Source organism: Streptomyces sp. NPDC059166, from assembly GCF_042755185.1.
Lineage (GTDB): Bacteria > Actinomycetota > Actinomycetes > Streptomycetales > Streptomycetaceae > Streptomyces.
This window is the reverse complement of record NZ_JBHZCI010000006.1, coordinates 56075-111624: the sequence shown is the minus strand read 5'-3', so window position 1 is coordinate 111624 and position 55550 is coordinate 56075. Positions and strand designations below refer to the sequence as shown.

Here is a 55550-nt window from a genome sequence, read left to right as displayed (position 1 = left end):
CACACGGCCTTCCCGGCGCCGACGACGCGGCCGCCGACCTGACACCGGACGCGCCCGAGATGCCGTCCCCGCAGGTCAGAGAAGTCACCGCCCATTCCATCCCCGGCGGCCTCGGCCTCCTGCTGACCATCCTGGGGGTGCTCCTCGGCGTGGGCCTGGCCATCGTCGGCGGCGTCCTCGCCTCCGGCGGACACAACGGCGCCGGTGTTCCGCTCGTCGTCCTCGGAGTCCTCCTCGCCATCGCCTCGCTCTTCTGCATGAGCGGTGTGAAGATGGTCGCTCCGGGGGAGGCCCGCGTGATCCAGCTCTTCGGCCGTTACGTCGGGACGATCCGCGCGGACGGCCTGCGGTGGATCAACCCGCTGACCTCCAGCCGGAAGATCTCCACCAGGGTCCGCAACCACGAGACGGCCGTCCTGAAGGTCAACGACGCCTACGGCAACCCGATCGAGCTGGCGGCGATCGTCGTCTGGAAGGTCGAGGACACCGCCCAGGCCCTCTTCGAGGTCGACGACTTCCTGGAGTTCGTCGCCACCCAGACCGAGGCCGCGGTCCGGCACATCGCGATCGAGTACCCGTACGACGCCCACGACGAGGGCGGACTCTCGCTGCGCGGCAACGCCGAGGAGATCACCGAGAAGCTCGCCGCCGAGCTGACCGCGCGGGTGCAGGCGGCCGGCGTGCGCATCATCGAGTCCCGCTTCAGCCACCTCGCCTACGCCCCCGAGATCGCCTCGGCGATGCTCCAGCGCCAGCAGGCGGGCGCCGTGGTCGCGGCCCGTCAGCAGATCGTCGAGGGCGCGGTGGGCATGGTCGAGATGGCCCTGACCCGGATCGCCGAGCAGGACATCGTCGAGCTGGACTCCGAGCGCAAGGCGGCCATGGTCAGCAACCTGATGGTGGTGCTGTGCGGTGACCGCGCGGCGCAGCCGGTCCTGAACACGGGCACGCTCTACCAGTGACCGAGGACGACGCGACCCCTCCCGCCGACGGGGCTCCCCGGCGGCGGGCGGCCCGCAAGCAGATGCTGCTGCGGCTGGACCCCGCGGTGCACGACGCGCTGGCCCGGTGGGCCTCGGACGAGCTGCGCAGCGCCAACGCGCAGATCGAGTTCCTGCTGCGTCGCGCCCTGGCGGAGGCGGGGCGGCTGCCCGGCGGGGCGGGTCCGATCCCCCGCCGGGGCCGGCCCCCGAAGGAGCAGCCCCCGGGACCTCCGCAGGCCCCGCCGCCGCCCTCCGGCTGAATCCGGCCACCCGGTCCGGCCGGGCGGCCCTGCGGGCCGCGCCCGTCCAGCTGCGCCCACCGGCTATACACACCGGCTATACACACCATGTACAGTCCGGGGTATGTCAATCGGTCACACCCTCCTCGGGCTCCTGGAGTCCGGCCCCCGCCACGGCTACGACCTCAAGCGGGCCTTCGACGAGAAGTTCGGGCAGGATCGCCCCCTGCACTACGGCCAGGTCTACGCGACCATGTCCCGTCTGCTGAAGAACGGCCTCGTCGAGGTCGACGGCGTCGAGACGGACGGCGGCCCCGAGCGCAAGCGCTACGCCATCACCGAGGCCGGCGTCACGGATGTCTCCGCCTGGCTCGCGCAGCCGGAGAAGCCCGAGCCGTACCTCCAGTCGACCCTGTACACGAAGGTCGTCCTCGCCCTGCTCACCGGCCGCAGCGCCGCCGACCTGCTGGACGCCCAGCGGTCCGAGCACCTGCGCCTGATGCGCGTCCTCACCGAGCGCAAGCGCAAGGGCGACCTCGCCGACCAGCTGATCTGCGACCACGCCCTCTTCCACCTCGAAGCCGACCTCCGGTGGCTGGAACTGACCGCCGCGCGCCTGGGCAAGCTCGCCGAGGTGATCGTCCCGTGATACCCGCAGGCTCCCTGCTCAGCGCCCGGTCGCTCCACAAGACCTACGGTGCGACCCCCGCTCTCGACGACGCCTCGTTCTCCGTGCACCCCGGTGAGGTGGTGGCCGTCATGGGCCCCTCCGGCTCGGGCAAGTCCACCCTCCTGCACTGCCTCGCCGGGATCGTCACCCCCGACTCCGGCACCGTGACCTACGCGGGGCAGGAACTGTCCACCCTGTCCGACGCCCGGCGCAGCGCCCTGCGGCGCAGCGATTTCGGCTTCGTCTTCCAGTTCGGCCGGCTCGTCCCCGAACTGACCTGCCTGGAGAACGTAGCCCTGCCGCTGCGCCTCAACGGCGTCAAGCGCGCCCGGGCCGAGAGCACGGCACGGGAGTGGATGGAGCGCCTGGAGGTCGAGGACCTCCGCGCCAAGCGCCCCGGCGAGGTGTCCGGCGGACAGGGACAGCGCGTCGCCGTGGCCCGCGCCCTGGCCACCTCCCCCAAGGTGGTCTTCGCGGACGAGCCGACCGGGGCACTCGACTCCCTCAACGGTGAGCGGGTCATGGAACTGCTCACCGACTCCGCGCGGACCTCCGGCACGGCCGTGGTGCTCGTGACGCACGAGGCGCGCGTCGCCGCGTACTCGGACCGCGACGTCGTCGTCCGCGACGGCCGCTGCCGCGACATGGAGTACGCCTCATGACGTGGCTGCGCGATCTCGGCCTCGGCATGCGCTTCGCCGTCTCCGGCGGCCGCGAGGGCTGGGCGCGGACCGTGCTCACCGCCGTGGGCGTCGGGCTGGGGGTGGCGATGCTGCTGGTGGCCTCGTCGGTGCCCCATCTGCTGGACCAGCGCGCGGAGCGCTCCCAGGCACGCCAGGAGATGGCGGGTTCACTCGACGAGGAGGTGCCCGAGTCCGACTCCACGGTCCTCCGGGTGAGCGCGGCGACGGAGTACCGCAGCCACAGCGTCGAGGGCTTCCTGATGCGGGCGGAGGGGTCGCATCCGGTCCTGCCCCCGGGGGTCCGGCGCTTCCCCGCCCCGGGTGAGATGGCGGCCTCGCCCGCCCTGGAGAAACTGCTGGCCTCCCCCGAGGGCGCCCTCCTCAAGGAGCGGCTGCCGTACCCGGTCACGGCGACGATCGGGGACGCCGGGCTGCTCTCGCCCGACGAGCTGTACTTCTACGTGGGCAGCGACTCCCTGACCGAGGCCACCGGCGGGTACCGGGTGGAGGGCTACGGCGACGACACGCCGGGCGCGCCTCTGGCCCCTCTCCTCGTCGTGCTGGTCGTCATGATCTGCGTGGTGCTGCTGGCGCCCGTCGCGATCTTCATCGCCACGGCGGTGCGGTTCGGCGGCGACGGGCGGGACCGCCGGCTCGCCGCCCTCCGTCTCGTCGGCACCGACATCCCGACGACCCGGCGGATCGCGGCCGGCGAGGCGCTGTTCGGCTCCCTGCTCGGTCTGCTGGCGGGCGTGGCGCTCTTCCTGGTGGGCCGGCGGTTCGTCGGCCACGTCGAGGTGTGGGACTACAGCGCCTTCCCCTCCGACATGAGGCCCGCCCCGCTGACGGCCGCGCTGATCGCCGTGGCGGTGCCCCTGTCGGCCGTCCTGGTGACGCTGGTCGCCATGCGCGCGGTGGCCGTGGAACCGCTCGGCGTCACCCGCGAGGCGTCCAGCCGCCGACGACGCCTGTGGTGGCGGCTGCCGGTGCCGCTGCTGGGCTTCGCCGTCCTGGCCCTGACCGGCCGGGTCGGCGTGCTCGGGGCGGCCGACCCGCTGCCGGTCGCGGCCGGCGCGATCCTGGTCCTGCTCGGGCTGGCCCTGCTGCTGCCCTGGCTCGTCGAGGCCGTCGTGAAGCGGCTGCACGGAGGCCCGCTGCCCTGGCAGCTGGCGATCCGACGGCTCCAGCTGTCCAGCGCGGCGGCGTCCCGGGCCGTCAGCGGCATCACCGTGGCGGTCGCCGGGGCCGTGGCCCTGCAGATGCTGTTCGCCGCGGTCGGCGACGAGTTCTCGACGCGGACGGGCCAGGACCCCGCACGCGCCCGGTTCCACACCTTCTCGGAGAAGGTCAGCGGCGACGCCGCCACCCGGACCATCGAGGAGTTCCGGTCCACCCGGGGCGTGGAGCGCGTCATCGGCACGGTCGAGACGTACGTGACCACGCCGAAGGCCCACCCGGACGACGAGGCCGCCGCCACCAGTTCGCTCAGCATCGGCGACTGCGCCACGCTGAAGGAGCTGGCCGCGATCGGCTCCTGCAAGGAGGGCGACGTGTTCGTCGTCCACCCGCGCGGTGACAAGGAGCTGAGCGACTGGGTCGACGAGACGGCCCGCAAGGGCAAGGAGATCGAACTCAACGCTGACCTGGGCACGACTCCCGGCGCGCGGTCGGTGCGCTGGACCCTCCCGGCGGACGCCCGGACCGTCACCTCCACACCCGACCCGCTCGGCCTCGACAACTCGGGCATCATGGCGACGGTCGGGGCCATCGACCCGCGCATCCTCCCCAACGCGCACACGGTCGCCCTGATCAAGGTCGACGAGAGCGTCCCCGACGTCGACGAGTACGTGCGCAACACCGCGGCCCGGATCGACCCGGGTATGCGGGTCGCCACCCTGACCTCGGCGACCCGCGACCGCCAGTACGAGAGCGTGCAGACGGGCCTGCGCATCGGCGCGGTGGTGACGCTGCTGCTGATCGCCGCGTCGATGCTGGTCTCCCAGCTCGCCCAGCTCCGCGAGCGCAAGCGGCTGCTGTCGGTCCTGGTGGCCTTCGGCACCAGGCGCGTCACCATCGGCTGGTCGGTGTTCTGGCAGACCGCGCTGCCGGTGGCCGTCGGGCTGGTGGCCGCGACGGTCGGCGGCATCGGTCTCGGCGCCGTCATGACGTGGATGCTGGACAAGACGGTGACCCGGTGGGACGCGTTCGTTCCGCTGGCGGGCGCGGGCGGAGCCCTCGTGGTGGCCGTGACCCTGCTGTCGATGCCGCTGCTGTGGCGTGCGATGCGCCCGGACGGGCTGCGCGCGGAGTGAGGACCGGGAGGGGTGGGCACCCCGTCGTGCTCACCCCTCCGCGTGCACCCGTACCGGCAGGGTGCTCAGCGCACCGCGCAGCGCGGACGCGAGCTCCTCGAACTCCTCGTGGCGCGCGGAGCCCGTCCGTACGGCGAGCGCGATCCGGCGCGAGGGCGCCGGGTCCGTGAAGTACCCCGTCGACAGTGCCTCGTCGCGGCCGGTCTCCACGGCGACCGCCGTACGCGGCAGCAGGGTCACCCCGAGTCCGCCGGCGACGAGCTGCACCAGGGTGGAGAGCCCGGCGGCGGTCGTCGTCACCGCGCTCCGCTGGGTGCGGCCCGCCTCCCGGCAGATGTCCAGCGCCTGGTCACGCAGGCAGTGCCCCTCGTCGAGCAGCAGCAGCGGGAGGTCGCGGAGCGCCTCGCGCGGCAGCCCCGTGCTCCCCGCGAGCGGGTGCTCCCTGTCGGTGACGAGCACGAAGTCCTCGTCGAACAGCGCGAGCTCCGTGACACCGGGGACGCCGAGCGGCACGGCGAGCAGCAGCAGGTCCAGCCGCCCGGCGGACAGTCCGTCCAGGAGCGAGGAGGTCTGCTCCTCGTGCACCTGGAGCTCCAGGTGCGGGTAGCGCTCGTGGACGAGCCGGAGGACGGACGGCAGGAGGTAGGGGGCCACCGTGGGGATCACGCCGAGCCGGAGGGTCCCGGTGAACGGGGCGCGTACCGCCTCGGCCTCGTCCATCAGCTCACCGAGCGCCTCCAGCACGGCCCGGCTGCGGACCGCGAGCCGTTCCCCGGCGGGTGAGAGCAGCACCTTGCGCGTCGTACGCTCGATCAGCTGGACACCGAGTGCCACCTCCAGGGCGGAGACGGCTCCGGAGAGTGCCGGCTGACTCATCCCGATTGCCGCCGCGGCGTCCCGGAAGTGCAGATGCTCCGCCACGGCCGCGAAGGCGCGCAGCTGCGAGAGACTGGGCTGCTTGACCCTGTTCGCCTGATTTACGTACGCCACTGATAGGCACCTCCGATCATCCCGGACGAGTGTAGCTATTTCCGTGATCAATGCACTCTGTGCCAGGGTGAGGGCAGTCCAACCCCCAGGAACGCCCCCAAAAAGGGATTTCCTATGCAACAAGGAGTGCGCGTGCTCACTGTCGGTGACAAGTTCCCCGAGTTCGACCTGACCGCCTGCGTGTCGCTGGAGAGCGGCAAGGAGTTCGAGCAGATCAACCACAAGACCTACGAGGGTCAGTGGAAGATCGTCTTCGCGTGGCCGAAGGACTTCACCTTCGTGTGCCCCACCGAGATCGCCGCCTTCGGCAAGCTGAACGAGGAGTTCGCCGACCGCGACGCGCAGATCCTCGGCTTCTCCGGTGACTCCGAGTTCGTGCACCACGCCTGGCGCAAGGACCACCCGGACCTGACCGACCTGCCGTTCCCGATGATGGCCGACTCGAAGCACGAGCTCATGCGTGACCTCGGCATCGAGGGCGAGGACGGGTTCGCCCAGCGCGCCGTCTTCATCGTCGACCAGAACAACGAGATCCAGTTCACGATGGTGACCGCCGGTTCCGTGGGCCGTAACCCCAAGGAGGTCCTGCGGGTCCTCGACGCCCTGCAGACGGACGAGCTCTGCCCGTGCAACTGGACCAAGGGCGAGAACACCCTCGACCCGGTCGCCCTCCTCTCCGGCGAGTGAGCTGATACGACATGGCACTCGATGAACTCAAGTCCGCCATACCGGACTTCGCCAAGGACCTGAAGCTGAACCTCGGTTCGGTCATCGGCAACAGCGAGCTCCCGCAGCAGCAGCTGTGGGGCACCGTCCTGGCCTGCGCGATCGCCTCCCGCTCGCCGAAGGTGCTGCGCGAGCTGGAGCCGGAGGCCAAGGCCAACCTCTCCGCCGAGGCGTACACCGCGGCGAAGTCGGCCGCGGCGATCATGGCGATGAACAACGTCTTCTACCGCACCCGGCACCTGCTGTCGGACCCCGAGTACGGAAACCTCCGTGCGGGCCTGCGGATGAACGTCATCGGCAAGCCGGGCGTGGAGAAGATCGACTTCGAGCTGTGGTCGCTCGCCGTCTCCGCGATCAACGGCTGCGGCCAGTGCCTCGACTCCCACGAGCAGGTGCTCCGCAAGGCCGGTGTCGACCGCGAGACGATCCAGGAGGCCGTCAAGATCGCTTCGGTGATCCAGGCGGTCGGCGTGACCCTCGACGCCGAGGCCGTGCTCGCCGAGTAGCGGACCGCAGTACCTTGTAGGGGAAGGGCCCCGCCGGCGACCGACCGCCGGCGGGGCCCTTCCCTTTCGTCATGCGTCTGCCGTCACTTCGCGGGGCCGGTGTCCGGATCCGCCGGTGCGCCGTCGGGGTCGGGTCCGGCGTCGGCCCGGTGCGGGACCGGCGGCTCAGCGGGTGCCACGGAGATGGCGGTAGCGCCGTGCGGCCCCGGGCCGTCGAAGTCGACCGCCTGATGGTGTCCGTACGAACGCAGATAGCCGACCACCGTGTTGGTCACGGCGACCAGCGGCACGGCGACGACCGCTCCGCCGATCCCGGCGACCATGCCGCCGGCGGCGACGGAGAGCACCACCGCGAGGGGGTGGACCCGTACGGCCCGGCCCAGGATGAACGGCTGCAGGATGTGGCCCTCGATCTGCTGCACGGCGAGCACGACGACCAGCACCATCAGCGCCGTGAACACGCCCTGGGTGACGAGCGCGACGACCACCGCGAGGGCTCCCGAGACCACGGCTCCGACCAGGGGGACGAAGGCGAAGAGGAAGATGAAGACGGCGAGCGGGACCGCCATCGGGACGTCGAGGAAGTAGATCCCGAGGCCGATGAAGATCGCGTCGATCAGCGCCACGATCACCGTGCCCCGCACATAGGCGGTCAGGGTCCGCCAGGCACGCGGTCCCGCGCCGGCGACGCCGGGCCGGGCCTGGGCGGGCACCAGTTTGAGCACCCACTGCCAGATGCGCTTGCCGTCGTAGAGCAGGAAGAGCGTGGAGAACATCGCCAGGAGCAGTCCGGTCAGGAACTCCACCAGCACCGTGACGCCCTGGAGGCCGGCCGAGGTGATCTCCTCGGTGTTGGTCCCGATGGTGTCGCTGAGGTTCTTGGCGATGTCGTTGATCTGCGACTCGGTGACGTGGAAGGGGCTGTCGAGCAGCCAGCGCTTCAGCTCGTCGATACCGTCGCGGACCCGGTCCGAGAGGGTGTCCAGATTGTCCATCACCTGCCAGACGACGAACCATCCGACCAGGCCCATGACGACGAAGCCGAGCACCGCCGTCACCGCGGTGGCCAGGCCGCGCGGCAGCCCGGCCCGCCGCAGCCGTACGACGGTCGGCTGGAGCATCGCGGTCACCAGCAGGGCCGCGACGAAGGCCAGGACGACCAGCTGCACGGCGCTGATGACCCGCATCAGCACCCAGAGCGTGCCGGCCAGGACCAGGAGCCGCCAGCCCGCCTCGGCCGCGACCCGCATGCCCCAGGGAACGGCGGTCACGGGATCGGGTCTGGCGGCGACGGCGGGGGCGTAGGCGGGAGGGCGCGGGACCCGCTCGGCGGCGACGGTGGAGAGCGTCGACGAGGACACACTCGCCGCGTCGGCCTCGGCACGGCGCTCGGACTCGGCGCGGCGCTCTTCCAGGCGCGCCCCGATCGTGGTGAGTTCTGCACCCAGGCGGCCTAGCCACCCCGGAAGTCTGGACATGGACCTTTCCTTCCCCCATCAGCTCCCCACACGCCCCCGGAACTGTCCGGACGACCGTACACGCGTGAAGCTCCGCACCGTAGGACGGTGCGGAGCTTCACGGAGTTGAGCGGGGAACCTCGCGGGGTTCTAGTACCAGTGGTTGGCCTGCCAGAACGACCAGGCGGCGCAGGGGCTGCCGTAGCGGTCGCTGTTCATGTAGCTGAGGCCCCACTTGATCTGGGTGGCCGGGTTGGTCTGCCAGTCGGCACCGGCGGACGCCATCTTGGAGCCGGGCAGCGCCTGGACGAGGCCGTAGGCACCGGAGGAGGCGTTCTGCGCCCTGTAGTTCCAGCCCGACTCGCGCGACACGATCTCGCTGAAGCACTGGAACTGGTCGGCCGGCATCATCTGACGGGCCATCGCCTGCACTTCGGCGACGCTGTAGGAGCCCTGCGCCGAGAACGAGGAGGCGTCGCGCACGGAGGACCGGCTCGCCGCGAGCTCGGCTTCCCTCTTCTTGGCGTCGCGCTCCGCCTTGGCCTTGGCCTCGGCGGACTTCTTCTTCGACTCGGCGTCCTTGGCGGCCTGGATGCGGGCCGTCTCCTCGGCGGACTTCTTGGCCGTCGCGTCGGCCGCGGACGCCTGGGCGTCGGCCTGCTGCGTCAGCGAAGCGGTCTGCACCTGGGCCTGACGGCCCGCGGGGATGTCTGCGAGCAGCGTGGTGTCGGCTGCGGCCGCCTCGAAGTTGTTGTCGTCCGCAGCGGGAGTGCTGCCCGACGCAACGCCTACGACGGCGCCTACGGTGGTGACCGCGGTGGCGGATGCCACTGCGAACCCCCGGACCGAGATCCGGCTCACACGGTGTCCTTCCAGCATCGCCCGCTTAGGTGACCTCGCGGGCGCAATCGTGCCCTTGACACTGGCCTCCCTACTGCATGGGTCACGGGAGGCACGGGCCCGGTGGGCGACTCCCCTTCGGGAGTGCCGCGTGGTACTCGCGGGCGGCATACGGACATCAGTTGTTGAGTTGTGTGGTGCGTGGCGCCTCTGGAGGTGCCCAAGTGCCGTATGCGGGGCCTGACGGAAGCAAGACTCTGCCGGAAGGACACGGGGCGTTGCAATTCTGTGCTGCGTGTGAAAGGTCACACCCCGTTTGGCGCACAACTTTTTCGGAAATGACGGCGCAGCACAATGCCGCCCGGCTAAGCTCCTTGGCTCGCCGGGCGGCATCTATCGGGCGTTCCTGGTCAGATGTGGCCGTCCTCCAGCATTTCGGTCACCAGGGCGGCGATCTGCGAGCGCTCCGAGCGGGTGAGCGTGACGTGCGCGAAGAGCGGATGCCCCTTCAGCTTCTCGACCACGGCGACGACTCCGTCGTACCGGCCGACCCTGAGGTTGTCGCGCTGCGCCACGTCGTGGGTGAGCACCACCCGCGAATTCGCCCCGATCCGGGACAACACGGTCAGCAGGACGTTCCGCTCCAGGGACTGCGCCTCGTCCACGATGACGAACGCGTCGTGGAGCGACCGGCCCCGGATGTGGGTGAGCGGCAGGACCTCCAGCATCCCGCGCCCGAGCACCTCCTCGATGACCTCGCGCCCGGCGACCGCCGACAGGGTGTCGAACACGGCCTGCGCCCAGGGGCTCATCTTCTCGGCCTCGCTGCCGGGGAGATAGCCGAGCTCCTGCCCGCCGACCGCGTACAGCGGCCGGAAGACCATCACCTTCTTGTGCTGCCGGCGCTCCAGCACCGCTTCCAGGCCCGCGCAGAGCGCCAGCGCGGACTTGCCGGTACCGGCCCGGCCTCCCATGGACACGATGCCGACGTCCGGGTCGAGGAGCAGGTCGAGCGCGATGCGCTGCTCGGCGCTGCGGCCGTGGATGCCGAAGGCCTCCCGGTCGCCCCGCACCAGGCGGACGTTGCCGTCGGCGGTGACCCGGCCCAGCGCCTTGCCGCGCTCGGACTGGAGGACCAGCCCGGTGTGCACCGGGAGGTCGGCCGCCTCCGGGATGTAGAGGCTCTCCTCCCCGAACAGCAGGTCGACCTGGTCCGCGGCGAGGGAGAGCTCCGCCATCCCCGTCCACCCGGAGTCGGTGATGGCCAGCTCGGCGCGGTACTCCTCGGCGAGGAGACCGACCGAGGAGGCCTTGATCCGGAGCGGCAGGTCCTTGGAGACGACGGTGACGTCGTACCCCTCGGCCTGCAGATTGCGCGCGACCGCGAGGATCCGTGAGTCGTTGTCCCCCAACCTGTAGCCGGCGGGCAGGACACCGGGGTCGGAATGGTTGAGTTCGACACGGAGCGACCCGCCCAGGTCCCCGAGCGGGATCGGGGCGTCCAGCCGGCCGTACCGGACCCGGAAGTCGTCCAGCAGGCGCAGTGCCTGACGGGCGAAGTACCCGAGCTCGGGGTGGTGCCTCTTGGCCTCCAGCTCCGTGACCACGACGATCGGGAGGACGACTTCGTGCTCGTCGAACCGGGTCATGGCGTTGGGGTCGGCCAGCAGGACGCTGGTGTCGAGAACATAGGTGCGCCTGTCGGGCATGCGGCGCTTGATGCTGGTCACCACGGAAGGACGTACCCCCTCGGACGAGGTCGGGGAGTGCGACGGAGGTCGCGGAACTTCCCGAAGGGAGAGGACGGACCGGTGTCGGACCCTGTGCGCGGGCCGGACGCCGGCCCTCCGCGTCGGCCGCACGGTGTGCGGTCCTTCGTGTGCAAAGGGCCTCCCGGGCGAGCGGCCTGGGTGCCGCTCACTTGGATGCGATGTCCGCCCGGTTACTGACCGGACATCGACCTGAGAGCTGTATTCCCTCGAACACACCAAGCCATGCCCCGGCCTGCGAGAAGGTGCGCCCGGACCCGATCCGTGTGGTGTCCCGGAGGGGCGGGGCCCACCGCGCCTCGTGGCGCCGGTGTCAGGCCCCGTAGCGGCGGTGCCGGGCCGCGTAGTCGCGCAGGGCGCGCAGGAAGTCGACCTTGCGGAAGGCCGGCCAGAAGACCTCGCAGAAGTAGTACTCCGAATGGGCGCTCTGCCAGAGCATGAAGCCCGACAGCCGCTGTTCCCCGCTCGTGCGGATGACGAGGTCCGGGTCGGGCTGTCCCCGGGTGTAGAGGTGCTCGGCGATCAGGTCCGTGGAGACGACCTCGGCGAGCTCCTCGAAGGTGGTGCCGCGGGAGGAGTGCTCCAGCAGGAGGGAGCGGACCGCGTCCGCGATCTCCTGGCGCCCGCCGTAGCCGACGGCGACGTTGACGATTATCCCCTCGACCCCGGCGGTGGCCTCCTCGGCCTCCTTGAGGACGGTCTGGGTCCGCGCCGGGAGCAGGTCGAGGGTGCCGACGTGGTGGACGCGCCACCGGCCGTCGGACGCCAGCTGCCGCACGGTGTTCTCGATGATGCGCAGCAGCGGGACGAGCTCGGCCTCGGGCCGGTCGAAGTTGTCGGTCGACAGCAGCCAGAGGGTGACGACCTCCACATCGGTCTCGCTGCACCAGCCGAGCAGCTCGGAGATCTTGTCCGCCCCGGCCTGGTGTCCCTGCACGGCCGAGCCGCCGGACGCCTTCGCCCACCGGCGGTTCCCGTCGAGGATGACTCCGATGTGCTTGGGCACCTGGTCGTGGTCCAGGCGGCCTTCCACCCGGCGTGCGTAGAGCCCGTACACCAGGTCGCGCAAGTTCACTGAGTTCATCCTCTCGGTTCCGTACGGGCCCGGGCCCGCTCTCCCCCTCGCCGGGGGTCCGGGGCCGCCCCCCGGGAGGATCGCCGCGCGGTCCGCGCACCGCGCTCACGCGCCGCGGAACCGGCATGTCCCGAAGCCGCCACATTACTGCGGACGGGTCACGAGGGCCCAACCCGGTCTGTCACAACTCCGTGATAAGGAGTGAAACGTGACTGATTCCCTTACCTACCTCCCCGACAGCACACGCTACGACTCGATGGAATACCGGCGAACCGGCCGCAGCGGACTCAAGCTCCCGGCCGTCTCGCTGGGCCTCTGGCACAACTTCGGCGACGACCGCGCCCTCGCCTCGCAGCGGGCGATCCTGCGCCGCGCCTTCGATCTGGGCGTGACCCACTTCGACCTCGCGAACAACTACGGTCCGCCGCCCGGCTCCGCCGAGCTGAACTTCGGCAAGCTGCTCCGGCAGGACTTCGCCCCGTACAGGGACGAGCTGGTGATCTCCACCAAGGCCGGTTACCTGATGCACCCGGGCCCCTACGGGGAGTGGGGGTCGCGGAAGTACCTGCTGTCCTCGCTCGACGCCTCGCTGGGGCGGATGGGCCTGGAGTACGTCGACATCTTCTACTCCCACCGCTTCGACCCCCACACCCCGCTGGAGGAGACGATGGGGGCGCTCGCCTCCGCCGTCGCCCAGGGCAAGGCCCTGTACGCGGGCGTGTCGTCCTACAGCGCGGCCCGGACCGCGGAGGCCGCGCGGATCCTGAAGGAGATGGGCGTGCCCGCCCTGATCCACCAGCCGTCGTACTCGATGGTCAACCGCTGGATCGAGTCGGACGGGCTGCTCGACACGCTGGAGGCGGCCGGTATGGGCTGCATCTCCTTCGCGCCGCTCGCCCAGGGGCTGCTCACCGGGAAGTATCTGACGGGCATCCCCGAGGGTTCGCGGGCCAGTCAGGGCAAGTCCCTGGATCCGGGGCTGCTGGACGAGGAGATGGTGCGTCGCCTGAACGGGCTGAACGACATCGCGCGCGGTCGCGGGCAGTCCCTGGCGCAGCTGGCGCTCACATGGGTGCTGCGCGACAGCCGCATGACCTCGGCCCTCATCGGCGCGTCGAGCGTGCGGCAGCTGGAGGAGAACGTGGCCGCCCTCGGGGCACCCGCGCTCGGGGCCGACGAACTGAAGGAGATCGACACCTTCGCCGTGGACACCGCGAGCACCAACATCTGGGCTAACCGGGGCTGACGCGGACCGCCCCCGCACCGCTCCCCCGGGGCGCCTCCACGGGTCCCGCACACGGCCGGCGCGAGGTGGGCACAGAAAACGGGCCGGTCCGTGGGGGGGGTTACGGACCGGCCCGAGGGGGGGTTTCCACCATAACCCTTCGTAAGTGATGCTGCGTGCCACGCCACGGAACAATCACTCTCCGGATTCGGTGGACTGCGTTGCGGGCACGGCCGGAGAGGCGCCCGCAGGACCTGCGGGCCGACCGGACCCCGGGGCGTCAGCGGGGTACGAAGCGGATCGACACGGTGTCGCCGCCGGCGACCACGAAGTCGCCGTTCTCGCAGCGGATCACGGCCTCCAGCACCTCCTCGTTGCCGTCGCGGCGCTCCTGGGTGCCGGTCACCGTCCAGGCGCCTCCGTACGGGGGCGGGGGCAGCGTGCCCAGCGGTTCGAACCGCCACTGCCCCGAGGGCACACACCAGTCGGGGAGTCCGGGCCACACGCCCGAGCTGATGCGCAGGGTCCGGTCGGAGGCGCAGGTCAGCAGGACCGACTCCCCGCTCTCGAGCACGAACTCGACCGCTTCCGGCTCCCCCGCGCGGCCCTCGGGCCGGTAGAACAGGCCGTGCACGGCGGTGATCCGAGCCCCCGTGAGCCAGTCGGCCCTTCCGTGGCGCGGCCGGCCGGCCGGCGGGCTGAGCTCCTCGCCGGGCAGTTCCCTTCCCAACGGCATGACCTGCTCCTTCGTTGTGCGCTCGGCCACCAGGGTCGCACTACTCGTGGGTAGGACGGAGGAGCAGGTACTGCCGTTTCACTCAGGGGTGGTGACAGGAGGTCAGCTCTTCCCCGCCCGCGGAGCATCCGGCTTGCGGGCCTCGATCAGGAAGCGCGCGCTGTGCGCCACGAACGGACCCTCGGCCTCGATCTGCCTGTGGAGGGAGCGCAGCCGGGGCAGGTAGGCGTCGACGGTGAACCCCGGCACCATCCAGATGACCTTGCGCAGGAAGTAGACGACGGCACCGATGTCGAGGAACTCGGTGCGCAGCCGCTCGGAGCGCAGGTCGGTCACCTCGAGTCCGGCGGCCTCCGCGTCGGCGCGGGCACGCTCCGGGTCCCGGGCGCCGCGTTCCTCGGCCGTCCGGGGGCCGAGGAAGTACTCGACCAGCTCGAACACGCTCGCCGGGCCGACCTGCTGGGAGAAGTACGTGCCCCCGGGCGCCAGGACTCGGGCGATCTCGTCCCACCAGGCCACCACCGGGTGGCGGCTGACGACCAGGTCGAAGGCGCCGTCCGCGAAGGGCAGGGGCGGCTCGTCCGGGTCCGCGACCACCACGGCGCCCCTCGGGTGGAGCAGCGCGGTGGCGGCGGCGATGTTCGGCGGCCAGGACTCCGTGGCCACGGTGACCGGGGCGAACACGGGGGCGGACGCGAGCACCTCCCCTCCCCCGGTCTGGATGTCGAGGGCGGCCCCGGCCTGTGAGAGCCGGTCCGCCATGGCGCGCGCGTACCCCCAGGACGGGCGCTCCTCGGTGGCCCGCCCGTCGAGCCACGAGAAGTCCCATCCCGCGACGGAGACGGCGTCGGCCTCGGCGACGAGAGACTCGAAGCGCGCGTCGGAGGCGGCGGGGTCGAGGGGGGCGGGAGAGCTGTTCATGGGGAAAGGGTCGCAGCCGCCGGTGGAGCCGCGCGACCTGTTATCCGCATGTCAGTGCGGCAGGTGAGGGTCATGCCGCCAGGCCTCCGAACAGCAGACCTACGAAGGTTCCGGCGACCATGAACGGGCCGAACGGGATGCCGGTCCTGCGTCCGGCACGGCGCATCAGCATCAGTCCCGCCCCGTAGAGCGCGCCGAGGAGGAACCCGGCGAATCCGCCTGCGAAGAGCATCTCCCACCCGTACCAGCCGAGTGCCACGCCCAGGGCGAGGGCGAGCTTCACGTCTCCGAAGCCCATGCCGTTCGGGTTGATCAGGAAGAGGAGGAAGTAGAAGCCGCCGAGGGCCACCCCGCCGAGGAGCGCCGAGGTCCAGGACCCGCCGTGCTCGGGGAGCAGTGCGGCCGCCCCGAGGAGCAGCGCGGTGGCTCCGGCGAGGGGGAGCGTCAGGGTGTCGGGGAGCCGGTGGACCCTGCGGTCGATGGCGGCGAGGAGGACGGCGACGGGAGCGAGCAGCAGCCAGGCGGCCGCTTCGGGCCTGGTACCGGTGGTGGCCGCCAGGGCGGCGCACGACAGCGCGGTGACCACCGGGAGCGCGAGGGCGGGCGCGTAACGGCCCTGTCGGCGCGTGCTCCGCTCCGGTGTCGTCGCGGTGCCCGGCGTGACGGCCGGGACCGCGACGGCGCACGTCCGGCATCTGGTGGAGCCGAGCCAGCCGCCGGCCGGTCCCTTCAGGGCGTGCCCGTCCGGGCAGGCGTCCCTCCAGGGTTCCTCCGGTTCGACGGAGAAGCGGTACGCGGCGCGTGGGAGCAGCAGTCCGGTGGCGGCGCCCCAGAGCACGGCGACCGCAGTCAGTGTGACGTCCACGCGCCGACCCTAATCCGGTGCGTACCGCGGGGTCTTGGGCCCTGGGGCCCATGGGGCCGAACTTTCACTACCCGTCCGCAGGCGTGGGGGCTACGGTCGGTGCCCATGGGGAAATGGCGCAACGGCAGCGGGACACTGACGGTCGGGGCGGACGCCGGGGGACGCGCGGTGCCGCTGCGGATTGCGGCCTCCTACCGGGCGCGGGCCAGGGGGCTGCTGGGCGTGGACGGCGTCGACGGGGCGCTGCTGATCACGCCGTGCGGGAGCGTGCACACCTTCCGGATGCGGTTCACCATCGATGTGGCGTACCTGGACAAGGACTTCAGGGTGCTGGCGGTCCGCACGATGAAGCCGGGCCGGCTCGGCCTGCCCAGGCTCCGCGCCCGCCATGTGGTGGAGGCGGAGGCCGGGGAGATGGAGCGGTGGGGGCTGCGTCCGGGGACCCGGGTGCTGGTCGAGTCCGCTCCGGCTACGGAAGCTTCGCCGCCTGCGCGGTGACGAGGGCGGCCGGGACCTCAGGAGTCTTCCCGGTCAGGTAGTCGGCGGCGTAGAAGGTGACGACCGTCGACCCGGTCCGTACGAGGTGGAAGACGAGCGGAACGGGCGCTCCTTCCAGACTGCCGGTCACCTGGTACGCCAGGGATTCCTGGCCCGCTCCGGGGGCGGGAAGCGCTCTGACCTCGGTGTAGGTCGACGGCCCGTCGTCGCCGGTCGTGCGGAACCCTCCGGCGCAGGCCCGCACGGCGTCCCGGACCGAACGCATCAGTTCCTCGGCCTCGCCCGCCCGGTGGGAGGTGAGGATCTCGGTGACGACGGTCTGGTCGTCCCTGCCTTCCTCACGGGTGTCCATGGCCGTGCGGAAGACGGTCGCGGCCGGAGTGGGTTCGGGCGAGCCGTTGATGACGGTGGTGATCGGCCGGCATGCCTCGTCCTCGGGCTTCTCGGTGCCGCGTTCGTCGGTGCCCTGGAGCGGTGCGATGTCGAAGCCGGGGACCTCGCCCGTGGTGAGGGCGACCTCGGCGAGCTCTGATTCGGTGAGGGTCCTGCCGTCGCCGGCGGGAGCGGGGGCCGGGGTGGTCGCGGCCGGGGGCTCGCGGTCGGGTGTCGCCGGGGCGGTGGCCTTCCGCTCCGGCCCCTTGCCCTCGACGTCGTCCGGCCCGCAGCCGGACGCCGCCAGGCAGAGGGCGAGGGCGCTCGCCGCCACCACCGTGCTCCGTACCCTCATCGCTCACCGCTCCTGACCGCCGCACGCCGGACCAGCACGCTAACAACCGGTCCGCCGACGGCGCGTGGGCCCGTGGGCCCAAAGGGCTGTCGGGGCAGCCCTGGGTCAGGGCGGTCCGGATCCCAGGAGGGTCCAGGCCCCGTAGACGGCGGAGGCGAGGGCGGCCACGGTGACCACGGCGGCGGTGCGCGCCGTCGTACGCAGCCCGGCCAGGGCGACCGCAGGGGGCAGGAGCAGCGGGAACGCGGGCATCATGAGGCGCGGCCGGGAGCCGAAGTAGCCGGAGCCGATGAGCGAGACGACGACCACGGCGATGCCGTACACCAGCAGCGGCAGCGGCTGGCGCTGCCGCACGCACAGCACCACCAGCCATCCCAGCAGCCCGAGCGCGGCGCAGAGTCCGAGCGCGGCGGGCAGTGGCAGCCCCGCGATGAACGCGGCGAGGGCGCGGCCTCCGTCGATGCTGTTGCCCCACCGGGCCTGGACGTCGAAGTACGCGAACGGGCTCCCCTGCCGCACGGCGACGAAGACGACGTACCCGAGCCAGCCGAGCGGGGCCAGGCAGACCCCCAGCAGCATCCGGATGTTCCGTCGCAGCAGGCCGTCGCGGCGGCCGGCCCGCCACTCCCTGACGAGGACGGAGAGCGCGGTGACCGCGAGCGCCGCGATGAGGGCGGCAGCGGTGGGCCGGGTCAGCCCGGCGAGCACGCAGAGCGCGCCCGCGGTGATCCACCGGCCCTTCAGGACGGCGTACAGCGACCAGGCGGCGCACGCGGTGAACAGGGTCTCGGTGTACGCCATCGACTGCACGAACCCCGTCGGGTACGCGCCCCACAGCGCGGCCAGGACCACCCCGGTGCGCCGGTCGTGCAGGCGCGCGCCCACGGCGAAGACCCCCCAGGCGGCGACCAGGCCGGCCACCCAGGCGACCGCGATCCCGGCGCCCTCCACGGTGAGCGGTGTGACCGTGGCGAGGCCGCGCTCCAGTGCGGGGAGCAGCGGGAAGAAGGCGAGGTCGGGGTGGACGCCTCCGTCGGGCAGGGTCGCGGTGTAGCCGTAGCCGTGCTCGGCGATCCGCTGGTACCAGACCGAGTCCCAACGCCCGCCCAGGAGGTGCGGCGCGCTCTTCCCCTCGGCCGGCGCCCACAGCGCGAGGGCGAGGAGCCCGAGGGCCCTGACCGCCGCGTAGGCCGCCAGTGCGGGGGCGGCGGCGGTGAGGAGCGCCCTGGCCTGGGGCCGGGAGGCACGGGGTTCGGGCACCGCCGGGTGGAGGCGCGTCTGCAGTTCGGGCATGCGGCCGATTATGGGCCCGCCGGAGGGGCGGTCACGCCTCCTGCCGGTGCGCGGGCCCGCCCCTACGGGCCTGCGGCGGCCCCGGTGTGCGCGAGGTCACCAGGACGGCTGCGGGGGCGGCCCTCCTCCGGCGCGCAGGACCTCGGCGTGCGGTTCCTGCCGGGTGCCGATCTCCCGGCCCACCAGCGGGGCGACCGTGCGGATCAGCTTCAGCTGGACGGAGCGCAGCACCCGTACGGTCAGGTCGTCCGGCCAGCCCGTCGTGGTGGCCCATTCGTATCCCGAGCCGACGACATCGCTCACGAAGGCCACCTCGGTCGCGAGGAGCGCCCGCGCCCAGTCCATGGGCTCCAGTGCCTCCCTGGCCGCCAGGGAGCGGTGGATGGTCACGCCGCGACGGCTCAGATCCTCGGCGCCCTCGAAGCCCATGGCCACGGCGAACTCCTCGGTGCAGCGGGCCGGTCCGCACCACTCCATCAGTCCGTGCTGGAGGAGACGGGTCTCCTCGTCGGTCAACGCGAGTTGCTCAGCGGTGGGCAAGCGCCCTCACCTCCGGATTACGGGCCCGGCCCGGCGTCGTGGGGGGAACGCCGGGGCGGGCCGGCCGATCACTGCAGCGCAGACGCTATTGACCCGCCGCCCGGGCGTCTTGGGCCCAGGGACCCAACCCGGTCCTGGTGCCCGTTCGGGTCCTCGGAGACGTCGGCATCGCCCGCCCGGACACCCACCACCTCGGCCGGCGCGGAGGCCATCGTCCCGGGTTCAGGACGATGGACCGTCAGGGGCGTGTACGGGGTCGTCGCCCCAGCCTCTGCCGGCTCCCCGGACCGACGGCCTGAGCGGCCACCGACCGGGGGAGGACTCGGCGCGGGCTCGCTCACGCCGCCAGCTCCCGTTGCGCCTCGGCATACGAGTTCTGGGGGACCAGCTCCGACATCTTCGCGAAGAAGACGGTGCCGGCCGCCTTCAGCGCTTCCAGGAGCTCCGCGGAGGCGCCGCTCGCTCTTCTGACCTCCTCGCCGATCTTGGCGGTCACCAGGATCCGGGAACCGGTGGTCCGAAGGGACAGCTTGATCGGCTGGTCCGGGAAGAAGGTCTCCGCACAGCCCCCGGACCGCACCTGCGTCACCATGTCGGCCAGGTAGCACCAGAGTTGGTCGACGTAGTCCCACTCCTCCGTACCGATGACCTCGACTCCACCCACCGAGAGCCGGATCGCGCCCTCGATGTAGTCCGAGTCCGGCGGCGGGGTGCGGCAGCTCTCCACCCGGACGAACTCCCCGCTCTCGTCTCTGAGGAACGTCTCGATCTCCATCACGACACAGGCCCTTCGGTCGAGGTCACTCCGGGTAGAACTGGCCCACCCGCCCTCTATTCATACCGAGCACGTAATCGACACCGTCGACCGTGCCGCGGATCTGGTACATCCCCTGACCGCCACGCTGTGCGAGCTTGTCCCTGTTCTGCCGCATGACCTGGCCGATGGCGTCCTGCACGTCCTGGATGCTCATCTTCGGATCGAAGAAGGACTGCGTCTTCTTCACCGACCCGTCCCAGTACTTCGGGTGGTGGCGGGTGAGGATGTGCTCCATCCCCTTCTTGTCCAGCAGGAGGGACTGGTCGCCGAACTGGAACCTCTGGCTCTGCCAGGTCCGGAGGTCGGGAAGGCATCCTCCGGTGTTGTGGACCAGGACCGGTGCCGGCCCGGCCAGCACGTAGTACGTGTGGATGCCCGAGACGGTGAGGTCGTGGGTGGTCTGCCGCTGGGTGTAGCGCGCCACCGCCGCGACCGTCAGGGAGGAGCCGTCCGGCGTGCGAAGCCTCGTCCCGGGGCGGATCTCTCCGGCGTCCAGCCAGTTCCGCGCGTCCACCGACCAGAAGGGGTGCGTATCGGTCGCGGTGACAGCCGAGGGACCTGACGGCGTGCGGAACAGCAGCCGGGTGAAGTGCTTGTCCTCGTGGGTCGTGATCAGGCGCTCGACCTCACGCGACCCGGACAGCCCTGTCGCGGGATCTGTCGCGGTCACCATCGTCCCGGCGGCGACCTTCTCGATCCCGACCTGCCGGCCGTCCGCCAGCAGCACCCGTGTTCCCGGCAGGAAGCTGTGGGAGGCGGGACACGTCGGCGGCTTGCCGTCCGCCGGGTCCTTCTTGGGCGGGTCCTTCTTCTCGGCGTCGAGCTTCCTCTTCGCGTCGTCGAGCTTCTTCTCGGCGTCCTTGACCTTCTTGCGGTTCTTGACGAGGCTCTTCAGCCCGTCGTAGAGGTCTCCGCCATGCTTCTTCAGCGCCTTGATGAGCTTGGCGGCCTTCTTCCACTTCCACGGCGCGCCGTACTTCGCCGCGAGCTTCCCGACCGCGCCGCCGATGAGGCTCAGCAGGACGTTGATCAGGGTCTCCGTGCAGGCGCCCATGTCGCCCTTGGTGATGCAGTCCAGGGCGTCGGTGATCCCCAGTTCCTCGGCGAGGATCCTGGCGAGCTCCTTGGCCGCCTCGACGGCCTTGTCCGAGCTGGTCTTCTCGGCCTTCTGGGCGTCCTGGAGCTCCTTCAGCGCGGCGTCGTAGTCGATCTGCGCCTGCGACTTCGGTGTGCCGTCGTCGGAGGCCGGGTCGCCCTTGCCCGGCGAGTCCTGCGCCTGGATGTCCCCGCCACCGCCACCGCAGTCACCGCCGCCGGTGATCCGGCAGACCTGCCGGCCGAGCTTCTCCGAGAGCTCCGCACCGATACCCGTGGCCACCAGTGCGCCGATGATCGCGACGACGACCATGACCAGTCCGACGTACTCGATCGCACCCTGTCCGCGCTGCCCCGCCGCAGCCCGACCATGCGCACCCCGGTCCGCGGCACCTTCTCCCGCGACCAGCGGCGTAACCGACGACGCACATCCCCCGGACCAGTCATGCATTCGAAGCTAACTTCGGTACGGGGCACGGGTCTTGGGCCCACGGACCCAACCTGGCGCCCGTCTCCCCCGCGCTCGCCCGGCCTCGCCCGTCTCGGTTAGCGGACTCTGCAGTTCCGCTTTGACGAGTCGTGCGAGGGTTTCAGTGCCCCGCACCGCCCGTACGGGGTGTGGAGCGCGCAGGAAGGCGACAGCGGATGACGGCCGGTTCATCGGTACCGACGGCGGAGGAACCCACCGCGCAGGAGACCTCGGCGCCGGCGTCGCCGGACGGGCCTGCCCCACGGCCACGGCTGGTACGCGACCTCTCGCTGTCGGCGCTGCTCGCCGGTCTCGTCGTGGTGGTCGTCTCCTACTCGGGCCCCCTGGCGATCGTGCTCGCCGCCGCCCGCGCGGCACACCTGGACGCCGGGCAGACCGCCTCGTGGATCTGGGCGATATCCATCGGCAGCGGACTGACCTGTATCGGCCTCAGCCTGCGGACCAGGATGCCGGTCGTCACCGCCTGGTCCACCCCGGGCGCGGCGCTGCTGGTCACCAGCATCGGCTCGTACGCGTACGACGAGGTGATCGGCGCCTTCGTGGTGTCCGGTCTGGTGATCGCCCTGATCGGGGTGACCGGGATCTTCGGACGGCTGATGCGCCTCGTCCCGGGGCCGGTGGTCTCCGCCATGCTGGCGGGCGTCCTCTTCTCCTTCTGCGCGGATGTGTTCACCTCGCTGGAGCACACCCCGCTCATCGCCGGTTCCGTGCTCCTGGCCTATCTGTGCGGGAAGCGGTGGCTGCCCCGGTACGCCGTCCTGCTGGCGCTGGTGGCCGGCCTGGTGTGCAGCGCGGCGAGCTCGAAGCTGCATGTCAGGCTCGACCATGTCGGCCTGGCCCAGCCGGTGTTCACTGCCCCCGGGTTCTCCGTGGCCTCGCTGATCGGCATCGCCGTCCCGCTCACCCTGGCGACGCTCGCCTCCCAGAACGCCCCCGGTATCGGTGTGCTCACGGCGTCCGGATACCGGCCCGACGACCGTCTCCTGGTCGGCTCGACGGGGCTGGCCTCGGCGGTCTTCGCACTGTTCGGTTCCCACGCGGTGAACCTGGCGGCCATCACCGCCGCGATCTGCACGGGCCCGGAGGCGCACCGCGATCCACGGCGGCGATACGTCGCGGGGATCTCGTGCGGTGTCCTCTACCTGGTGGTGGGGGTCTTCGGTTCGACCCTGGTGGCCTTCTTCGCGGGGCTGCCCGCGGAACTGGTCGCGTCCATCGGCGGTGTGGCCCTGTTCGGTGCGCTGTCCGGCGGGCTGACGGGTGCCGTACGTGAGGAGAAGGACCGGGAGGCCGCACTGATCACCTTCCTGGCCACGGCGTCCGGAGTCACCCTCTTCGGCATCGGCTCGGCGTTCTGGGGGCTGGTGTGCGGGATGGTCGCCCACCTGGTGCTGAACGCCCGCCGCCGGGCGCGCCAGGACGACTCCGGGCAGGGCGGCCTCCCGGCCTGATCGAGAGGTTCGGGTGGCGCCGCGCCTCATCCGCTCAGTCCGAGCCGGACACCCGCAGGACGGTGCAGCGAGAGTCCCACGAGAGGGGGGCAGCCCGCGCGTCGAGCCGTCCCGCCCCGCGAGCGGCCGGGCTGCGGGGCGCCGGCCGGCTCGGACCACGGCCAATCCTGACGGAGCGTGTGCGCTTGGGCCCGGATTTGGGGCCGCGGGCCCAGGTCACGCCGCCGATCCCTCCCTACGCTCACCCCACACAAGGATCAGGGCCGGCGAGAGGGTGAACCCGTGAGCGGTGGCAGTGACTGGGGAGGCGGGGTCCCGGGCCGCGGGCGGGCCGGGACGGCCGGGGGGCGGGGCGGTACCGGCGAAGGATGGTTCTTCCCGCTGAGCCGGAGCCTGGCGGCAGGTGCGCTCGCCTACGTCCTCTCCGGGATGCTGCTGGCGAGCGTGCTGATCGAGACACTCGCGTCGGACGAACGCCTCGAACTCTTCGGCTGGCGGCTCGCGCTGCTGCACCTGCCGAACGTCGTCGTCACCGTGCTGACGGTCCTGGCATCGGCACGCGCCTTCCCCGCCAGGCACCGGGGGTCCCGAGTCCTCTACCTGCTCGGCACGCTGACCGTGCCCGTCGCCGGACTCGCGTACGGCTACTGGACGACCTGGGACGCGGCGGACGCGGAGAGTGTCCTGATGCCGGCGGTGGTCGTCGTCACGGGCGCCGCGGTCGGCCTTGCCCTGGACAGGCTCATCGAGGAACGGGGCACGGACGCGCCGCCCCCGGTGCCGTACGGCACCCGCGCCTACGACTGGCGGGACAAGGGCGCCACGGCCCTGGAGTACACCGGTGTCATCGTCCTGGTCGTCGCACTCGTCGGAGCACTCACCCTCACCGGCGTCGCGAGCCGGATCACCGAGCGCCTCCTCTGCGCGGTCGCCACCCTCACCGGGGGCGGCGGCGGAAGCTGCGGCGCGGGCGGGGACGGGAACGACGCCGCGCCGAAGACCGACGCCGACTACGAGCCCAAGCTCTGCCAGGTGTCGACCGTGTCCGACACCGCCGGGGGCAAGGTGAAGATCGCCTGGTTCGAGTGGGGCGAGGAGTACGGCTTCCAGCAGAAGGTCGCCCAGGCCAACACCGATGTCAACGAGGACGGCAAGGTCGACGAGAACGACAAGCTCGTCTACATGACCTTCACCGACGCCGCGTCCGTCGGGGCCACCGCCAGCACCCCCGGCGTCAAGCTCGGGAAGCTGGGCAAGGCGGATGTCGACGTCGGCGGCGGGATCAAGATAACCAACGGCGACACGTGGGTCTTCAAGAGCGAGGAGGAGGCACAGAAGCTGCGGGACGACATCGAGGAGATGAAGATGTGGGAGACCTCGACGACCCACAGCGGCGGTTACGGCGGCGGCTGGTACTCCGGGATGAAGTGGGCGGAGAAGCAGGAGGACGTCGAGGAGAAGATCGGCGACAAGAAGATCTCCTACTCGACGATCGGCCTCAACGCCTACGCCGACGGCGGGCTCTCGATCAGCGCGGGCGACGAGTCGAAGCTGGGCGCCAAGCTGGGCGGCAAGGCGAAGTTCTCCCCCGAGGTGACGATCACCAAGGACGACGTCAACGGCAACGAGTCGTACACCTACACCGCCAAGCTGGAGCTGGAGGGGAAGGTCAGCGGCACCTCGGGCCCGCTGGGCAGCACGTCCGGCGCCAAGGACACGCGTACGGGCGCCGTCACCGTCACCCGCGACCAGAAGACCGGGAAGATCGTCCGGATCGACATGACGCAGACGCTGGAGGGAACGTCGACCTCCGACAAGGGCGAGGCCGGCGGCGACAACGGCAAGAAGGACGGCGACAAGCGGGGCGGCAAGGGCAGCATCACCGACTCGTCGGGCGAGACCGGCATCGAGGTGCAGACCAACTCGATCGTGTTCGGCAAGGAGACCGACCCGGACACCGAGGCCAAGCGGGCGGTCGCCGAGCAGTGGCTCGACGGCTCCGGCAACAACACCGCGCCCTTCGAGTACATGTTCGGCGACCACACCCTGGAGCAGAAGCCGACCGGTACCGACCCGTTCGAGCAGCTGATGTTCCAGGACGGCCTGTCCAGCTCGATGCGGTACCACGGCGAGACGGACGCCCAGGAGTTCGGCTTCGAGGTGTCGCTGGGTATGAGTCTGGGGTTCTCGATCTCCGACGAGCACAAGAGCGAGACACTGACGGACGCGCAGTTCCTCGGTGCCCCGCAGGACGGCAAGCGCGCGTATCTGCCGTACAGCTACTGCGCGCAGTGAAGCCGGCCGAACCGACGACGAAGAGGCGATGACGTTGACGAAGTCCAAGGCGCTGCTCGGCGCGGCACTCGCCGCAGCCCTCGGCCTGCCCCTGCTCACCGGCTGCGGCGGCACGGACACCGCGTCGGTGCCGGACGGCTGGGGGACGCTCGACACGAGGAGCGTGTCGGTGGGCTACCCGAAGGACCAGGGGTACGCGCCCCAGCCGGCGACGGAGCGCAGCAGGGCGAACGCCGCCGTGGCGGTCAAGGAGGAGAAGGGGGTGCGGACCGGAATGGTCTCGGTCCAGCTGGACTTCGCCACCGGTGTGGACGACGCCGGGGAGGCGGCGGCCGCGGCGGGGGCGGGGATCGGCCTCGGCGCGACCCGGAAGGAGACGGAGGACGTGACCCTCGCGGGCGAGGAGAGCGCCCGTGAAGCCCGCCGCATCGACTACGAGTTCACGTCGAACGGCGAGGAGTCGACCCCCGCGAAGGGGACGCGGATGACGGGGGTGGTGGTGGCGGGGGTCGACTCGAAGGACGTACCGTTCGCCATCCGGATCAACGCGGTGAAGGGTGCGCTGTCCTCGGCGGACCTCGACTCCTTCGTCTCGTCGATCACCGTCAAGTAGGCCTGGACAGGGTTTCGTTCATGGACGCACTGCCTGGTGGCACGGCCACCTTCCTGCTGCTGTTCGGCCTGTTCCTCGGAGCCTTCGCCGTCCGTTCGGCGCTCCGGCTGAGCCGGGTGCTGCGGCTGGTGCGGTCCGGGGAGCGGGCCGAGGGCCGCTGTTCGGACCGGCGGGTGATCGACCGGGGCCGCGACATGGAGAACCGGTACCGCACGGAGTACGTCTTCGCCTTCCGCACCCCGGACGGCCGGGAGGTGGAGTTCACCGACCACGCCCCCGGCCCGTTCGGATTCGAGGTCGGGGCGCCGGTGCGCGTCTCGTACGACCCGGCGGCTCCGGAGCGGCGGGCGACCGTCGCGGGCCCGGGCGCGTGGGGGCCGATACTCATGCCGGCGGTGTTCGCGGGGGTGCTGGGTCTGTTCGCGGTGGGCCTGCTGGCGGGGTTCGCGGCGAGCCTGGGCGGCTGACCGCCACCTCGGCGAGAACCGTCCGTGAACGCGGCCACCGGGGCTTTGCCACTCCTTTTGCCACCGTTGTCCCATGGAGTTCCACCGGGAGAACGATCACGCGGACGACCCCGCGCAGAAGGTCAGCGTCTCGATGCCCGCCAGCCGGATCGCCGCGGTCAGGGCCCGAGTCGGCAGCCGGGGCTTCTCGGCATACATCAGTGCCGCCGTCGAGCGGCAGATACAGCGCGATCTGCTCGACGAACTGCTCCAGGCCAGCGAGGACGAGACCGGGCCGATCCCTCAGACCATGTCGGACCGGGCGGCCGAGGCGTTTCACAGAGCCGAGGCACTGACCTCGTCCGACTCCGACGAATCGAGTGACTCGGACACCCCGGACGAGGGCGCCCGGAAGGACTCGCCGTGGCGCGACCGCGCGGCCGGCTGAGCCAGGGAATCCTCCTGCTCGACAGCGAGGGCCTGTCGAAGACCGTACGCGCCGACCCCCAGGTGACCGCGTTCGTCGGAATGGCCCAGTCGAAGGACATGCTGGTCGCGGTGAGCGACCTGACTCTGATCGAGGCGTGGCACGACAGGATCCAGATGGATCGCTTCCGCTGGTACGTCTCACGGTTGCAGGTGCTGCCGGTGACCGAATCGATCACTTGGAACGCGATCTCCCTGCTCCGGGATGCCGGGCTGAACGGACACAGGTACGCGATCGACGCGGTGGTGGCCGCCACCGCGCTGAGCCATCAGGGCCCCTGGATCATCCTCACCTCGGACACCGATGACATGACCCGGCTCTGCGGGGAGAGAGTGCACGTGGAGGCGGTCTGAGCGGTACGGCCGGGGCGGTACGGCCGGTACGGCCAGGGCGGCCGGGGCGGTACGGCCAGGGCGGCCGGGGCGGCCGGGGCGGCCGGCGGCTTCGGGCCGCACCGTCCGGGCCCAGCCACCTCGTCGGCGTCAGCCGGACGTCCTGTGCTCCGGGTCCAGGGCGACGGCGTACAGGACGACCGGCTCCTCCTTGTCCATCTGCCCGACGCCGATCCCGACCGTGCGGCCGTCGGTGTCCCAGGTCTGCAGGTCGCCGGAGTAACCGAGTTCGATCAGCGCGGCGTGGAACGGCGGTACGGCGGCACCGTCGGCGTCCAGCTCCTCGTACGCGGTGGTGGAGATCCGGCCGTGGGCTCCCCAGCGTTCGTCGAGCGCGAGCACCGCTCCCCAGCGTTCGGTCTCGAACGCCTCGTGCGCGGCGTCCAGGCCCCCGCCTTCGTCGCCGCCATCTCGTCCCCGGGGGAAGTCCTCGCTGACCCGGAGGGCGACGACGGCGAAGCCCTCTCCGGCGGCCGAGCGGCCGGGGTCGGCGCACCAGGGCCAGGGCGGCGCGTACGGGGCGGTCCGCAGGGCCTCCAGTGCGGCGGTCGTCTCCCTGACCCGCGCCGTGAACTCCAGCGGACCGGTCACCAGACGGGGCGCGGATCGGACACCGGCAGGCTCTGCAGCGCTCCCGCGTCCGCCAGGACCCGCTGTGCGGCCTCGACCGCTTCCGTGGAGCGCCCCGAGTCCAGGACGAGCCCACCGCCGGCCGTGGCGTGCCGGACTCCGGGGAGATCCCCGGGCACGAGCGCGGCGCGGTTGGCGGAGAGGTACGTCGCCCAGCCGCAGCGGGGCTGCGAGTTGCGGAGCCCGAAGGCGGACCTGATGGCGTTGAACAGCGGACGGTCGTAGGCCAGACCGGTGTCGGCCTCCCACGCCTCGGCGAGGACGGCGAGCGCCTCGGGGAGGCCGCCGGCCAGCGGTGGCTCGGTTCCGGCGGGCGCTCCCTGTGCCGGGAACAGCTGGAGGGTGGCCGTGAACGGCGTGTACTCGTCGCTGCCGCCGCCCTTGGCCCTGAGGTAGACGTACCCCCCGTCCGGCCAGGTGCCGACGACGGCGGCCTGCCGGCCGATGATCTCGGCGTCCTCCTCGGGGCCACCGGCTTCGACCGTGAGGGCGAACTCCTTCGCGTCGGAGGGGACGGGACCGCCCTTGCCGTCCTCGGTGTCCCAGCGCCATTCGACGGCCTCCGGCGCCGCGAGCTCCGTCAGCCTGCCGAGCGCCGCCAGCCAGCGGACCGCAAGCTCCTCGGAGGACTCGGGGCGGGGGCCCCAGGACACCTTCACTACGAGTTCGCCGGACATCTGCCTCTCTCCGCCCTTGTGCGTGTGCTGCCGCCGCTCAGTTCTTGACCTCAGTGTGCTTCACGATCACATCCACGCCGGCGTCGTCGAACGCCTTCTGTGCCGCTTCGGCGACCTTCGGGTTGGAGAAGTTCCATTCGACCGGCTTGCCACCGGCGGCGCGGACCTGCCGTTGCGCCTGTTCGACGAACTTCGCCGCCTGGGCCGGTTCGAGTGTGCCATCGGGCCGGACCTTCTTGCCGTATCCGAACTTGGCCTCCTTGTACGTCTGGGAGGCGGAGTCCCAGCCGTCGAAGTCGACGTCCCGGCCGGTCCTCGGGTCCTTGACCGCGTACTCCTTGCCGCGTTTCACCCCGGAGACCTGCTCCTGGTAGCGCATCCAGCGCTCCATGCTGGGCCAGTACGCCACGGACTTCTTGGCCTTCCACGTGCCGTCGCCCGCGTCCTTGGATCCCTTGCGGGGGTTCTTCAGGTCTCCGTACCAGGACGGCTTCTTCCACTTGGCGACCTCCTTGCGGCCGGCCTCCTTCGCGGCCTCCTTGGCCGCGTCCGCGTCCTTCTGCGCCTGTTCGGCGGCGTCGATCTCCTCCTGGTCGACACCCTCACACTTCTTCTCCGTGACGACGGCGGGTGCGCCCTGGACGCGGTAGGCCACCAGCCGTGCAGGGCCGGCCGCGTTCACGCCACCGGCGTACGACGGTGCGGGCGGGATTCCGCCGCCCAGCGGACCCGCGCTGATCAGGCAGCCCTTCTCCGCGAGCCGGTCGGCGGCGTCGTCGGCGTGCTGCTGCGCCTCCTCCGCGGCCTTCTTCGCCGCGCCGACATCGCCCTTGTCTGCGGCCTTACGGGCCCGCTCGGCCGCCTTCCCGGCCTTCTGGGCCGCCTCGCCGAGCTTGCCGAGCTTGCCGAGTTTCCCGACCTTGCCCAGCTTCTCGACGAGCTTGGCCTCGCCGTACCCGGGGATGAAGAGCGAACCGACGTTCCACACGACGTTGGCACCGGCACGGGTCTTCTGACCGTTGTTCCACTGGTCCTTGACCTCGTCCCCGATGAACATGTCGTCGAGGACGGTCAGTCCTGTGTCGGCGGAGGCCCCGCCCCAGTCGGTCAGGGCGTCCCAGTAGTCGCCCTTGCTCCACTTCTCGCCGGCGTCCTTGGTGCTCTCGGTCCAGGCGTCGCCGAGGGAGCTTCCGTAGTCCTTGATGCCGTCCCAGGCACCGGGGAGGTCGGTGACGGTGTCCCAGAGGCCGGTGACGTCGCCCCAGAGCCCGTCGACGAAGACTCCCTGGCCGACCTGCTTGACCTTGTCCCCCGCGCAGGAGAAGAAGGCTCCGAAGCCGGAGAAGCAGCCTTCGTCGTCCTCCTTGCCGTCGTCACCGGCGGCGGCCTCGTCGTCCTCCCAGCCCGGCTCGTCGTCGGCGGCGTCGGTCTTCTCCTCGTCGGTCTCCTCCTGCACGCTGACGGCGGGATCGGCCTCGGTGCCTCCGGTGGTGCCGCCTGTCTCACCACCGGTGTCGCCGCCCGTGGTGCCTTCGGTACGGCCGCCTGCGCTGCCTTCGGTGCCGCCGGTCGTTCCTCCGGTGCTGCCACCCGAGGCGCCTCCGGTGCTGCCTTCCGTGCTGCCGCCCGACGCCCCTTCGGAGCCCCCGCCGGTCGCGCCTCCGGCGTCCGAGCCGCCCGTGGCGGATCCCCCGGCATCCGAGCCGCCCGTGTCCGCGCCACCCGCACCGGACCCACCGGTGCCGGAGCCCCCCGTGCCGCTTCCGCCCGTGGTGGACCCGTCGGCACCCGTGCTGCTTCCGCCGTCCGCACCGTCCTCTCCCCCGGTCACCCCGCCGTCGGTGCCGTCACCGGCGACCACCTCACCGGGGGCGGGCGGAGGACACGAGCTCCCGGTCAGCTCGCAGAGCGCGCCGCGTATCCCTCCGGTCAGCTGGCCACCGATGCCGGTGGCCACCAGGCCGCCGATGAGGGCGACGACCACCAGGACCAGACCCAGGTACTCCAGCGCGGTCTGACCGCCGTCGCGGCGCCAGGTGATCATCCTGGCGATGCTGAACGGCCGGTGCGGGGCGCGCTGTTCGGGCCGCAGGTCGAACCACCCGCGGGAGCTGGGGCGGCACAGCAGGACCAGGGTGACCAGCGGAATCAGCAGCTGGGTGAGACCACGCCCGGTCTGCCCGCCGCTCAGCGTGGCCAGCGCTCCGAGCAGGAACCACACGTGGACGCCCAGGAGCCCACGCCAGATCCACACGTCGCCGGTGCGGACGTGCGAGGCGAGGGTGAAGCCCACGGCTCCCGGCAGGGCCGCGTAGAGCAGCAGCCCCAGCAGCTCGCCGTCGACACCGCCGGCCGATGCGGCCAGCATCAGCCCGCTGACGCCTCCGGCGACCGTGAACCCGAACAGGATCCGGACGAGGACCAGGACCACGTGCAGCGGTCGCGGCAGCGACGCCCTTCCCGTGGGCGCCGATATCCATCCGGAGCCGCCGTAAGCCGCGAGGCCGCCTGTGCCAGACACCCTGATCCCCCAACCAGTCGTCTCAGCGCGGGATTTCACCCACGACACTCATCCGACCACGGGGCGGTGCCTCCGGGCATGGGCCCGGGGGCCCAAATCGGAGGCCTGAGGCCTCGGGGGCAGGACTTCGCCCGCGGCCACCGCGTCGTCGGCCAGCCGCCGCGCTCGACTGGTCGCCCCGCACCCTCAGCCGCGCCTGCCCGGCCGCCACCGGCCGCTAAGCAGAACCAGGACGGACGGGAGGATGCTGGTGGCCGGCTGTGCCCATGGGAACGGGTTCCGACACACCTTCTGTGGGCTGGTCGCAGACAGTGAGCAGAAGGCCCGCCAAACAGTTGGCAGGCCGGTGCGGGTTCCGGCAAGGTCAGAGCGTATGGACTGCACCTTCTGTCACCTGATCCAGGACGACGCCGCACGGTGGGTGGCTCGCGGACCTGTGGCCAGCGCGTTCGCTCCACTGAACCCCCTCGCGCCAGGTCACACCCTGGTGATTCCCACCGCCCACTGGGCGGGCATCTTCGACGTGCCCCCCGAGGACCTGGCGCACACGACGGCGCTGGTCCAGCAGGTTGCCGCGGCGATGCAGACCGCGTTGAAGGCCGGAGGCGTCAACGTCCTGAGCGCCAGTGGACCCGGATCCGAGCAGTCAGTGCCCCACCTGCACTTCCACGTGGTCCCACGCTGGCCGGACGACGCGTTCTCCACCTGGCCCACCCAGCGGTCCCAGCACCGGATTGCCGAAGATCCTGTCACACAGCTCGCCGACGCCATGACTGCCATGCACGCGCGGTGACCCCACCACAGAAGGTGTGCCGGACCCCGTTCCCGTGGACAAGGCCACCCCGCGACGGTCTGCTCATTCCGGCAATACCACCCATGACTTGACACCCTGGTGGGGCGGCCGCGCCTCGCAACTGCCCCACTCTCCGCCCCAGTCGTCCACCGCGGCCGCGAGGAGCCAGAGGGTACGCCTGCGCCTGGCGTCGCACAGCGCGCGGGCGTCCGGGTCGGGGTGGGCGGGGTGCTGGTCCCAGAGGACCAGGCGGAGGGCCGCGTCACGGTGCCGGAGGGAGAGATACAGCTCGCGTCCGGGGGTGAGGGCGGCGGCGTGCGCGATGAGCTCGGTCACTGCGATCGCGGCGGGCCAGACGTACGAGCGGAGCCCGTAGGCCGGCAGGGCTGCTGCTACCGCGCGCCGCCCGACCGCCGCGCTGCGGAGGTCACCGGGGAGCGTGAGGCTGAGACTGAGCGCCACCCCTCGCTGCGCCCGGCGCCGTTCCGCCACCCCGGAGACGGCATGGGCAGCGGTCCGGTGCGGGCCCGGCGGGGCGGAGGGGGCGGCGGGACACAGGGCCTGGGGTTGGGGCGGAGGCGTGTACGGGTGCACTAATGGCTCCTGATGATGGCGTAGTTGACGGTCACCGCGAACCTGCGGCGCCTCACACTCACTGCGGCAGAGCTGTGGCCTGTCTCCCTGACACCGCCCCGCCCCTCCCAGGGAAGGAGGCGCGGGCAGGACGGCGCGATGCACTTCGGCTGTGCGCAGCGTGGTCTTACGTGACTCAATGTAGGCGCAGCCAGGCACAGGTGTCTTCCATTCAGAGGCAATTGCCTCCCATCGAGTGGACTGGCCATCCCTCGCGGCGGCAGACTAGTGCCACCCATCAGCGGAGGAAGGGCCACATGCCGAGCAGTTCCACGCCCACGCAGCGGCAACGGCGCCTCGGTGCGGAGCTCCGCAAAATGCGCACCGCCGCCGGCGCCACGACCTCACATGCTGCGATCCTGCTCGGAGTCGACCGGACGAAGGTCTCCAACATGGAGGCAGGCGTCCGCCCCGTCACGCCCGAACGAGTCCGGATCCTCGTGAGCAACTACGGTCATCCTGGCGATGGTTACGCCGAAGCCCTGGTAAAAATGGCCGAGCAGCGCGGGGTCGGCTGGTGGGAGGAGTACCGGGACAGACTCCCCTCCGGCCTCTTGGACATCGCCGAGCTCGAGTGGCATGCCGACCGTATCCGAACCGCGCAGACCGTACACCTGCCCGGCCTGCTTCATACGGACGATTACGCCCGCTCGGTCTTCGGAGCAGTCCTGCCCACGCTCTCACGACTGGAGATCGAGCTGCGGGTATCCCACCGCATGGAACGCCAGCAGGTACTGGACCGGGTCACCCCCGTCGACTACGTGGGCTTCGTCCACGAAGCAGCACTGCGAATGCAGTTCGGAGGACGACAGGTGACTCGCGATCAACTCCAGCATCTTTGCGAGGCTTCGGAACGCGAGAACGTGGACCTCCGTGTCATTCCAGTCGACCGAGGAGCGTTCCCCGGCGCGGGGCACGCTCTGTTGTTCGCGCACGGCGCTGTGCCACAGCTGGATACGGCCCAGCTCGATTCCGCGCACGGGCCGGAGTTCATGTTCAGCGACATCCAGCTCACCAAGTACCGCGCCCACCTGGACTGGATGGAGAAGGCCTCTCTCAGGCCCGTCGAGTCGCGGGACTTCATCCACTCACTCTCGCGTCAGCTTTGAGGAGATCAGACATGGCCGAAGTCGTCTGGGAGGAACCGTTCTGCGGGGAGGGCAACAACTGCTTCCGGCTGGGGACCGACGCCGAAGGGCACGCCTTCATCGCAGTGAGCGGCCAGGAGGATCGTTACCTCACGGACAGCAGGGAAGCCCTTCAGCAGATGATCCTCGACATCAAGGCCGGCAAGGCGGACCACCTGCTGTGACATATCTCGGGCCGGCACCGACGGTGCCGGCCCGAGATATGTGCGGGCTCAGGAGCTTTCGCCGCGAGGGAAGGAGACTTCCACTCGGCGATTCTTCTTTCGCCCCTCTTCCGTTGCGTTGTCGGCGATGGGGTACTCCTCGCCGTAGCCACGGATCTCGAAGGTGATGGTGGTGGGCAGCTGCTTGGAGAGCACTTTGTTAACCGCCTCTGCGCGCTGCTTCGACAGAACATCGCCGTGGGCGGCGGAGCCGAGATCGTCGGTGAAACCGAAGACCCGAACCTTGGTCGCGTTCTGCTTCTTGACCTCTTCGGCGATCGCGGCGATTCGGGAGTTCGCCTCCGGGCTGAGCTTGGCGCTGTCCTTGCCGAAAAGCACCTCGGCCTGCAGGGCGAACTTGATGTTGGCGTTGCTGTCCTCCCGGCGCTCCTCGCCTCCGAGGTCCTCGACCACCGACTTGATGTTGAGGACCTTCTCGGGGGCAAGGGTTCCGCCCTCGGGCATCTTGAGGTCCGGGTCGTTGGGGTCCACCTTGACCGGTGGCGCGGCAGACTCCTCCATGCCAGGCGGGACACTCGGGGTCTCGTCCGCCCGGGCGATCCCGGCTGCGGCCAGGTTGGCACCGGTGATCACCACTGCTGCGACCACCGAGGTCACCATCAGACGTGACGGCTGGGTTCGTGGGCTGCGTGTCATGGCGGCACTCACCCGGAAATCTTGATCGCGACGGTGTCGAACGTCGGGATCGTCAGATCGACCTGGTCGGTACCTTCCGGCGGCGCCGGGAACTGCATGAACACCGGGACGGAAGCCCCAGCTTCAACCTTTGAGATGCCCGTCGTGCAGAGGCACCGGCCTTCGGTGTCACGGAGGACGTAGTAACGCTTCTTCCCAGCTTGATCCACGAGTGTTCCGCCGCTGACTGCGTCTCCACTGCCCGCCAGGATTTCCTTCTCGTTCCCCCTCCAACTAGGCACCTGATAGAAGTCCTCGGTGCCTGTGTTCTTCATCTGCCCCGTGACCGTGACGAAACCGCCCGTGTCTCGCACCGCTGAAGTCACTGTGTACTCCATGGCCCCGGACCCCTTGAGGACTGCAAGCTTTGCATTCGAGTCCCGCGGCTCCCCGGCGGCCGTGTCCTGCTGCTTGTTGTCCTCGCCGGAGGCCGGCGGCGCGGTCGAGGCCTTGCCCGGCTTGTCCGCGCCCCCTTCCTCACCACCGCAGCCGGCCAGGGCAAGTACAAAGACAGCCGCGACCATCACGGCCGACGCGCTCCTTCGGGCCGTCGTAGTCTGCCGAATGCTCATCAGATCCCAGTCCTCGTTTCCGTATTCACTGTCAGCCAGTCAGATGCACTGCGAAGAACGCCTTACTCAGCTCCGACCATGGTTCCTGGAGCGGCTTCGTGGGGTCAATGACGATCCCCGAACGGCCGTCACAGTCAAAGACGAAGAGTGGCCCGCGGAGCTTCCAGGTGCACCTGAACTCGATCGCAGCCGTCGCCTCCGCCGTAGCCCGTTCGTTCTCCGTACCAGGAATCACAGAGCTGCCGACCGTATACCGGGTCTCGACCTTCGCGGTCACGCGGTCCCGGACGTATCCGTAAGTCCAGTAGCAGCCGCCTGGCACGACATCAGAACGGTTGGCGGAGGCAAGGCGCTGGGCGTTGTTGCACGGACCCCAGGCGAACTGGTAGTCGCGCAGGAATCGATCGAGTGACTGCGGGGACTCGAGCGCCGCGAGGAAGGGCGCGCCTAGGCCGTCGCGGGCGTCCTGGGCGGCTGCGAGCGCGGCGGCGTCCGCCGCGCCCTGCGCGCCGTTGCGCGTGGCAGAGGCTTGACCGACAGCGAAGAAGGCGAACGCGACGAAGAGCAGGCCCGCCACCATCATGATGTAGATGGGGAAGGCCTGCCCGGCGTCGCGACTGGAGCGCAGGGTCAGCCTGCCTTGATCTTGCCGACCTGCTCGCTGATCTTCGCCTTGATGTCCCCGCCGATGCCCGAGGCCGCGATCCCACCGATGATCGCCACGACCACCAGGATGATGCCCAGGTACTCGAAGGCCGTCTGTCCCTTGGAGCGCTCGCGGCCCGTCATGCGGGCGACGACGGTGTTCCTCCAGCCGCGCACAGCGAGCTGGGTGTCGACGGCGGCCTTCAGCATCGTGTCGTTCATCATGGTGTTCCCCTCCGGTTCCGGCCGGCCTCAGGGCGGCCGACGTGTACGTCCTGTCTATGTCTCCCGCGTAACCGGCTTCCTCCTGGCCGGTGCCGCTGTCGACATGAGGAAAGTACGCCTGCACACCTCTGGCGCCAGAGGGCCCGTGGGCCCAATCGCAGGCCCAAAACCCGAGTTGGGCCCATGGCCCCATACGACTGGTCCGGATGTACCCGCTTCGTTCATCCATGACTGCCCGCCCCCCCGGCGTCGGGCCCCTTACTCGGTGCTGTGCCGAGCCACCGGGCGATCGCTTCACTCCTGCTGCTGCTGTGCAACTTCGTGAAGATGCGGTTGATGTGGTTCTTCACGGTCTTCTCGCTGATGAAGCAGGTGGCGGCGATCTGCTGATTGCTCATCCCTGACGAGATCAGCTCCATCACCTCCACCTCCCGTGAACTCAGCCCGAACTGCGCTTTGTTGGGCTCTCGCCCCGGACTTGAACCTCCATCGAACGACGACTGTGCCACAACAGGTTGCATGTGCGAAAGACCCTGCGGGTTGCCAGCGGGTCGCCGCACCGGCTGCGGACCGACCGGGGGACCCTGGTGCGGACCGGAGGGGAGCAGGCCACCCACATCAATCGCCCTGTGTGCGTGCCCGGCGGTGAGTGCCGTCCCCAGGCCGTCGGGGAGAGCCTGTCCTGATGGCGTGGGCCCTTGCCGCATATGAGCAAGGAGGGCGTTGGCCGCTGTGGCGGTGAAGTGCGCACGGCCTTCCCTGGTGTCCCTGACTGCCTGCACGAGCTGGTCCGCGGTGAACTCTCCGTGGACCAGGTAACCGCTGGCTCCAAGACGCAACGCCTCGTGCACGACCTCGCTCTCCCGGCTGTACGTCAGCATCATCACGGGTGCAACCTGTACCAGGTGCGGCAGTGCCGAGATGCCGTCCACGCCAGGCATGCGCACATCGAGGAGTACGACGTCGGGGCGGTACCGGACTGCTTCGTCGTAGGCCTGCCGACCGTCTGCGGCCTCGGCGACCACCTCGATGTCCGCCCGCCCCGACAGCAGCACCCCCAAGCCGGCCCTCACCACCGGGTTGTCGTCGGCGACGACGACCCGCAGGGGCGCGATGGGATGGAAGCCGGCACGACTCGCCGGGAGCGGAGGCATCTGCTCGCGGGCCGGTCCCGTGAACGGGTCCGCGGGGAATGCGCTCGAACTCTGGTCCGGCTGAGACGGGAGTGCCTGCGACGGTGCGTTCTGGGGGGCGTGTGAACGAGCTGCCCAGTTCTGGCTCGCAGCAGGCGGGGTGTTGTCCGACATTCTTCGACTCCTCTCGGGTGGTCTCGGGGGATTGGGCGGAACGAGTTACCTCATCTGCGATATGAACGCTCCTTCGGCCCGGGAGCTGTGGTCGGGCACGCCATGGGAACTGGTTGCAATCGCAGCCATGGGAAGCTCCAGGCGCACTTCAGTACCCTTGGCCGCTTTGCCCTTCCCGATGCGGATACGGGCTCCGATGGACGCGGCCCGCTCGACCATGCCAAGAAGGCCGAAGTGGCCACCCCGCCGCAGACTGTCCAGAGATGTTCCGGCGGGCAGTCCCCGGCCGTCGTCGTAGACAGTTACTCGCAGGACGTCACCCTTGACGCCGGCGAGCACCACCACATAGGTCGGGTGCGCGTGTCGATGCGCGTTCTCCATCGCTTCGGAGGCGATCGAGAGCAACTGCCGTGCCACGACCTGAGGCACCGGCGGCACGGGGACGTCGTTGAGCAGCCGAAACACTGCGGGAAAGGCGTGCCGCGCGCTGAAATCCTGCACTCGGGCCGTAAGTTCGGCGAGCACATCGACCCCGCCGTCCAGCCCCGATTCGCGCCGCAGGTCGGAAAGAAGCTCACGTGACTCGGCCGCGGCCCGCCGGGCGGACCTGGCAACCAGTCCGGCCTGGTGCCTCACGGTCAGCGGCTCCATCCGGTCCGCAGAGTGGGCGAGACCGTCAGCCGCCAGGGCCAGTCCGTGGAGGGTCTTGGCGACGGAGTCGTGCATCTCCCTCGCCAGGCGGGTGCGCTCCCCGCTGACTGCCTCGCTGACCGCGAGACGTGCCCGGGTCTCGGTCAGCGCGTGGCTGGCCTCCCCGAACCGGAGCAGGAGATTCCTCAAGGTGACACCGACCGCTCCGCCGATGACGCAGAAGCCCGGCAGCAGGAGGGCTGCAGCGGCTGTCTGAAGGGATTCGTCGACTCCGTAGACGGTCACGATGATCACTGTCTGCACCGCCGCGAGGACTGCGGCTCCCCGCCAGCCCGACACGAGACCCGCGAGAAGGGGCGTGCACACCGTGACGTAGGCGAGCGTCGAGTCCGGAGACGCGGTGACGAGCAGCAGCGCACCGAAGAGGGCGTCAATTCCCAGGCTCCAGGGATGGCGCAGGAGAAGCGGGCCGAAGCGCTCCCAGTCGCGGAAGAGCATGTACGAGCCCATGAACGTGACGAGTACTGCGGAGCCGACCAGCCACGTGGCCAGCCCCGGCGCGGTGCTGTCGACCGCCAGGGGCGTGGCTATGGCCAGCATGGCAAGCCGGAAGCCGAACACCTGTCGGCACATGGCCTGGAGGGCGTTCACCTGGATGGCGAGAGCAGGGCGCGGCTGCTCGGCGACGGCAGCCTCCGTGCCCACTTCCGCCTTCGATCGTGCGGTGAACAGCCTTGCGCGAATCACCGTGCCTCCTGCCTCCCTCGTCTCCGGATCTCGGCGCGACTGCCCATGTCGTCAGCCACCCATGAATCCGAGGTCGACGTTCGCGCCGTAGACGAAGCCGACCGTCAGGAGGATCAGAGTCCCCGGCAGGAGGAAGGTCGTGACGGCGAAGGTTGCCTTGGGTACCGCCTTGGCGGCCTTGCGCCGGGCGGCCTGTGCGTCGGTACGCCGCATGTCGTTGGCGATGGCGATCAGGGTGTCGACGATCGGCGAGCCGAGCTCCTCCCCCTGCTGCAGGGCTGTGACGAACATGGCGACCTGTTCGGAGTCGTTGCGCCGCCGGAGTTCCTCGAATGCCTGCCGCCTGCTCACTCCCATGTCCATCTGCCGCAGTGTGATGCGGAGTTCGTCGGCCCAGGGGCCCTCGTACTTGTCGGCGACCCTCTCCAGCGCTTGCCTGAATCCCAGACCTGCCGAGACGACCACGGCCAGGACATCGAGGAAGTCCGGGAGTGTCCGTTCGATGTGGTCCTTCCTGATCCTGATCGCCGACCAGATGCCGACCTCGACCCAGAAGAACGCGAAGAGGACCATGATCAGGGCCAGGACCAACTGCCCCTGGAGCACCATCGAGAAGGCTCCGGCCAGGCCCAGTGCCCCGTAGACGGCACGCCGGGCCGCGTACCGGTCGATCGTGAGACCGCCCGGGTTTCCGGCCAGGTCGATCTGACGCCGTTTCTTGTTGACCGCCTTGGGTCCCATCATCCTGAGCACCGCGGGAGCCCAGCGGATCCCCATTCGGTCGATGCCGGATCCCACCGCACTGGTCCGTGTGGAGCCGACTTCGAGCGCGATGGCGAGGTCGCTCGGAAGTTGAGCCTCCGCCCGGTACATGCGGATGCCCTGGATGGCTCCGTACACGGAGAGACCGATCAGTAGCGAGAGCAACAGGTCCATGTCAGGCAACACCCTCAGCTTTTCGGGTCAGATATCGATGCGGGAGAGACGACGGATCACCACGAAGCCAAGTGCGTAGAGCGCGATGGAGATGATCACCGACACCTGTCCGACCACGGCACCTGTCATCCGGTCGAGAGCGCCCGGCATCACCGCGTTGAGCAGCATCAGCGCGCCGAGCCCGAAGATCGGTACGGCGTAGGCGGTCACGGTGACCTGGGAGAGCTGCGTCTTGACCTCGCGCCGGGTCTCCTTGCGCTCCTCCAGTGTCTCGGTGAGGTTGCGCAGCGAACTGACGACTGTGCCACCCGCCCGGTTGGACAGGACGAGCGTCGTCACAAGCACGACGAGTTCCCTCGACGGCAGCCGGTCGGTGAGCTCGCTCAGCGCGTCCTCCAGAGGTTCCCCCACGGCGAGACGGCGTGAGACATGGCTCAGCTCCTCGCCGGCCGGGGCTTCCAGCTCGTCCGCGGCCATGGAGATGGCGGTACGGAGAGCGAGCCCCGCCTGTGTGGCGTTGGCCAGGATGCGCGAGAGCTCGGGCAATTGGTTGATGAAGCGCTCGGTGCGCTTGGTGCGCTGCCAGTTGAGGAAGGTATTCGCGCCCCAGACGGCGATGACCGCCGCGAGCGGCCCGAAGAACGACGCCAGGAACGACGAGGCGATCATCCAGAGCGCGGCAATCGCGGCAATCGCGTACACGAAGAACTCGCCCGGGGTGACTTCCAGGCCGGTCGCGGCGAGCTTCAACTCGATTCTCCGGCCGAGCCCCGTCTTGCGTAGCCGCCGGTCGAAGCCCCGGAACCTGCGGTGGCGTCCGGCGGCGGGGATCTGTCCTGTATGGGAGAGCCGGTCCACCAGAGCCTCACGTTCGACCCGGCCGGCGGAGTAGGTGTGCAGGCCGGCGACTCCGAGTACGCCGCACAGAAGTGTGACGCCCACGGTGAGCAGCGGAAGATTGTTCATGCGCGGTACCTACTTGGCCTCTCGGGTGGCGAGCTGTTCGTCGGACCGTGCGACTCCGAAGGCCTGCGGGATGGGCTGGCTGGCCATGTAGAGCCGGTCGGCGAGTTTCCTCGGGATCGGGAGATACTGGAACTCCCCGTGGATCTGCCCGTCGGCGCCCATCGGCTGGGCGTTGAAGCGGGCGACGCTCACGATGCGGTAGTTGTCCCTGCCGTGTGAGTCGAGAACCGCGACTTCGGTGACCCGGCGGGCCCCGTCGGCGAATCGGGTGAGCTGGACGATGACGTCCACCGCGCTGTTGATCTGATCGTGCAGGGCCTCGAAGGGGATCTTGATCTCGGACATCGACGCCAGAGTCTGGAGGCGCATGAGGGCGTCCTCGGCACTGTTGGCGTGGACGGTGGCGAGCGAACCGTCGTGACCGGTCGACATCGCCTGGAGCATGTCAAGGGATTCTCCGCCTCGGACCTCACCGACGACGATGCGGTCGGGGCGCATACGCAGGGAGTTGCGCACCAGGTCGCGAATGGTGATCTGGCCTTTGCCCTCGACGTTCGCGGGGCGGGACTCGAGGCGGATCACATGGTTCTGCTGGAGCTGCAGTTCGGCCGAGTCCTCGATGGTCACGATTCGTTCGTGGTTCGGGATCAGGCCGGACAGGGCGTTGAGCAGCGTCGTCTTGCCCGTGCCGGTCGCTCCCGAGACGATGATGTTCAACTTCGCCTGGACCATGCCGGAGAGAAGGATCAGGATCTGCTCGTCGAGCGAGCCGAAGCTGATCATCTCCTGAAGAGTGAAAGACCTCGGGAAACGCCGGATCGTGAGTGTGGCCCCGGTCAGCGACAGCGGCGGGATGATCACGTTGACACGCTCGCCGCTGGGGAGACGGGCGTCGACCATGGGATTCGCCTCGTCGACACGCCGGTTCACGGTCGAGACGATGCGTTCGATCGTCTGCATCAACTGCTCGTGCGAACCGAACCGCATGGGAAGCTGCTCGACCCTGCCGCTGCGCTCGACGAAGATCTGATCCGGCCCGTTGACCATGATCTCGGTGATGGAAGCGTCCTCGAGGAGCGGTTCCAGGATGCCGAGGCCCAGGGCCTCGTCGACGACCCGGCGGATGAGCTGCGACCGCTCGACCGTGGAGAGGACCGGCCCTTCGCGGCTGATGATGTGGCCGAGAACGCGCTCCAGCCTGGCCCGGCGGTCCGCCGCCGCGAGCGAGGACATCTCCGCCAGGTCGATCTCCTCGAGCAGTTTGGCCCGGTAGGTGGCGACCATGTGGCCGTCCTCCCTGCCCGCTCCGCGCTCCTCGGGGGCGGTGATGCGTGCCCGCAGGCTCATGCCGTACTCCTAGTTCGATCGTCCTGAGCTGGTTCGCCGGATCCCTTCCCGGACGTCAGTCGCGGGGCATGGTGGTGCTCCGTTCCGCCCATCCCCAGTCGTCGACCCCGGGGACGACGGACGGGATCTTCACCCGCGCGGTGTAGGTCACGTCGTCGAATCCCCAGGACGGCCTGAACTGCGAGTTGTCGGCGAGCCAGCTACTCATCGCGGCCCGACCCGCCACCGACGGAGGCAGTGCCGGCGTGTCGAAGCTCGCCATCCGGGCCGCCGCCCGCGCACCCGTGCCGGCCTGGCTCACGGTGTAGGCGGCTACCCCCAGTTGAATCGCGAAGAGCCCGACGATCAGCAGCAGGGGGATGAACCCGATGTACTCGATCGCGACCTGGCCACGCTCGTGCCGTCTCCGGTTCAGCTCCATACGCATCCGTCAGCCCTCCTTCACCGAGGCGGCGTTGCCCTCGACCGTCATGGGGAAGTTCAGAACCCCGGGAACCAGCACCGGCACCTTCAGCTCGACGACCGCCCGGTACATGCCGTATTCGGCTTGGCAGCGGGTGTCCGCCGCGCCGGCCCATGCTCTGGGCAGGTCGTCACCGGCGGCCTCTTCGCAGGCCCACGCGGAGAAGTACTCAGCCGAGGTTCCCGCACGGGCCCCTTCACTCGCGGCATGTCCCGCGAGGCTGAAGGTGTAACCGATCAGCGCACACTGCCACAGCGCGACGAGGAGCAGGATGATCAGCGGGGTGACCCCAAGGAACTCGATGGCGGTCTGACCCCGGTCGCCGAACCGCCGGTCACCCGGAAGCCCACCGCTCCGTCCGCCTGTCGGTCGGTCTGCTGTCCACTCGACATTCATCGCTCAACATGCCCCCTTGAGTCAGCTTCTCCGCGTGTGGTGCTCACCTATGCACGTCGTGGGCGTCCCACGGCGCCCCTGTCGTTCCGGTACTTGCCGCCACTCTTCTCCGGCTTCTCCGCGGACTTCACCAGCCCGAGCTCGCCGGAGAGCGCCCACAACGCCTGCTTGACGGAGCTCTTGGCGTCGAGTTCGTGCATCCTCCCCGCGTCCACAGCTCCCTGGAGCTCCTTGAAGCCGGCCGGTACGGCCGTCGCGGCCATCCGGGTGCCGGTGATCCGCTGGATCAGCGGTGGCTGGATCTCGGTACTGCGGTTGAAACGGTTGACCACCGTGACCGTGTCCTCCGCCTTGCGGATCTGCAGCCGGTCCCACATCCGTACGATCCGCTTCGCCCCACGTACCGCAACCACATCGGGTGTCGTGACCAGCACCGCGATGTCCGCCATCTCGATGGCGGCCGCGTTGGCGCCGCTCATCTGGCTGCCGCAGTCCATGACGACCACCTGGTACCGGGAGCGCAGGGCGCTGACGATCTGCCGGGCGGAGCGGTCACTGACCTCTTCGCCTCGCTCGCCCTCACCGGGGGCCAGAAGCAGGGCCATGCCCGTGGAGTGGGAGAAGACCGCGTCAGACAGGACCCGGGGGGAGATGTCGGTGATCGCCGCCAGATCGACGATCGAACGACGGAACTGGACATCGAGGTACGAGGCGATGTCCCCGGTCTGCAGGTCCAGATCGACGAGGGCCGTCGTGTGCCCGGAAGCCTGCGCAGCAAGGGCCAGTTGCACTGCGGTGACCGTCCCTCCCACACCTCCCTTGGCGCCGGTCACGGTGACGACCGTGCCGCCCGGCCCTGTGAACACGTCGCTGCTGCCTGCTCCGAGATGCCGACGCACGCCAGTCGACCACTGAGCAGCAGCCTGGACGCGGTTGGCGAGCTCCTCGTAGCTCAGTGGGAGTGAGGCGACGCCTCGCGCGCCTGCGTCCATGGCTGCCGCGAACAACGCCTGACTGGCGTCCGCGGTGATGAGCACCACGCCTACGGCGGGGAAGCGCAGGGACACCTCCCGAATGAGCTCGAGCGCGGGCACCGGACCGATCCGTTCGTGCACCAGGACGACCTCGGGCAGCTCTTCGATGGACTCACCCGCCAATCGGGCGAGCATGTCGATGAGCTGGGTCGAGTCACCGACGGGGACCGCCGGCTCCGCATCGGGCAGCTGGCTGAGCAGAGTGGTCACGGACCTGGACGCATCGGCGTCGCCGACAGCCGGGAGGATCCTCGTAGTCATCCAACCCTCACTTGTCCTTGTCGAGCGTGTAGGTGCGATCCCCTGGACGGATGGTGCCGTCGCTACCGGGCGCGATCAGCGCCAGACGCACGTGCTCTGCGAAGGACTCCGCGTATGCGATGCGCTGCGTGTCGAGCGTGTTGAGCGCGAAGGTGATCGGAACGACCTCCGATGCCTTGTCCCGGCTGTCGTCGTCGGGCTGCAGGGCAGTCAGCTGGCCGACGTCCAGCACCTTCGCGTTGGAGACGATGACTTTGGATTGGGCGACATCGCCCTCCCGCTCGCCCGCGAAGGTGGCGTAGATGTTCACCTTGTCGTCGGGGTGGATCTTGCCTGCGACACCCGTAGCCGCATCGATCATGATGGCGATCTCCTGCTCGCCCGGGCGCAGTTCCGGGCTCTTGACCATCATGTCGGACTGCATCAGGGAACCCTTCTGCAGTTGTGTCACAGCGATCTTTCCGTCGATCTCCGAAAGCTCCGTAACGGCGTTGTCGGACAGCCAGCGCTTCGGCATGGACACCTTCTCGAACTGACCGCTCGACAGCGCTGTGTACGGCGCCACATTGGTCTTCAGCCGGTACGCGTCGACCTCCGGCCCGACCTTCGAGTTGACGTCGCTGATCACCGAGAGGACCCCGGCGAAGGCGCCGAAGGCGCAGAGGACCGACAGGAGCAGGAGTATCATGCCGCGGCGCTGGCGGGAGTTCATGGGCCGGACAACCTCGTTCGAATCGGATGCGTGGAGCAGCGGACAGAGAGGGGTGTGCGGTGTCGTGCGGGAGCGGGCGGGGCCCTCAGGTGCTGGGCGGCACGGGCGCTCCATGGGTCAGGACACCGGTGGAGTGCGTTCGGTTCTCCGGTGGGGCCAACGGGGAGGAACAGAATCCGCAACGGTCGCCGATGAGCTCCATTCCGCACCAGTGGCAGTTCTCCCGCCTCACGGACGAGACCAGTTGATAGATCACCGAGATGTCCGGCAGGAAGGAGGCGAATTCGATCAGTTTCCCCGTCCCCCACCAACCGGCGGAAGCGGAGGGCAGCGGGCACTCCTGAACGGCCTGGACCTGCCAGGCGGGCGCCAGGGTCTGCTGCACCCAATCGGAGGTCGTCTGGCCTTTGGCAACCAGGAGATGGGAGGGGAAATCAGGGCCTGCCGGCGGCTCGACCCCCGTTCCGATCTTGATCAGCTGTGGATTCGGTCCGGCCAGGACGAGGAACTGTGACCCCGGGACCCAGGACTTGGCGTGCGTCTTCAGGCTGACGGGGACGCGGTCGAGCTTGGCCACCGAGTTCAGCAGAGCGCCGGGGTGGATGTAGTAGGCGAGCAGCCGGGCAGCCGACGCGATCACTCCTGGGCTGAAGTCGCAGATCGACAACTGGCGGAGCTGGCGCACCAGCACCGCCACACCGAGCGGCGGCAGATCCACCTTGACCAGGGCGATCCGGTCGCTCTCCAGCATCGCGCGGACGGCGTGCAGCCGGCGTTCGTGGGCGGGGGCGATGCCCGCCGGGCAGATCGCGACCACATAGCCGTGCTGCTCCAGGAGCACGCTCATGTCCGCGATCGCGAGGTCGAGGGTCTGGGCTTCGGGGGCCTGCAGCAGCGCCGCTGTGGGTGTCTGCTGATCAGTGGGCGGTAGCACCAGATCAGCACTGGTCACTGCTATTGCGGTCGGCACGCTCTTCCCCGTTCGGCTCCGGCCGTCGCCATGGATGACTTCAGCCGCAATCGCTCCTGCTCCGTGCTTCTTCCCCTGCACTTTAGCCACGTCATACAGGGCGGAGAACAGATATCGGAACCCAGTACGAAGACATCTGGGCACACCGCCGCGGATCGGCTCCGTGCGATATCGGACCAAAAGCCGAGTCGTTAACTTCTGTACCACTGCGCAGAGTTACTGCGTTCTTCCGGGTTTGAAAGCCCAATGAATAGATCCACCCACGTCAGAACGGAGATGGCGCCTTTCGCGGAGGACTCCGGGGGTGCCACTGCGTCACGGTGGGCGCACTGTTCGCCTTATCACCCGCGCGAGTGGATCACCGCCGACCGGACCGGTCACCCGGGGGCGTGGCGGGGATGACGGAGGGGCCGTCCGCGCACCGGCCCGGCAGGTCTGCGCGATCCGCACCACCAGAGGTCTTGACAACTCGATTGGTCTGGACCAGTTTTATCCGCCAACGGTGGCCACCGTCTCCCGCCAGGGCTTCCCCAGCCCCAACTCCCCCCGGAGGCAGCAAGTGGAACGTTCCGCAGGCAGCAGCAGGCACAGACGACGCCGGATCCGGCCTCTCCTCGGCGGGACCGTGGCAGTCGTCGCGGCCGGGGCGCTCGGCGTCACCGGGATGGTGACGACCGCCCAGGCCGCCGACGTCAACGTCGCCAAGAACGCCGGATTCGAGTCCGGGCTCTCCAACTGGACCTGTTCCGGCGGCAGCGGTGCCACCGTCTCCTCCCCCGTGCACGGCGGCACCTCCGCGCTCAAGGCCACTCCGGCCGGGCAGGACAACGCCAAGTGCACCCAGACCGTGGCAGTGAAGCCGAACTCCACCTACCAGCTCAGCGCCTGGGTGCAGGGCGGTTACACGTACATCGGGGCGAGCGGCACCGGTACGACGGACGTCTCCACCTGGACCCCCGGCGCCGGCAGCTGGACCCAGCTGAAGACCTCCTTCAAGACGGGCCCGTCCACCACCTCGGTGACCGTCTACACGCACGGCTGGTACGGCCAGGCGGCGTACTACGCCGACGACGTCCAGGTGAGCGGCCCCGACGGGGGCGGCGGCACCGACCCGGAGCCCACGATCCCCGGGGCGCCGGCCGGACTGACCGTCGGCACCACGACCTCCTCGTCCGTCGGCCTCAGCTGGAACGCGGTCTCCGGCGCCACCGGCTACACCGTCTACCGGGGCGGCACGAAGGCCACCACCTCCACCGGCACCTCCGCCACCGTGACCGGGCTGGCCGCGGACACCGCCTACCAGTTCTCCGTGAGCGCCACCAACTCCGCCGGTGAGTCCGTGAAGTCGGCCACCGTCACCGGCCGTACGGCCAAGGCGAACGAGCCCGGCGGCCCGACGACCTCGGTGCCCAAGCACGCGGTGACGGGCTACTGGCAGAACTTCAACAACGGCGCCACCGTCCAGAAGCTGAGCGACGTCCCCGCGAACTACGACATCATCGCCGTCTCCTTCGCGGACGCCACCTCCACGCCCGGCGCCGTCACCTTCAACCTGGACTCGGCCGGGCTGAACGGCTACACCGTGGCCCAGTTCAAGGCCGACATCAAGGCCAAGCAGGCGGCCGGCAAGAACGTCATCATCTCCGTGGGCGGCGAGAAGGGGTCCGTCGCGGTCAACAGCGACGCCTCCGCGACCGCGTTCGCCGACTCGGTGTACGCCCTGATCCAGGAATACGGCTTCAACGGCGTCGACATCGACCTCGAGAACGGCCTCAACTCCACCTACATGACGAAGGCGCTGCGTTCGCTCTCGTCGAAGGCGGGCTCCGGCCTCGTCATCACCATGGCGCCGCAGACCATCGACATGCAGTCGACCTCCGGTGAGTACTTCAAGACGGCGCTCAACATCAAGGACATCCTGACCGTCGTCAACATGCAGTACTACAACAGTGGTTCGATGCTCGGCTGCGACGGCAAGGTCTACTCGCAGGGTTCGGTGGACTTCCTCACCGCGCTCGCCTGCATCCAGCTCGAGGGCGGCCTCGCCCCGTCCCAGGTCGGACTCGGCGTCCCGGCCTCCACCCGCGGCGCGGGCAGCGGCTACGTCGCCCCGTCCGTCGTGAACGCGGCCCTGGACTGCCTCGCCAAGGGCACGAGCTGCGGCTCCTTCAAGCCGTCGCGGACCTACCCGGACCTGCGTGGCGCGATGACCTGGTCCACGAACTGGGACGCGACCGCCGGCAACGCCTGGTCCAACGCGGTCGGCCCGCACGTCCACGGTCTTCCGTAGCCGACAGCCGGTCCCCGGAGATCCGCCGAAACCGCAGCGCCGCCGCTCCCCCGGCGGCGCTGCCGTTTTCCCGCGGCCGTTCTCCCGCCGTCAGCCGGTCGGCCCGGTCGTCACCAGGGCAGGTCGCGCACCTGCTGGACGCACAGCACGACGAACAGCAGCCCCGCCGCGCCCAGCATGCCGTTGCTGAGCCATCCGTTGCGCCATTCCCTGGGCGTACGGCTGGAGTTGAGCAGCCAGAGCAGGGTGAGGGCCAGGAAGGGCATGAAGAACGCGCCCAGCACGCCGTAGCCGATGACCAGCCCGAAGGGCTCGTCCAGCCAGAGCAGCGTCATCGGCGGGAACGTCAGCCAGAGCAGGTACGCCCGGAAGGGCAGGGACCGCTCCTGGCGTACGACCGCCTCGGTGCTCGCACTCCCGGCACCCTCCGCCCGGGCACCCTCCGCCCCGGCACCCTCCGCCCCGGCACCCTCCGCAGCCGGGCCGCCGGGCTGCTTCCCGGGCGCGACGCGGGCCGCGCGGAACCGCTCCACGAAGTCGGCGAACATCAGGCTCACCCCGTGCCAGACGCCGATCAGCGAGGAGAAGGACGCGGCGAAGAAGCCGACCAGGAACAGCTTCGCGGTGGCCGCGCCGAAGCGGTCCTCCAGGATGTCCCCGAGGTCGATCAGGCCCTTGTCGCCCTTGGTGAGGGCGATCTGCGAAGAGTGCAGGAGCTCGGCTCCGACGATCAGCATCGCCACGACGAAGATGCCCGTGGTGATGTAGGCGATCCGGTTGTCGATCCGCATCACCTTCATCCACGACGGCCCGGACCAGCCCTTGGCGTTCACCCAGTACCCGTAGGCGGCCATGGTGATGGTGCCGCCGACCCCGCCGATCAGGCCGAGCGTGTAGACGAGGGAGCCGTCGGGGAGGACGGGGAGCAGTCCGGCGAACGCGGCGCCCATGTCCGGGGCGACGCGTATCGCCACGTACACCACGACGACGAACATCACGCCGACGAGGACCGTCATGGCCTTCTCGAAGACGGCGTACCGGTTGAACCAGACGAAGACCAGACCGGCCAGCCCCGTGATGATCGCCCAGGCCTTCAGGCCCGGTCCGTCCGGGAAGAGCGCCACGATGGGCAGGGCGCTCGACGACATGGCCGTGGCGCCGTAGACGAAGCCCCAGACGACGACGTAGACCGCGAAGTAGACCGTGGTCCACCCGCCCAGGGTGCGCCAGCCGTCGAAGAGCGTCCGGCCGGTCGCCAGGTGCCAGCGTCCCACCGCCTCCGCGAGGGAGATCTTGACGAGGCAGCCGATCACCGCCGCCCACATCAGGGTGTAGCCGAACTTGCTGCCCGCGATGAGCGTCGCGACCAGGTCACCCGCTCCGACCCCGGTGGCCGCCACGACGATACCGGGGCCGATGTAGCGCCAACTGGATTTGCGGGGCTGGTTCCCCAGCTCGCCCGCCCCTGTGGTTCTGCTTGTCTCCGCCATGCCGATCAACGAAGCGCATCGTTCCGCATCACACAAGAGGGCGCGTCGTACCGCCGTCATGCCCACCCGGGGCGCCGACAGCTGTGGACGTCCTGTGACAGGCGATACCGTGCGCTCCCCCACGCGCCGTGGGACGCTTGGCGCGCTGGACCGTTGGTGCGCTGGACGGGGGAAGTGGCATGGCAGGAGCGCAAGTTGATCCACTCGGGAGTGGGGATCCGGTCGCGCTCGGCAGATACGAACTGCTCGGGAGACTAGCCTCCGGCGGCATGGGGAGGATCTACCTCGCCAGAAGTGCCGAGGGACGGCTGGTGGCTGTGAAGACGCTGCTCGCCGACGGTGGTGTCAGCGATGTCGACCGGCGGCGGTTCGAACGCGAGGTGGCGCTCGCCCAGCGCATCGACAGCGCGTTCACCGCTCGGGTACGGGAGGCGGACCCGCGGGCGGAGCTGCCGTGGATGGCGATCGACTACATCGCCGCCCCGTCCCTGTCCGAACTGGTGCGTACCGCCGGTGTGCTGCCCGCCTCGGCGGTGCGCTGGATCGCCGCGGGGACGGCGGAGGCGCTGGTCGTCCTGCACGGCGAGGGCATCATCCACCGGGACGTGAAGCCGCAGAACATCCTGCTGCCGCTGCCCGGCCCGCGGGTCATCGACTTCGGCATCTCGCACGCCAACGACCTCACGCGTACGAGTCTGACGCTGGGCACGATCGCCTTCACCTCGCCGGAGCAGGCGCGGGGCGAGATGTCGACCGAGGCGTCGGACGTGTACTCGCTCGGGGCGACCCTCTTCCACCTGGCGCTGGGACGGCCTCCGTACCGGGCGGGCAGCGACACGTTCGCCCTGCTGGCCCAGGTGCAGCGCGGCGAACTCGACCTCAGCGGCCTGCCCAAGGAACTCACCGACCTGATCCGCCCCTGCCTGGCGGCCGATCCGCGGCACCGGCCCGTACCGGCCGAGATGCTGGCGCGCTTCCGGCAGTCGCTCGCGGGGCTCCCGGTGTCGCAGGGAGGCCGGCGCTGGCTCCCACCGCGCTGGACGGACCTGATCAGCACGTACGAGCGTCATGGGCGCGACCTGGCGCGCGGTGAGGGTGCGGGCGCCGGCGCAGTCGGCTCCGAGGGCGCGCGCTCCGAGGAGGTGACGGACGTCCTCCCGCCCGCCCCTTCGACGCGGGTGTACACGCAGGAGCGCGAGGAGGCCGAGCGAGCGGAGCACGAACGGGCCCGGCAGGCCGAGCAGGCCGAGCAGGAGAAGCGACGGCGGGAAGCGGCCCTGCAGGAGCAGGCCCGCAAGGACCGGGAGCGGCAGGAGGAGGCCAGGCGCGAACGGGCCCGCCGGCAGGAGGAGGAACGGCAGCGGCAGCAGCGCAAGCAGGAGAAGAAGGAGCGGAAGAGGGCGCAGCAGGAGGCGGAGGCGAAGGAGCGGGAGCGGGCCGCGAAGGAGGAGGCCGCGCGGCTGAGGGCGGCCGAGGCCAGGGCCCGGGAGCGGGCCGCCCGGTCGGCGTCCGCCCGGTCGGCGTCCGTCTCGGCGCCCCGCACCACTCCTTCCGCGTCCCGGACGGCCGCCCCGCGCACCGCACGCCCGCAGACCCCTGCGACCGGGAAGAAGAAGGGCTCCGCGTGGATCTGGCTGGTGGTGCTGGCCGTGGTCGCGCTGATCGTCTGGCTGGTCGACAAGCCGGACGACGGCGGCACGGACTCCGGCGGCGACCGGAGCAGCGGTTCGTCCTACGGCAGCACCACGGGCACCGGCACGGACACGGACACGGGCACGACCATCGGGACGGACACCGGCACCGGGACGGACACCGGGACCGGTGCCGGTACGGACACCGGCCCGGACCCGACGCCCGATCCGACCCCCGACGCCGAGGACGAGGCGTTCAGCGAGGTGTCGTCCGGTGACTGCGTCACCGCCTACGACGACGGCTACGGCGACTGGTCGACCGAGACCCCGCAGACCGTCGACTGCGATGCCGCCAACGCCTACATGCGGGTCACCTCGACGGACAGCGGCATCAGCGGCTCGGACTGCCCGGACGGTTCCGGTGAGTCGTACTGGACCCACTCCGGGTCCGAGCCGGAGTTCAGCACCACGCTCTGCGTGGAGCGGCAGTTCCGGGTGGGGCAGTGCTTCGTGTCCAAGCACCAGGGTGACCGGATGGTGAGCGCCCGGCTGATGACGGTGTGGGACTGCGGCAAGGACACCGTGCCGAAGGGGTACGACGTGATCCTGCAGATCGCCGGGCGCTGGAAGGCGGAGTCGACCTATCCTCCCGGCTACTGCGCGGCGAACGGCAACGACCGCGAGGACTACTGGCTGTTCGAGGTGAACGACGACCGGACGGTGCTCTGCGTGAAGTGGGTGTAGCGGCCGCGTCCGCGCGCCGCCCGGCGGCCCGCGGTCGCCGTGCGGGAGGCGCCGCTCGGAGGGGACGTGCGCACACGCGCGGGCCGGCGGACGCCCCGAGGGGCTTCCGCCGGCCCGTACGAACCGGTCTACCGGGCGAACGACCCTAGATGACGAGGCTGAGCGCCGCCGCGACGACGAACCCGGCGACCGAGAGGACCGTCTCCAGGACCGTCCAGGTCTTCAGGGTGTCGCGCTCGGAGATGCCGAAGTACTTGGAGACCATCCAGAAGCCGCCGTCGTTGACGTGCGAGGCGAAGATGGAGCCCGCCGAGATCGCCATGATGATCAGCGCGAGGTGGGCCTGCGACATGTCCTGGCCCTCGACGAGCGGGACGACGATGCCGGCGGTGGTGACGATCGCGACCGTGGCGGAGCCCTGGGCGACGCGGAGGACGACGGAGATCAGCCAGGCGAGCAGGATGACCGGCAGTCCGACGTCGTGGAAGGTGTCGGCGAGGGCGTCCGCGATGCCGCTGCCCTTGAGGACGGCTCCGAAGATGCCGCCGGCGCCGACGACCAGCAGGATGTTGCCGACGGGCTTGAGCGAGGCGGTGGAGACCGCTTCGAGGGACTTGCGGGACCAGCCGCGCCGGATGCCGAGCAGGTAGTAGGCGAGGAACAGGGCGATCGTCAGGGCGACGAACGGGTTCCCGAAGAACTCGACGACCGAGCGCAGGGTGGACGGGTCGAGCGCGATGGAGGAGAACGTCGCGGCGAGGATGAGGACCAGCGGCGTGCCGATGATCGCGAGCACGGTGCCGAGGGCGACGGGCTGCTCGTGCGGGGTGACGCCCGCCGCGCGCTGTTCGGCGAGGACGGCGGCCTTGGACTCCTCCGCGGCCTCGACCATGTCCTGGGGCACCTCGACGAAGACCCGCTTGCCGATCCACGCGGCCCAGACCCAGGCGGCGAGGACGGACGGGATGCCCACGACGGCGCCCATCAGGATGATCCAGCCGAGGGACACGTGGAAGAGTCCGGCGGCGGCGACGGGTCCGGGGTGCGGGGGCAGGAACGCGTGGGTCATCGAGAGGCCGGCGAGCAGCGGCATCGCGTACAGGACGACGGACTTGCCGGAGCGCTTGGCGGCGGCGTAGACGATCGGCGCGAGGACGAAGATGCCGACGTCGAAGAAGACCGGGATACCGAAGATGAGGCCGGTGAGGCCCATGGCGAGCGGGGCCCGCTTCTCGCCGAAGAGGTTGAGCAGGCGGGTGCTCAGCACCTCTGCTCCGCCGGAGACCTCCAGGATCGCGCCGAGCATGGTGCCGAGGCCGATGATGATCGCGACATGCCCGAGGATGCCGCCCATTCCCGTCTCGATGACGGATACGGCGGCGGACTTCTGGACCGTGCCGAAGAGTTCGGTGACGGAGAGTCCGGCGCCCAGGCCGACGGCTATGGAGACGGCGAGCAGCGCGACGAACGGCTGCAGCCTGACCTTGATGATCAGGAAGAGCAGGAGGGCGATCCCGAGTGCCGCCACGGTCAGCAGACCGGGCGTCCCGCCTATGAGGAGGAGCAGGCCACCGGTGTGGGGTGGCGCCTCGGGCGTGGGGGTAGCGGCGAGCAGCATGCGTGTCAACTCCGGTGGTGACAGGGTCCTTCGGGCATGGGGGGAGAGCGGCACGGCGCCCCGGTGCGAAACGGGGGAAGGGGCGCCGTGCCGGGCTTCTGGTGAGGTGAGCGCCTCAGGGGGCTGGGCGGCCCCGGAGCCGGACGTGGGTCAGCGGGCTCCGGGGGTGTCCGGGTCGGTCAGCCGAGCACCGCGAGGGCGTCGATCTCGATGAGGAGACCCTTGGGGAGTCCGACGTACACCGTCGTACGCGCGGAGGCCGGGGCCTTCAGGCCCTCTCCCTCGAAGTACTCGTTGTAGATGGCGTTCATCTCGGCGAAGTGGTCCACGTCGGTGAGGTAGACGCGCATCATCATGACGTCGTCCCAGCTCGCGCCGCCCTCCTCCAGGATCGCCTTGACGTTGGCGAAGGTCTGGAGGGTCTGCTCGCGCAGCGTCGGGCCGGCCGGGGTGGGCGCCTGGCCCTCGACGGCGGGGAGGAAGCCGACCTGACCGGCGACCTGGAGGATGTTCCCCTTCTTCACGCCGTGCGAGAACTTCGCGGGCGGGGCGGTGTGGGTGCTGGGGGTGAGGGCGGTCTTCTCGGTCATCGCGGATCAGGCTTTCTTGGTGGGGGTGGTGCCGGAGTACTCCCGGCTGATGGTGTCCGCGGTGCGGCGCACCAGCGGGAGCAGGGTGAGGAGTTCCTCGGCCGTGACGACCACGTTCGGTGCGGACACCGACATCGCGGCGACGACGCGCCCGTCCGCGCCCCGGATGGGGGCGCCGACGCAGTTGATGGACTCCTCGTGGCCGCCGAGGTCGGTGGCCCATCCCTGTTCGCGTACGACGGTGAGCTCCTTGAGGAAGGCACCGGCGTTCGGGACCGAACGGGACGTGTACATGGGGTAGTCGAGCCGTTCGGCGATGGCGCGCCGTTCGGGCTCGGCGAGGTCGGCGAGGAGCAGCTTGGCGACGGCCGCGACGGTGATCGCGACGGGCTTGCCGATCCGCGAGTACATCCGCACGGGGTAGCGGCTCTCGACCTTGTCGATGTAGAGGACCTCGTTCTCCTCGTACACCGCGAGGTGGACGGTGTGGCCGCACTGCTCGTTGAGGGCGACGAGGTGGCTGTGGGCGATCTCGCGTACGTCGAGGTTCTCCACGGCTTCCTGGGCGAGGGCGAAGAGCCGGGCTCCGAGGCGGTAGCGCTGGTCCTCCTGCCGGTAGACGAGGCCGTGCTCGTGGAGCGTGCGGAGCAGGCGCAGCGCCGTGGACTTGTGGACGCCGAGGCGTTCGGCGACCAGGCCGAGGTCTGCGGGTCCCTGGGCGAGCAGCGGGAGGATGCTCAGCGCGCGGTCGACGGTCTGGCTCATGTGGTTCGTACCCCCTCGTCCGCCCCGGCGGCGGTCCAGCCGGGGCCGAGACGAAGTGTGCCCCAGGCGGTGTCGTCGAGGGCGGCGAGCCGGTCGGCGTAGGCGCGGGGCGGTGGGCCGGTGAGGTCGCCGGGGACGGTGAGGACGGCGGCGGCCATGAGGTGGCCGTGCCGGGCGCGGTCGCGTACGGGCAGGTCGCGCAGGGTGGCGGAGAGGAATCCGGCGGCGAAGGCGTCACCGGCGCCGACCGCGGCGACGACGTCGACGCGGAGGGAGGGGACGGTGGTGACGGTGTCCTCGCCGGCCGTGCGGGAGAAGACGGTGACGCCGTCGGCGCCCCGCTTGACGACCAGCACGTCCGGTTCCGGGAGGGCGGCGCGGATCGCCTCGGCGCCGTGCAGCCCCCAGGCCTCCTCGGCCTCGTCGTCCCCGACGAAGACCAGGTCGCTGCGGCGGGCGAGGGCGAGCAGGACCTCGGGGCCCTCCTCGCTGCCGCGCCAGAGGCCGGGGCGGTGGTTGACGTCGAAGGAGACGAGGGGACGTCCCTCCCGGGGGCCGGTGAGGTCCGTCAGGAGTGCCAGGCAGTCGGCGGAGAGCGCTGCGGTGATGCCGGAGAGGTGCAGGACGCGGGTGTCGAGGAGGTCCTCGCGGGGGACGTTGTGCGGGGACATCGCGGAGGCCGCGGACCCGGCACGGTAGTACGCCACCTCGTGGGTGTCGGTGGCCCGGTCGGTGGCCGTGCGGAAGT

The 55550-nt window shown here is 70.1% G+C and carries 56 protein-coding genes (2 of these 56 running past the window's edge); 20 read left to right on the top strand and 36 right to left on the bottom strand.

What is annotated here, in order from left to right; genetic code table 11:
• The 5 genes from ACFXOA_RS06740 to ACFXOA_RS06720 all read left to right on the top strand — a co-directional run.
• Positions 1–962: the 3' portion of an SPFH domain-containing protein gene (locus ACFXOA_RS06740; protein WP_385023336.1), read on the top strand. 10 nt of this gene lie to the left of the window's left edge; 962 of the gene's 972 nt are visible here — the last part of the coding sequence; the start codon falls outside the window, past its left edge; the stop codon is at positions 960–962.
• 62 nt (positions 963–1024) lie between these two features.
• Entirely contained in the window at positions 1025–1243 is a 219-nt protein-coding gene (locus ACFXOA_RS06735) for a hypothetical protein (RefSeq protein WP_385023519.1), read from the top strand.
• 103 nt (positions 1244–1346) lie between these two features.
• Positions 1347–1871 (top strand): PadR family transcriptional regulator, encoded by a 525-nt coding sequence (locus ACFXOA_RS06730; protein ID WP_385023334.1) that lies wholly within the window; start codon positions 1347–1349, stop codon positions 1869–1871.
• The gene (locus ACFXOA_RS06725; protein ID WP_385023332.1) at positions 1868–2554 is read left to right on the top strand and encodes an ABC transporter ATP-binding protein; all 687 of its coding nucleotides are present in this window, start codon (positions 1868–1870) and stop codon (positions 2552–2554) included. The genes ACFXOA_RS06730 and ACFXOA_RS06725 overlap by 4 nt, the downstream gene beginning before the upstream one ends.
• The gene (locus ACFXOA_RS06720) at positions 2551–4887 is read left to right on the top strand and encodes an ABC transporter permease (protein WP_385023330.1); all 2337 of its coding nucleotides are present in this window, start codon (positions 2551–2553) and stop codon (positions 4885–4887) included. The genes ACFXOA_RS06725 and ACFXOA_RS06720 overlap by 4 nt, the downstream gene beginning before the upstream one ends.
• A gap of 30 nt (positions 4888–4917) precedes the next feature.
• On the opposite strand, the gene ACFXOA_RS06715 is transcribed toward ACFXOA_RS06720, so the two are convergent.
• Entirely contained in the window at positions 4918–5877 is a 960-nt protein-coding gene (locus ACFXOA_RS06715; RefSeq protein ID WP_385023328.1) for a LysR substrate-binding domain-containing protein, read from the bottom strand.
• Between the two features lie 132 nt (positions 5878–6009).
• Here ACFXOA_RS06715 and ACFXOA_RS06710 point away from each other — a divergent pair, with 132 nt between their 5' ends.
• Both ACFXOA_RS06710 and ACFXOA_RS06705 read left to right on the top strand, forming a co-directional pair.
• The gene (locus ACFXOA_RS06710) at positions 6010–6564 is read left to right on the top strand and encodes a peroxiredoxin (RefSeq protein WP_385023326.1); all 555 of its coding nucleotides are present in this window, start codon (positions 6010–6012) and stop codon (positions 6562–6564) included.
• An 11-nt stretch (positions 6565–6575) separates the two neighbouring features.
• On the top strand, positions 6576–7109 hold the full coding sequence (locus ACFXOA_RS06705) for an alkyl hydroperoxide reductase (protein ID WP_073964208.1): 534 nt from the start codon (positions 6576–6578) through the stop codon (positions 7107–7109).
• Between the two features lie 83 nt (positions 7110–7192).
• Here the strand turns inward: ACFXOA_RS06705 and ACFXOA_RS06700 are convergent, their stop codons facing one another.
• The 4 genes from ACFXOA_RS06700 to ACFXOA_RS06685 form a co-directional block, all read right to left on the bottom strand.
• Positions 7193–8587, bottom strand: a complete 1395-nt coding sequence (locus tag ACFXOA_RS06700; protein WP_385023324.1) for an AI-2E family transporter — start codon at positions 8585–8587, stop codon at positions 7193–7195.
• A gap of 129 nt (positions 8588–8716) precedes the next feature.
• The gene (locus tag ACFXOA_RS06695; protein ID WP_385023322.1) at positions 8717–9427 is read right to left on the bottom strand and encodes a lytic transglycosylase domain-containing protein; all 711 of its coding nucleotides are present in this window, start codon (positions 9425–9427) and stop codon (positions 8717–8719) included.
• Positions 9428–9816: 389 nt separating this feature from the next.
• Positions 9817–11139 carry a PhoH family protein gene (locus tag ACFXOA_RS06690; protein ID WP_385023320.1) on the bottom strand — a complete coding sequence of 441 codons (1323 nt, stop codon included), beginning with the start codon at positions 11137–11139 and terminating at the stop codon, positions 9817–9819.
• Positions 11140–11488: 349 nt separating this feature from the next.
• Positions 11489–12250 (bottom strand): isoprenyl transferase, encoded by a 762-nt coding sequence (locus ACFXOA_RS06685; RefSeq protein ID WP_385023518.1) that lies wholly within the window; start codon positions 12248–12250, stop codon positions 11489–11491.
• A 208-nt stretch (positions 12251–12458) separates the two neighbouring features.
• Here ACFXOA_RS06685 and mgrA point away from each other — a divergent pair, with 208 nt between their 5' ends.
• Positions 12459–13496 (top strand): L-glyceraldehyde 3-phosphate reductase, encoded by a 1038-nt coding sequence (mgrA, locus tag ACFXOA_RS06680; RefSeq protein WP_385023318.1) that lies wholly within the window; start codon positions 12459–12461, stop codon positions 13494–13496.
• 259 nt (positions 13497–13755) lie between these two features.
• On the opposite strand, the gene ACFXOA_RS06675 is transcribed toward mgrA, so the two are convergent.
• The 3 genes from ACFXOA_RS06675 to ACFXOA_RS06665 form a co-directional block, all read right to left on the bottom strand.
• On the bottom strand, positions 13756–14211 hold the full coding sequence (locus tag ACFXOA_RS06675; protein WP_385023316.1) for a hypothetical protein: 456 nt from the start codon (positions 14209–14211) through the stop codon (positions 13756–13758).
• Between the two features lie 102 nt (positions 14212–14313).
• On the bottom strand, positions 14314–15132 hold the full coding sequence (locus tag ACFXOA_RS06670; RefSeq protein ID WP_385023314.1) for a class I SAM-dependent methyltransferase: 819 nt from the start codon (positions 15130–15132) through the stop codon (positions 14314–14316).
• Between the two features lie 70 nt (positions 15133–15202).
• Positions 15203–15997: a prepilin peptidase gene (locus ACFXOA_RS06665; protein WP_385023312.1), complete on the bottom strand. Its 795-nt coding sequence runs from the start codon at positions 15995–15997 to the stop codon at positions 15203–15205.
• A gap of 105 nt (positions 15998–16102) precedes the next feature.
• Between ACFXOA_RS06665 and ACFXOA_RS06660 the strand changes: the two genes are divergently transcribed.
• Positions 16103–16495 carry a DUF192 domain-containing protein gene (locus tag ACFXOA_RS06660; RefSeq protein ID WP_385023310.1) on the top strand — a complete coding sequence of 131 codons (393 nt, stop codon included), beginning with the start codon at positions 16103–16105 and terminating at the stop codon, positions 16493–16495.
• Here the strand turns inward: ACFXOA_RS06660 and ACFXOA_RS06655 are convergent.
• The 5 genes from ACFXOA_RS06655 to ACFXOA_RS06635 form a co-directional block, all read right to left on the bottom strand.
• On the bottom strand, positions 16467–17222 hold the full coding sequence (locus ACFXOA_RS06655) for a hypothetical protein (RefSeq protein WP_385023308.1): 756 nt from the start codon (positions 17220–17222) through the stop codon (positions 16467–16469). The two genes, ACFXOA_RS06660 and ACFXOA_RS06655, sit on opposite strands and share 29 nt — an antisense overlap.
• Positions 17223–17327: 105 nt before the next feature.
• On the bottom strand, positions 17328–18515 hold the full coding sequence (locus ACFXOA_RS06650) for a hypothetical protein (protein WP_385023306.1): 1188 nt from the start codon (positions 18513–18515) through the stop codon (positions 17328–17330).
• A 96-nt stretch (positions 18516–18611) separates the two neighbouring features.
• On the bottom strand, positions 18612–19055 hold the full coding sequence (locus ACFXOA_RS06645) for a hypothetical protein (RefSeq protein WP_385023304.1): 444 nt from the start codon (positions 19053–19055) through the stop codon (positions 18612–18614).
• A 337-nt stretch (positions 19056–19392) separates the two neighbouring features.
• Positions 19393–19830 (bottom strand): hypothetical protein, encoded by a 438-nt coding sequence (locus ACFXOA_RS06640; protein WP_385023302.1) that lies wholly within the window; start codon positions 19828–19830, stop codon positions 19393–19395.
• 25 nt (positions 19831–19855) lie between these two features.
• Complete coding sequence (locus tag ACFXOA_RS06635; RefSeq protein WP_385023300.1) at positions 19856–21280, bottom strand: polymorphic toxin-type HINT domain-containing protein; 1425 nt, start codon at positions 21278–21280, stop codon at positions 19856–19858.
• A 332-nt stretch (positions 21281–21612) separates the two neighbouring features.
• Here ACFXOA_RS06635 and ACFXOA_RS06630 point away from each other — a divergent pair, with 332 nt between their 5' ends.
• From ACFXOA_RS06630 to ACFXOA_RS06605, 6 genes are all read left to right on the top strand, one after another.
• On the top strand, positions 21613–22908 hold the full coding sequence (locus ACFXOA_RS06630) for a benzoate/H(+) symporter BenE family transporter (RefSeq protein WP_385023298.1): 1296 nt from the start codon (positions 21613–21615) through the stop codon (positions 22906–22908).
• Between the two features lie 282 nt (positions 22909–23190).
• The gene (locus ACFXOA_RS06625) at positions 23191–25203 is read left to right on the top strand and encodes a hypothetical protein (protein WP_385023296.1); all 2013 of its coding nucleotides are present in this window, start codon (positions 23191–23193) and stop codon (positions 25201–25203) included.
• Positions 25204–25231: 28 nt separating this feature from the next.
• Positions 25232–25816: a hypothetical protein gene (locus ACFXOA_RS06620; RefSeq protein ID WP_385023294.1), complete on the top strand. Its 585-nt coding sequence runs from the start codon at positions 25232–25234 to the stop codon at positions 25814–25816.
• Positions 25817–25836: 20 nt separating this feature from the next.
• Positions 25837–26283, top strand: coding sequence for a DUF3592 domain-containing protein (locus tag ACFXOA_RS06615; protein ID WP_385023292.1), 447 nt, complete (start codon positions 25837–25839; stop codon positions 26281–26283).
• Between the two features lie 73 nt (positions 26284–26356).
• Positions 26357–26710: a CopG family transcriptional regulator gene (locus ACFXOA_RS06610; protein ID WP_385023290.1), complete on the top strand. Its 354-nt coding sequence runs from the start codon at positions 26357–26359 to the stop codon at positions 26708–26710.
• Positions 26686–27102 (top strand): type II toxin-antitoxin system VapC family toxin, encoded by a 417-nt coding sequence (locus ACFXOA_RS06605; protein WP_385023288.1) that lies wholly within the window; start codon positions 26686–26688, stop codon positions 27100–27102. Before ACFXOA_RS06610 ends, ACFXOA_RS06605 begins: the two co-directional genes overlap by 25 nt.
• A gap of 129 nt (positions 27103–27231) precedes the next feature.
• Here the strand turns inward: ACFXOA_RS06605 and ACFXOA_RS06600 are convergent, their stop codons facing one another.
• The 3 genes from ACFXOA_RS06600 to ACFXOA_RS06590 are packed head-to-tail and all read right to left on the bottom strand — an operon-like array spanning position 27232 to position 30969.
• Positions 27232–27732, bottom strand: a complete 501-nt coding sequence (locus ACFXOA_RS06600) for a hypothetical protein (protein ID WP_385023286.1) — start codon at positions 27730–27732, stop codon at positions 27232–27234.
• Positions 27729–28448: a hypothetical protein gene (locus ACFXOA_RS06595; RefSeq protein WP_385023284.1), complete on the bottom strand. Its 720-nt coding sequence runs from the start codon at positions 28446–28448 to the stop codon at positions 27729–27731. Before ACFXOA_RS06595 ends, ACFXOA_RS06600 begins: the two co-directional genes overlap by 4 nt.
• A 37-nt stretch (positions 28449–28485) precedes the next feature.
• Entirely contained in the window at positions 28486–30969 is a 2484-nt protein-coding gene (locus tag ACFXOA_RS06590) for a Tox-REase-5 domain-containing protein (RefSeq protein ID WP_385023282.1), read from the bottom strand.
• Positions 30970–31342: 373 nt separating this feature from the next.
• Between ACFXOA_RS06590 and ACFXOA_RS06585 the strand changes: the two genes are divergently transcribed.
• Complete coding sequence (locus ACFXOA_RS06585) at positions 31343–31762, top strand: HIT family protein (RefSeq protein ID WP_385023280.1); 420 nt, start codon at positions 31343–31345, stop codon at positions 31760–31762.
• Positions 31763–31825: 63 nt separating this feature from the next.
• On the opposite strand, the gene ACFXOA_RS06580 is transcribed toward ACFXOA_RS06585, so the two are convergent.
• The gene (locus ACFXOA_RS06580) at positions 31826–32254 is read right to left on the bottom strand and encodes an ATP-binding protein (RefSeq protein ID WP_385023278.1); all 429 of its coding nucleotides are present in this window, start codon (positions 32252–32254) and stop codon (positions 31826–31828) included.
• A gap of 398 nt (positions 32255–32652) precedes the next feature.
• Between ACFXOA_RS06580 and ACFXOA_RS06575 the strand changes: the two genes are divergently transcribed.
• Both ACFXOA_RS06575 and ACFXOA_RS06570 read left to right on the top strand, forming a co-directional pair.
• On the top strand, positions 32653–33504 hold the full coding sequence (locus ACFXOA_RS06575; protein ID WP_385023276.1) for a helix-turn-helix domain-containing protein: 852 nt from the start codon (positions 32653–32655) through the stop codon (positions 33502–33504).
• Between the two features lie 11 nt (positions 33505–33515).
• Positions 33516–33707, top strand: coding sequence for a hypothetical protein (locus ACFXOA_RS06570; RefSeq protein WP_385023274.1), 192 nt, complete (start codon positions 33516–33518; stop codon positions 33705–33707).
• Positions 33708–33755: 48 nt separating this feature from the next.
• Here ACFXOA_RS06570 and ACFXOA_RS06565 read toward each other — a convergent pair whose 3' ends face one another.
• The 14 genes from ACFXOA_RS06565 to ACFXOA_RS06500 all read right to left on the bottom strand — a co-directional run bounded on the left by ACFXOA_RS06565 (position 33756) and on the right by ACFXOA_RS06500 (position 45656).
• On the bottom strand, positions 33756–34403 hold the full coding sequence (locus ACFXOA_RS06565; RefSeq protein WP_385023517.1) for an OmpA family protein: 648 nt from the start codon (positions 34401–34403) through the stop codon (positions 33756–33758).
• Between the two features lie 8 nt (positions 34404–34411).
• Positions 34412–34966, bottom strand: a complete 555-nt coding sequence (locus ACFXOA_RS06560; protein ID WP_385023515.1) for a hypothetical protein — start codon at positions 34964–34966, stop codon at positions 34412–34414.
• 79 nt (positions 34967–35045) lie between these two features.
• Positions 35046–35642, bottom strand: coding sequence for a pilus assembly protein TadG-related protein (locus ACFXOA_RS06555; RefSeq protein WP_385023513.1), 597 nt, complete (start codon positions 35640–35642; stop codon positions 35046–35048).
• Between the two features lie 2 nt (positions 35643–35644).
• On the bottom strand, positions 35645–35881 hold the full coding sequence (locus ACFXOA_RS06550; RefSeq protein WP_385023511.1) for a hypothetical protein: 237 nt from the start codon (positions 35879–35881) through the stop codon (positions 35645–35647).
• A gap of 224 nt (positions 35882–36105) precedes the next feature.
• The gene (locus ACFXOA_RS06545; protein WP_385023272.1) at positions 36106–37191 is read right to left on the bottom strand and encodes a response regulator; all 1086 of its coding nucleotides are present in this window, start codon (positions 37189–37191) and stop codon (positions 36106–36108) included.
• A gap of 45 nt (positions 37192–37236) precedes the next feature.
• The gene (locus tag ACFXOA_RS06540) at positions 37237–38574 is read right to left on the bottom strand and encodes a sensor histidine kinase (RefSeq protein WP_385023509.1); all 1338 of its coding nucleotides are present in this window, start codon (positions 38572–38574) and stop codon (positions 37237–37239) included.
• A gap of 66 nt (positions 38575–38640) precedes the next feature.
• Positions 38641–39525 (bottom strand): DUF5936 domain-containing protein, encoded by an 885-nt coding sequence (locus tag ACFXOA_RS06535; protein ID WP_385023270.1) that lies wholly within the window; start codon positions 39523–39525, stop codon positions 38641–38643.
• A gap of 27 nt (positions 39526–39552) precedes the next feature.
• A complete protein-coding gene (locus ACFXOA_RS06530; RefSeq protein ID WP_385023268.1) occupies positions 39553–40491 on the bottom strand; it encodes a type II secretion system F family protein in 939 nt (312 codons plus the stop codon).
• Between the two features lie 9 nt (positions 40492–40500).
• A complete protein-coding gene (locus ACFXOA_RS06525) occupies positions 40501–41838 on the bottom strand; it encodes a CpaF family protein (protein ID WP_385023266.1) in 1338 nt (445 codons plus the stop codon).
• 55 nt (positions 41839–41893) lie between these two features.
• Positions 41894–42265, bottom strand: coding sequence for a TadE/TadG family type IV pilus assembly protein (locus ACFXOA_RS06520; RefSeq protein ID WP_385023264.1), 372 nt, complete (start codon positions 42263–42265; stop codon positions 41894–41896).
• A gap of 3 nt (positions 42266–42268) precedes the next feature.
• The gene (locus ACFXOA_RS06515; RefSeq protein WP_385023262.1) at positions 42269–42697 is read right to left on the bottom strand and encodes a TadE family protein; all 429 of its coding nucleotides are present in this window, start codon (positions 42695–42697) and stop codon (positions 42269–42271) included.
• A gap of 47 nt (positions 42698–42744) precedes the next feature.
• The gene (locus tag ACFXOA_RS06510; RefSeq protein ID WP_385023260.1) at positions 42745–43992 is read right to left on the bottom strand and encodes a CpaE family protein; all 1248 of its coding nucleotides are present in this window, start codon (positions 43990–43992) and stop codon (positions 42745–42747) included.
• A gap of 7 nt (positions 43993–43999) precedes the next feature.
• The gene (cpaB, locus tag ACFXOA_RS06505; RefSeq protein WP_385023258.1) at positions 44000–44704 is read right to left on the bottom strand and encodes a Flp pilus assembly protein CpaB; all 705 of its coding nucleotides are present in this window, start codon (positions 44702–44704) and stop codon (positions 44000–44002) included.
• A gap of 85 nt (positions 44705–44789) precedes the next feature.
• Positions 44790–45656, bottom strand: a complete 867-nt coding sequence (locus ACFXOA_RS06500) for a hypothetical protein (RefSeq protein ID WP_385023256.1) — start codon at positions 45654–45656, stop codon at positions 44790–44792.
• A 577-nt stretch (positions 45657–46233) separates the two neighbouring features.
• Here ACFXOA_RS06500 and ACFXOA_RS06495 point away from each other — a divergent pair.
• A complete protein-coding gene (locus ACFXOA_RS06495; protein ID WP_385023254.1) occupies positions 46234–47964 on the top strand; it encodes a chitinase in 1731 nt (576 codons plus the stop codon).
• A 110-nt stretch (positions 47965–48074) separates the two neighbouring features.
• Here the strand turns inward: ACFXOA_RS06495 and ACFXOA_RS06490 are convergent, their stop codons facing one another.
• Positions 48075–49454, bottom strand: a complete 1380-nt coding sequence (locus tag ACFXOA_RS06490; RefSeq protein WP_385023252.1) for an Nramp family divalent metal transporter — start codon at positions 49452–49454, stop codon at positions 48075–48077.
• Between the two features lie 269 nt (positions 49455–49723).
• On the opposite strand from ACFXOA_RS06490, the gene ACFXOA_RS06485 reads away from it, so the two are divergent.
• On the top strand, positions 49724–51829 hold the full coding sequence (locus tag ACFXOA_RS06485; protein WP_385023250.1) for a serine/threonine-protein kinase: 2106 nt from the start codon (positions 49724–49726) through the stop codon (positions 51827–51829).
• Positions 51830–51974: 145 nt separating this feature from the next.
• Here ACFXOA_RS06485 and ACFXOA_RS06480 read toward each other — a convergent pair whose 3' ends face one another.
• From ACFXOA_RS06480 to ACFXOA_RS06465, 4 genes are all read right to left on the bottom strand, one after another.
• On the bottom strand, positions 51975–53447 hold the full coding sequence (locus tag ACFXOA_RS06480) for a GntP family permease (RefSeq protein ID WP_385023248.1): 1473 nt from the start codon (positions 53445–53447) through the stop codon (positions 51975–51977).
• A 179-nt stretch (positions 53448–53626) separates the two neighbouring features.
• Complete coding sequence (locus tag ACFXOA_RS06475) at positions 53627–54037, bottom strand: RidA family protein (protein WP_362538960.1); 411 nt, start codon at positions 54035–54037, stop codon at positions 53627–53629.
• A gap of 6 nt (positions 54038–54043) precedes the next feature.
• Complete coding sequence (locus tag ACFXOA_RS06470) at positions 54044–54802, bottom strand: IclR family transcriptional regulator (RefSeq protein ID WP_362538958.1); 759 nt, start codon at positions 54800–54802, stop codon at positions 54044–54046.
• On the bottom strand, positions 54799–55550 hold the 3' portion of the coding sequence (locus ACFXOA_RS06465) for a sugar kinase (protein ID WP_385023245.1). 295 nt of this gene lie beyond the right edge of the window; 752 of the gene's 1047 nt are visible here — the last part of the coding sequence; the start codon falls outside the window, past its right edge; its stop codon occupies positions 54799–54801. Before ACFXOA_RS06465 ends, ACFXOA_RS06470 begins: the two co-directional genes overlap by 4 nt.

Bases quoted from the DNA above. Each gene is read 5' to 3' on its own strand.
- ACFXOA_RS06735 (WP_385023519.1), top strand. From the start codon at position 1,025: ATGCTGCTGCGGCTGGACCCCGCGGTGCACGACGCGCTGGCCCGGTGG.
- ACFXOA_RS06730 (WP_385023334.1), top strand. From the start codon at position 1,347: ATGTCAATCGGTCACACCCTCCTCGGGCTCCTGGAGTCCGGCCCCCGC.
- ACFXOA_RS06720 (WP_385023330.1), top strand. From the start codon at position 2,551: ATGACGTGGCTGCGCGATCTCGGCCTCGGCATGCGCTTCGCCGTCTCC.
- ACFXOA_RS06705 (WP_073964208.1), top strand. From the start codon at position 6,576: ATGGCACTCGATGAACTCAAGTCCGCCATACCGGACTTCGCCAAGGAC.
- ACFXOA_RS06700 (WP_385023324.1), bottom strand. From the start codon at position 8,587: ATGTCCAGACTTCCGGGGTGGCTAGGCCGCCTGGGTGCAGAACTCACC.
- ACFXOA_RS06675 (WP_385023316.1), bottom strand. From the start codon at position 14,211: ATGCCGTTGGGAAGGGAACTGCCCGGCGAGGAGCTCAGCCCGCCGGCC.
- ACFXOA_RS06670 (WP_385023314.1), bottom strand. From the start codon at position 15,132: ATGAACAGCTCTCCCGCCCCCCTCGACCCCGCCGCCTCCGACGCGCGC.
- ACFXOA_RS06660 (WP_385023310.1), top strand. From the start codon at position 16,103: ATGGGGAAATGGCGCAACGGCAGCGGGACACTGACGGTCGGGGCGGAC.
- ACFXOA_RS06655 (WP_385023308.1), bottom strand. From the start codon at position 17,222: ATGAGGGTACGGAGCACGGTGGTGGCGGCGAGCGCCCTCGCCCTCTGC.
- ACFXOA_RS06650 (WP_385023306.1), bottom strand. From the start codon at position 18,515: ATGCCCGAACTGCAGACGCGCCTCCACCCGGCGGTGCCCGAACCCCGT.
- ACFXOA_RS06640 (WP_385023302.1), bottom strand. From the start codon at position 19,830: ATGGAGATCGAGACGTTCCTCAGAGACGAGAGCGGGGAGTTCGTCCGG.
- ACFXOA_RS06635 (WP_385023300.1), bottom strand. From the start codon at position 21,280: ATGGTCGTCGTCGCGATCATCGGCGCACTGGTGGCCACGGGTATCGGT.
- ACFXOA_RS06630 (WP_385023298.1), top strand. From the start codon at position 21,613: ATGACGGCCGGTTCATCGGTACCGACGGCGGAGGAACCCACCGCGCAG.
- ACFXOA_RS06620 (WP_385023294.1), top strand. From the start codon at position 25,232: ATGACGTTGACGAAGTCCAAGGCGCTGCTCGGCGCGGCACTCGCCGCA.
- ACFXOA_RS06615 (WP_385023292.1), top strand. From the start codon at position 25,837: ATGGACGCACTGCCTGGTGGCACGGCCACCTTCCTGCTGCTGTTCGGC.
- ACFXOA_RS06610 (WP_385023290.1), top strand. From the start codon at position 26,357: ATGGAGTTCCACCGGGAGAACGATCACGCGGACGACCCCGCGCAGAAG.
- ACFXOA_RS06595 (WP_385023284.1), bottom strand. From the start codon at position 28,448: ATGTCCGGCGAACTCGTAGTGAAGGTGTCCTGGGGCCCCCGCCCCGAG.
- ACFXOA_RS06585 (WP_385023280.1), top strand. From the start codon at position 31,343: ATGGACTGCACCTTCTGTCACCTGATCCAGGACGACGCCGCACGGTGG.
- ACFXOA_RS06575 (WP_385023276.1), top strand. From the start codon at position 32,653: ATGCCGAGCAGTTCCACGCCCACGCAGCGGCAACGGCGCCTCGGTGCG.
- ACFXOA_RS06570 (WP_385023274.1), top strand. From the start codon at position 33,516: ATGGCCGAAGTCGTCTGGGAGGAACCGTTCTGCGGGGAGGGCAACAAC.
- ACFXOA_RS06565 (WP_385023517.1), bottom strand. From the start codon at position 34,403: ATGACACGCAGCCCACGAACCCAGCCGTCACGTCTGATGGTGACCTCG.
- ACFXOA_RS06560 (WP_385023515.1), bottom strand. From the start codon at position 34,966: ATGGTCGCGGCTGTCTTTGTACTTGCCCTGGCCGGCTGCGGTGGTGAG.
- ACFXOA_RS06550 (WP_385023511.1), bottom strand. From the start codon at position 35,881: ATGAACGACACGATGCTGAAGGCCGCCGTCGACACCCAGCTCGCTGTG.
- ACFXOA_RS06545 (WP_385023272.1), bottom strand. From the start codon at position 37,191: ATGTCGGACAACACCCCGCCTGCTGCGAGCCAGAACTGGGCAGCTCGT.
- ACFXOA_RS06535 (WP_385023270.1), bottom strand. From the start codon at position 39,525: ATGGACCTGTTGCTCTCGCTACTGATCGGTCTCTCCGTGTACGGAGCC.
- ACFXOA_RS06530 (WP_385023268.1), bottom strand. From the start codon at position 40,491: ATGAACAATCTTCCGCTGCTCACCGTGGGCGTCACACTTCTGTGCGGC.
- ACFXOA_RS06525 (WP_385023266.1), bottom strand. From the start codon at position 41,838: ATGAGCCTGCGGGCACGCATCACCGCCCCCGAGGAGCGCGGAGCGGGC.
- ACFXOA_RS06520 (WP_385023264.1), bottom strand. From the start codon at position 42,265: ATGCGTATGGAGCTGAACCGGAGACGGCACGAGCGTGGCCAGGTCGCG.
- ACFXOA_RS06515 (WP_385023262.1), bottom strand. From the start codon at position 42,697: ATGAATGTCGAGTGGACAGCAGACCGACCGACAGGCGGACGGAGCGGT.
- ACFXOA_RS06510 (WP_385023260.1), bottom strand. From the start codon at position 43,992: ATGACTACGAGGATCCTCCCGGCTGTCGGCGACGCCGATGCGTCCAGG.
- cpaB (WP_385023258.1), bottom strand. From the start codon at position 44,704: ATGAACTCCCGCCAGCGCCGCGGCATGATACTCCTGCTCCTGTCGGTC.
- ACFXOA_RS06490 (WP_385023252.1), bottom strand. From the start codon at position 49,454: ATGGCGGAGACAAGCAGAACCACAGGGGCGGGCGAGCTGGGGAACCAG.
- ACFXOA_RS06485 (WP_385023250.1), top strand. From the start codon at position 49,724: ATGGGGAGGATCTACCTCGCCAGAAGTGCCGAGGGACGGCTGGTGGCT.
- ACFXOA_RS06480 (WP_385023248.1), bottom strand. From the start codon at position 53,447: ATGCTGCTCGCCGCTACCCCCACGCCCGAGGCGCCACCCCACACCGGT.
- ACFXOA_RS06475 (WP_362538960.1), bottom strand. From the start codon at position 54,037: ATGACCGAGAAGACCGCCCTCACCCCCAGCACCCACACCGCCCCGCCC.
- ACFXOA_RS06470 (WP_362538958.1), bottom strand. From the start codon at position 54,802: ATGAGCCAGACCGTCGACCGCGCGCTGAGCATCCTCCCGCTGCTCGCC.